This window comes from Stenotrophomonas africana (assembly GCF_013004645.1).
In the GTDB taxonomy this organism is placed as follows: Bacteria; Pseudomonadota; Gammaproteobacteria; order Xanthomonadales; family Xanthomonadaceae; genus Stenotrophomonas; species Stenotrophomonas africana.
This window is the reverse complement of the sequence record NZ_JABEME010000006.1, coordinates 1-57671: the sequence shown is the minus strand read 5'-3', so window position 1 is coordinate 57671 and position 57671 is coordinate 1. Positions and strand designations below refer to the sequence as shown.

Annotated in this window: 47 protein-coding genes and 1 pseudogene; 19 read left to right on the top strand and 29 right to left on the bottom strand. The window is 65.4% G+C overall.

Annotation, left to right across the window (positions count from 1 at the left end; all coding sequences use genetic code 11):
• The first annotated feature begins 645 nt into the window (after positions 1 to 645).
• Positions 646 to 1221 (top strand): 5' nucleotidase, NT5C type, encoded by a 576-nt coding sequence (locus tag HLA98_RS12045; protein WP_057501459.1) that lies wholly within the window; start codon positions 646 to 648, stop codon positions 1219 to 1221.
• Positions 1222 to 1317: 96 nt separating this feature from the next.
• Here the strand turns inward: HLA98_RS12045 and HLA98_RS12040 are convergent, their stop codons facing one another.
• Positions 1318 to 2157: a type 1 glutamine amidotransferase domain-containing protein gene (locus HLA98_RS12040; RefSeq protein WP_057501458.1), complete on the bottom strand. Its 840-nt coding sequence runs from the start codon at positions 2155 to 2157 to the stop codon at positions 1318 to 1320.
• 96 nt (positions 2158 to 2253) lie between these two features.
• Here HLA98_RS12040 and HLA98_RS12035 point away from each other — a divergent pair, with 96 nt between their 5' ends.
• Both HLA98_RS12035 and HLA98_RS12030 read left to right on the top strand, forming a co-directional pair.
• Positions 2254 to 3177: a LysR family transcriptional regulator gene (locus tag HLA98_RS12035; RefSeq protein WP_057501457.1), complete on the top strand. Its 924-nt coding sequence runs from the start codon at positions 2254 to 2256 to the stop codon at positions 3175 to 3177.
• A gap of 552 nt (positions 3178 to 3729) precedes the next feature.
• Positions 3730 to 4086: a hypothetical protein gene (locus tag HLA98_RS12030; protein ID WP_057501506.1), complete on the top strand. Its 357-nt coding sequence runs from the start codon at positions 3730 to 3732 to the stop codon at positions 4084 to 4086.
• 898 nt (positions 4087 to 4984) lie between these two features.
• On the opposite strand, the pseudogene HLA98_RS21255 reads toward HLA98_RS12030, so the two are convergent.
• The 7 genes and pseudogenes from HLA98_RS21255 to moeB all read right to left on the bottom strand — a co-directional run.
• Positions 4985 to 5128 (bottom strand): annotated as a pseudogene (locus HLA98_RS21255) (ClpX C4-type zinc finger protein); the annotation flags it as partial.
• 171 nt (positions 5129 to 5299) lie between these two features.
• On the bottom strand, positions 5300 to 6136 hold the full coding sequence (locus HLA98_RS12020; RefSeq protein ID WP_129550536.1) for a hypothetical protein: 837 nt from the start codon (positions 6134 to 6136) through the stop codon (positions 5300 to 5302).
• A 265-nt stretch (positions 6137 to 6401) separates the two neighbouring features.
• A complete protein-coding gene (gene guaA / locus HLA98_RS12015; RefSeq protein WP_005413109.1) occupies positions 6402 to 7967 on the bottom strand; it encodes a glutamine-hydrolyzing GMP synthase in 1566 nt (521 codons plus the stop codon).
• Positions 7968 to 8070: 103 nt separating this feature from the next.
• The gene (gene guaB, locus HLA98_RS12010) at positions 8071 to 9528 is read right to left on the bottom strand and encodes an IMP dehydrogenase (protein ID WP_005409308.1); all 1458 of its coding nucleotides are present in this window, start codon (positions 9526 to 9528) and stop codon (positions 8071 to 8073) included.
• Between the two features lie 582 nt (positions 9529 to 10110).
• Positions 10111 to 10989 (bottom strand): bifunctional methylenetetrahydrofolate dehydrogenase/methenyltetrahydrofolate cyclohydrolase FolD, encoded by an 879-nt coding sequence (gene folD / locus HLA98_RS12005; protein ID WP_014036908.1) that lies wholly within the window; start codon positions 10987 to 10989, stop codon positions 10111 to 10113.
• 175 nt (positions 10990 to 11164) lie between these two features.
• Positions 11165 to 12997 (bottom strand): monovalent cation:proton antiporter-2 (CPA2) family protein, encoded by a 1833-nt coding sequence (locus tag HLA98_RS12000; protein ID WP_057500654.1) that lies wholly within the window; start codon positions 12995 to 12997, stop codon positions 11165 to 11167.
• Between the two features lie 278 nt (positions 12998 to 13275).
• A complete protein-coding gene (moeB, locus tag HLA98_RS11995; RefSeq protein ID WP_057500653.1) occupies positions 13276 to 14412 on the bottom strand; it encodes a molybdopterin-synthase adenylyltransferase MoeB in 1137 nt (378 codons plus the stop codon).
• 88 nt (positions 14413 to 14500) lie between these two features.
• Here moeB and HLA98_RS11990 point away from each other — a divergent pair, with 88 nt between their 5' ends.
• The 3 genes from HLA98_RS11990 (at position 14501) to HLA98_RS11980 (ending at position 16915) form a co-directional block, all read left to right on the top strand.
• The gene (locus tag HLA98_RS11990; RefSeq protein ID WP_057500652.1) at positions 14501 to 15316 is read left to right on the top strand and encodes a helix-turn-helix domain-containing protein; all 816 of its coding nucleotides are present in this window, start codon (positions 14501 to 14503) and stop codon (positions 15314 to 15316) included.
• Positions 15317 to 15390: 74 nt separating this feature from the next.
• Entirely contained in the window at positions 15391 to 16026 is a 636-nt protein-coding gene (locus tag HLA98_RS11985) for a LysE family translocator (protein ID WP_057500651.1), read from the top strand.
• Positions 16027 to 16120: 94 nt separating this feature from the next.
• Positions 16121 to 16915: a hypothetical protein gene (locus HLA98_RS11980; RefSeq protein WP_057500650.1), complete on the top strand. Its 795-nt coding sequence runs from the start codon at positions 16121 to 16123 to the stop codon at positions 16913 to 16915.
• A gap of 132 nt (positions 16916 to 17047) precedes the next feature.
• On the opposite strand, the gene der is transcribed toward HLA98_RS11980, so the two are convergent.
• From der to ndk, 7 genes are all read right to left on the bottom strand, one after another.
• Complete coding sequence (gene der / locus HLA98_RS11975; protein ID WP_014036905.1) at positions 17048 to 18445, bottom strand: ribosome biogenesis GTPase Der; 1398 nt, start codon at positions 18443 to 18445, stop codon at positions 17048 to 17050.
• A gap of 17 nt (positions 18446 to 18462) precedes the next feature.
• On the bottom strand, positions 18463 to 19671 hold the full coding sequence (gene bamB / locus HLA98_RS11970) for an outer membrane protein assembly factor BamB (RefSeq protein WP_049447870.1): 1209 nt from the start codon (positions 19669 to 19671) through the stop codon (positions 18463 to 18465).
• Positions 19671 to 20309: a YfgM family protein gene (locus HLA98_RS11965; protein WP_043884373.1), complete on the bottom strand. Its 639-nt coding sequence runs from the start codon at positions 20307 to 20309 to the stop codon at positions 19671 to 19673. Before HLA98_RS11965 ends, bamB begins: the two co-directional genes overlap by 1 nt.
• Before the next feature lie 65 nt (positions 20310 to 20374).
• Positions 20375 to 21247, bottom strand: a complete 873-nt coding sequence (locus tag HLA98_RS11960; protein ID WP_057500649.1) for a RodZ domain-containing protein — start codon at positions 21245 to 21247, stop codon at positions 20375 to 20377.
• Between the two features lie 19 nt (positions 21248 to 21266).
• Positions 21267 to 22052, bottom strand: a complete 786-nt coding sequence (pilW, locus tag HLA98_RS11955; protein ID WP_057500648.1) for a type IV pilus biogenesis/stability protein PilW — start codon at positions 22050 to 22052, stop codon at positions 21267 to 21269.
• A complete protein-coding gene (gene rlmN, locus HLA98_RS11950; RefSeq protein ID WP_005409296.1) occupies positions 22039 to 23244 on the bottom strand; it encodes a dual-specificity RNA methyltransferase RlmN in 1206 nt (401 codons plus the stop codon). Before rlmN ends, pilW begins: the two co-directional genes overlap by 14 nt.
• A gap of 10 nt (positions 23245 to 23254) precedes the next feature.
• A complete protein-coding gene (gene ndk / locus HLA98_RS11945) occupies positions 23255 to 23680 on the bottom strand; it encodes a nucleoside-diphosphate kinase (protein WP_008265389.1) in 426 nt (141 codons plus the stop codon).
• Between the two features lie 346 nt (positions 23681 to 24026).
• Here ndk and HLA98_RS11940 point away from each other — a divergent pair, with 346 nt between their 5' ends.
• From HLA98_RS11940 to HLA98_RS11930, 3 genes are all read left to right on the top strand, one after another.
• Entirely contained in the window at positions 24027 to 24692 is a 666-nt protein-coding gene (locus HLA98_RS11940; RefSeq protein WP_057500647.1) for a TetR/AcrR family transcriptional regulator, read from the top strand.
• A 26-nt stretch (positions 24693 to 24718) separates the two neighbouring features.
• Complete coding sequence (locus HLA98_RS11935; RefSeq protein ID WP_033834902.1) at positions 24719 to 27091, top strand: 3-hydroxyacyl-CoA dehydrogenase/enoyl-CoA hydratase family protein; 2373 nt, start codon at positions 24719 to 24721, stop codon at positions 27089 to 27091.
• A gap of 104 nt (positions 27092 to 27195) precedes the next feature.
• Complete coding sequence (locus HLA98_RS11930; RefSeq protein WP_057500646.1) at positions 27196 to 28404, top strand: acetyl-CoA C-acyltransferase; 1209 nt, start codon at positions 27196 to 27198, stop codon at positions 28402 to 28404.
• 366 nt (positions 28405 to 28770) lie between these two features.
• Here HLA98_RS11930 and galU read toward each other — a convergent pair whose 3' ends face one another.
• The 8 genes from galU to cmk form a co-directional block, all read right to left on the bottom strand.
• Positions 28771 to 29649 carry a UTP--glucose-1-phosphate uridylyltransferase GalU gene (galU, locus tag HLA98_RS11925; RefSeq protein WP_057500704.1) on the bottom strand — a complete coding sequence of 293 codons (879 nt, stop codon included), beginning with the start codon at positions 29647 to 29649 and terminating at the stop codon, positions 28771 to 28773.
• Positions 29646 to 31559, bottom strand: a complete 1914-nt coding sequence (locus tag HLA98_RS11920; protein ID WP_049447861.1) for a polysaccharide biosynthesis protein — start codon at positions 31557 to 31559, stop codon at positions 29646 to 29648. Before HLA98_RS11920 ends, galU begins: the two co-directional genes overlap by 4 nt.
• 3 nt (positions 31560 to 31562) lie before the next feature.
• Positions 31563 to 32552: an MraY family glycosyltransferase gene (locus HLA98_RS11915; protein WP_057500703.1), complete on the bottom strand. Its 990-nt coding sequence runs from the start codon at positions 32550 to 32552 to the stop codon at positions 31563 to 31565.
• Between the two features lie 3 nt (positions 32553 to 32555).
• Positions 32556 to 33734, bottom strand: a complete 1179-nt coding sequence (gene lapB / locus HLA98_RS11910; protein WP_049447859.1) for a lipopolysaccharide assembly protein LapB — start codon at positions 33732 to 33734, stop codon at positions 32556 to 32558.
• Between the two features lie 6 nt (positions 33735 to 33740).
• A complete protein-coding gene (locus HLA98_RS11905; RefSeq protein WP_049447858.1) occupies positions 33741 to 34025 on the bottom strand; it encodes a lipopolysaccharide assembly protein LapA domain-containing protein in 285 nt (94 codons plus the stop codon).
• 75 nt (positions 34026 to 34100) lie between these two features.
• Positions 34101 to 34406: an integration host factor subunit beta gene (locus tag HLA98_RS11900; RefSeq protein WP_005409286.1), complete on the bottom strand. Its 306-nt coding sequence runs from the start codon at positions 34404 to 34406 to the stop codon at positions 34101 to 34103.
• 87 nt (positions 34407 to 34493) lie between these two features.
• Positions 34494 to 36179: a 30S ribosomal protein S1 gene (gene rpsA / locus HLA98_RS11895; protein ID WP_049447857.1), complete on the bottom strand. Its 1686-nt coding sequence runs from the start codon at positions 36177 to 36179 to the stop codon at positions 34494 to 34496.
• Between the two features lie 198 nt (positions 36180 to 36377).
• Positions 36378 to 37055: a (d)CMP kinase gene (cmk, locus tag HLA98_RS11890; protein ID WP_049399452.1), complete on the bottom strand. Its 678-nt coding sequence runs from the start codon at positions 37053 to 37055 to the stop codon at positions 36378 to 36380.
• 197 nt (positions 37056 to 37252) lie between these two features.
• Between cmk and ykgO the strand changes: the two genes are divergently transcribed.
• The 6 genes from ykgO to HLA98_RS11860 all read left to right on the top strand — a co-directional run bounded on the left by ykgO (position 37253) and on the right by HLA98_RS11860 (position 41814).
• Positions 37253 to 37378: a type B 50S ribosomal protein L36 gene (ykgO, locus tag HLA98_RS11885; RefSeq protein WP_005409283.1), complete on the top strand. Its 126-nt coding sequence runs from the start codon at positions 37253 to 37255 to the stop codon at positions 37376 to 37378.
• Positions 37379 to 37554: 176 nt separating this feature from the next.
• Positions 37555 to 37854, top strand: coding sequence for a hypothetical protein (locus HLA98_RS11880; protein ID WP_232015571.1), 300 nt, complete (start codon positions 37555 to 37557; stop codon positions 37852 to 37854).
• 39 nt (positions 37855 to 37893) lie between these two features.
• Positions 37894 to 38931: an agmatine deiminase family protein gene (locus tag HLA98_RS11875; protein ID WP_057500702.1), complete on the top strand. Its 1038-nt coding sequence runs from the start codon at positions 37894 to 37896 to the stop codon at positions 38929 to 38931.
• Positions 38932 to 39156: 225 nt separating this feature from the next.
• Complete coding sequence (locus tag HLA98_RS11870; RefSeq protein WP_006430958.1) at positions 39157 to 40044, top strand: carbon-nitrogen hydrolase; 888 nt, start codon at positions 39157 to 39159, stop codon at positions 40042 to 40044.
• Between the two features lie 14 nt (positions 40045 to 40058).
• Positions 40059 to 40589 carry a GNAT family N-acetyltransferase gene (locus HLA98_RS11865; RefSeq protein WP_057500701.1) on the top strand — a complete coding sequence of 177 codons (531 nt, stop codon included), beginning with the start codon at positions 40059 to 40061 and terminating at the stop codon, positions 40587 to 40589.
• 4 nt (positions 40590 to 40593) lie between these two features.
• Positions 40594 to 41814: a TraB/GumN family protein gene (locus HLA98_RS11860; RefSeq protein ID WP_129550537.1), complete on the top strand. Its 1221-nt coding sequence runs from the start codon at positions 40594 to 40596 to the stop codon at positions 41812 to 41814.
• 140 nt (positions 41815 to 41954) lie between these two features.
• Here HLA98_RS11860 and HLA98_RS11855 read toward each other — a convergent pair whose 3' ends face one another.
• From HLA98_RS11855 to HLA98_RS11845, 3 genes are read right to left on the bottom strand one after another with little or no spacing between them, the layout of a single operon-like run.
• On the bottom strand, positions 41955 to 45044 hold the full coding sequence (locus HLA98_RS11855; protein ID WP_057500699.1) for an efflux RND transporter permease subunit: 3090 nt from the start codon (positions 45042 to 45044) through the stop codon (positions 41955 to 41957).
• Complete coding sequence (locus HLA98_RS11850; protein WP_057500698.1) at positions 45041 to 48562, bottom strand: efflux RND transporter permease subunit; 3522 nt, start codon at positions 48560 to 48562, stop codon at positions 45041 to 45043. Before HLA98_RS11850 ends, HLA98_RS11855 begins: the two co-directional genes overlap by 4 nt.
• Positions 48559 to 49710, bottom strand: a complete 1152-nt coding sequence (locus tag HLA98_RS11845; RefSeq protein WP_049447848.1) for an efflux RND transporter periplasmic adaptor subunit — start codon at positions 49708 to 49710, stop codon at positions 48559 to 48561. The genes HLA98_RS11850 and HLA98_RS11845 overlap by 4 nt, the downstream gene beginning before the upstream one ends.
• Before the next feature lie 206 nt (positions 49711 to 49916).
• On the opposite strand from HLA98_RS11845, the gene HLA98_RS11840 reads away from it, so the two are divergent.
• Together HLA98_RS11840 and HLA98_RS11835 are read left to right on the top strand one after the other, a co-directional pair.
• Positions 49917 to 50306 carry a c-type cytochrome gene (locus HLA98_RS11840; RefSeq protein ID WP_049447846.1) on the top strand — a complete coding sequence of 130 codons (390 nt, stop codon included), beginning with the start codon at positions 49917 to 49919 and terminating at the stop codon, positions 50304 to 50306.
• 9 nt (positions 50307 to 50315) lie between these two features.
• On the top strand, positions 50316 to 50777 hold the full coding sequence (locus HLA98_RS11835) for a c-type cytochrome (RefSeq protein ID WP_049447845.1): 462 nt from the start codon (positions 50316 to 50318) through the stop codon (positions 50775 to 50777).
• 152 nt (positions 50778 to 50929) lie between these two features.
• On the opposite strand, the gene HLA98_RS11830 is transcribed toward HLA98_RS11835, so the two are convergent.
• Positions 50930 to 52810, bottom strand: a complete 1881-nt coding sequence (locus HLA98_RS11830) for an ATP-binding cassette domain-containing protein (protein ID WP_049447843.1) — start codon at positions 52808 to 52810, stop codon at positions 50930 to 50932.
• A gap of 339 nt (positions 52811 to 53149) precedes the next feature.
• Positions 53150 to 54025: a LysR family transcriptional regulator gene (locus HLA98_RS11825; RefSeq protein WP_057499600.1), complete on the bottom strand. Its 876-nt coding sequence runs from the start codon at positions 54023 to 54025 to the stop codon at positions 53150 to 53152.
• A gap of 103 nt (positions 54026 to 54128) precedes the next feature.
• On the opposite strand from HLA98_RS11825, the gene HLA98_RS11820 reads away from it, so the two are divergent.
• Positions 54129 to 55208 (top strand): YeiH family protein, encoded by a 1080-nt coding sequence (locus HLA98_RS11820; protein ID WP_057499601.1) that lies wholly within the window; start codon positions 54129 to 54131, stop codon positions 55206 to 55208.
• Between the two features lie 85 nt (positions 55209 to 55293).
• The gene (gene dbpA, locus HLA98_RS11815; RefSeq protein ID WP_057499602.1) at positions 55294 to 56670 is read left to right on the top strand and encodes an ATP-dependent RNA helicase DbpA; all 1377 of its coding nucleotides are present in this window, start codon (positions 55294 to 55296) and stop codon (positions 56668 to 56670) included.
• Positions 56671 to 56844: 174 nt separating this feature from the next.
• Here the strand turns inward: dbpA and HLA98_RS11810 are convergent, their stop codons facing one another.
• Positions 56845 to 57381 carry an adenine phosphoribosyltransferase gene (locus tag HLA98_RS11810; RefSeq protein WP_049447839.1) on the bottom strand — a complete coding sequence of 179 codons (537 nt, stop codon included), beginning with the start codon at positions 57379 to 57381 and terminating at the stop codon, positions 56845 to 56847.
• Positions 57382 to 57671: the final 290 nt, after the last annotated feature.

Below are 57671 nucleotides of genomic sequence, written 5' to 3'. Positions count from 1 at the left end.
CCCATCATGGTGCCATGCCGGCCTTGCCCTGCCCAATCAAACTGCTGGAGATCGAGCGGGTTCAAGCCGCTGGCGCTGGTCGGCGTGATATATTGAGTGCGCCTGGACATGCATGTTCAGTGACGTTCCTGGATCAGTCTGGAACGAGCGCCACAGGCATATCCCCGTTCGGCCTTTCCGTAGCGCGTTGGGATTATCCAATCACCAGCGCGCCAGATTGCTCCTTGGTTGGCGAAATGAACCAGTGGCTGGGGCCATGCGTCTTGGCCAACGGCCAGAGCAGCCACTCGGCATGCCTTTGAAGAATCGCCGCGATATATACCGCATTTCAAGCGTGCCGATTACGGCATCTGCCGGGCGGCATCGCCGTGAGGCGATGCCCATCTCAGTTTCAATTCTGGTTGGTGGTGCCCGTATTGTGTTGTTACGGCGCGGTGCACCGTCCCGCTGCAGCAGCGCCTGATGGACTCAAGAGGCACTCTGGCGTTCCGCATTGGTGGGGTTGCAGGCCATCACTCTTTCGCCCTGGACCGACGCCAGCGGCATCGCGATTGCTGCCATGTCTGTCGCAATTGCCAAGCACTTTGCCCCGCTACTGGGGAACCGATGAAGAAGAAAGCCCACTCTTGAAAGGAGAACGCGCAAATGAACGCTGATGATGTGAAGACCATGCCGGTGATGGACCCGCTCGCCAACCAACACATAGATGGATCGAGTGCATCCAGACGCACCATCTACGTAGACCTTGATGGTGTCATGGCCGACTTCGACGCGGCATTCCCCGCCGTGTTTGGCCTGGACCACCGCGTGCTTGCCGACGATGAAATGTGGGGGCACATCAACAACCACCCGTCATTCTTCCGCGACCTTCCGCCGATGCAAGGTGCAGTGGAGTTTTTCCACAGCATCCACCACTTGAACCCGGTGATTCTCACGGCCTGCCCGAAATCAAACTATCCGCTCGCTGCCATCCAGAAGCGGCTGTGGGTTCGCGAACACCTGTCAGCGACCTGCCTGGTGCTGCCTGTGCTTGGCGGGAGGCACAAGCCGCTCTTCATGCACCAGCCGGGCGATGTTCTGATCGATGATTTCAAAGAGAACTGTGATGCCTGGACAGCGGCCGGAGGCGTAGCAATCAGGCACGCCGGCGATTGGACCGCGACGCGTCACGCGCTTTCCCAGATTGAAGATCTGTCAGGAGCAGCGCTCGCGAAGGGCTGATGCCCTCTCTGCCGACCACGTTGAGACTTCCATAGTCAGGCCGAGGCGCTGGCCCCTCGGCCCGCAAGGCTGGCAGCCTGCTGTGCAGCCCCCCCCCTACTTCAACCGCTCCACCAACCGCTGCCCCACCTCCAGCGCCGACGCCGGGTTCTGCCCGGTAATCAGCTCGCGGTCCACCACCACATGCCCGGTCCACGGCGTGGTGTTGCTGCTGAACGTCGCACCCGCCCGCTGCAGCGCGGTTTGCGGGTAGAACTTCATCTCACCGCCACCCAGCAGCGGCTTGGCCTGCGCTTCTTCCTGGTTGCTGATCACCGTCATCTGGTAGCCGCTGTAGATCCACTTCGGCGTGGCCGGCGTCGCACCCGCCTCCAGCTTCGCCACGAAACCCGCCGCATCCGGCAGCGTGGACAGCAGCGCGATCGGCCCGTGGCAGACCAGTGCGGTGGTCTTGTTGCGCTGGTGGAAGTCGGCCAGCAGCCGGCCCAGCGCCGGGCTCTTCAGCAGGTCCTGCATCGGCGCGTGGCCACCGGGAATGTAGACCGCATCGAAACGCGCGTAACCCTGCTGCTCGACGCGCGCCAGGCTGACCACCGGCGAGGCCGTCGGCGAGGTCAACGCCAGTTTCTCCAGCAGGTCCTTGTGCAGCGTCAGCTGCGCGGCATCGTTGCCGAAGTACGCCGGCGTCACCGAGGACGCATCCACCGTCGGCGCCCGCCCGTGCGGCGTGGCGAAGGTTACCTCGTGGCCGGCGTCCAGCAGCAGCTTGACCGGCTGCATCAGCTCGTTGAGATAGAAGCCGGTGGACAGCACCTTGCCGTCCTTCAGGTCCAGGTGGCTTTCGTCGGACAGCACCACCAGCACGTTGGCGGCATGCGCGCCGGTTGCGGCCAGGGTCAGGGCCAGCGCTGCGGCCAGCCGGGTCATCAGGTTCATGAGGAGCTCCTATCGGGGAATGGCGGCCACTTTATTCATCGCCACAGCGGCGATAAATTGGCCCAATCGCAAAACATCTGTTCCCCGGAGAGCCAAATGAGCCGCAAGTTCGACTACTTGGGCGATGTGGAGGTGTTCCTGGCGGTGGTCGAGCACGGCTCGTTCACGGCCGGCGCGGTGGCGCTGTCCACCACACCCTCGGTGCTGAGCCGCGCGGTCACCCGCCTGGAAGCGCGGCTGGGCCGACAGCTGCTGCAGCGGACCACCCGCCGCGTGGGCCTGACCGACGCCGGGCGGCTCTATCTGGAACAGGTGCGCACCGCCTTCGGCCTGCTGGACGACGCCGAGCGCGACGTACTGGCCCAGGACGGTGCGCTGGCCGGCCGCGTGCGCCTGAGCGTGCCCACCACCTATGGCCACTACCGGCTGCCGCCCGTGCTGGCGCGCTTTGCGCAGCAGTACCCGCAGGTGCAGGTGGAACTGAACATCACCAACCGCAACGTGGACCTGGTGGCCGAGGGCTTCGACCTGGCCATCCGCCTGGGCCAGCTGCCGGACAGCGGGCTGGTGGGGCGGAAGCTGGAGGATGCGCCTTTGGTGCTGGTGGCCGCGCCGGACTACCTGCAGCGCCGCGGCACGCCGCAGACGCTGGACGATCTGCAGCAGCACCTGTGCCTGCCGTTCGTGATGCCGCGCACCGGGCGGCTGGCGCCGTGGATCTTCCGCGACGACGGGCGCGACGTGGACTGGCTGCCGCGTTCGTCCATCGAGACCTCCGACGATGTGCTGGGTGTGGTGTCGCTGGCCGAACAGGGCATTGGGATTTGCCAGAGTTACGAGTTTATCGTGCGCGAGCGGTTGCTGCGTGGGCAGCTGGTGGAAGTGCTGCCGCAGCTGCGGGGGCGGTCGCGGCCGTTCTCGGTGATCTATGCGCCGCATCGGCGGCAGTCGGCGGCGGCACGGGCGATGATTGAGTTGCTGGTGGGGAATGCGGCGGTGGTTGGGCACGGCGTGAGTTGAGGCTGCGATGCTCACTGGCCGTGTCGGGTTTGAACCGATTTTCGGACCACGCGGCTGATCCGGCGCCGCTCCCCGCCGAGGCCGACTAAGAACTGTTGCAAAGAAGGCCATCTCACTATTCGCTTGCGACATAGGCGATTGCGCCACTTTGATTCGCAATCAACATAGCGACTGCGCGAATGCGTCTCGTGGCGTCGCTTGCTGCACGAATGGCACGTGCAACAATAGTTCTTCGCTCTCGAATCGCGCGATTTCTTTGCGAATTTCAATTTGCATTCGAAGCGGCGGCGTAAACACCATGGCGCGCCACCGAAAACGGGTGGCCGGGTCTGCAAACCCGCATTGATGTACGCGTCTGTAGTTTGCGCTTGCCCGTCGGCACCGACCTTAACCGGTGCCGGCGGGCAATCCGTCGGCCTTTCTGGCGGGCGGTGCGTGGGGATCTTCGGATCCACCGGTTCTATGACGCTACATCATCCCGGTTTGCAGCCATGCATCGTCCGCCACCTCTTCACGGTGGCGCTGTTAAGCACAGCCACGGAAGCCGACGCCATGAACGAATCCGACACCTTCTCCTCGTACACCGTTGTTGAGCCCATCAACGACGACACTCCCCTGCCCGACCTGAACTCCCTGCTCGGCATCCTCGAGCGCATGCGCGGCTGCGAAGGCGCCGATGGACTGCCCTGGCCGGAGAACGACGTCTCACCCGGCCGCCGCGTGAGCCTGGCGAAGACCGAGCGCGCGTTGGTAGGGCTGCTGACGGTGCTGGAACTACTGCACGCCGCCGACCGCTGCCGGGTGGCAGCGGAGCCGGAGCGGCATTTGGATGAGGGGGTTGTGGATGGGCTGTTTCTGGCTTGCCGGGGGTTGGTTGAGTGGGCTTGCCGGGAGGTTAGGCCGGAGTGATCTTCAACGTCCCCGCTCACATCTGGGCCCACTGGCGAAGTCAGTGTCCACCATCTACCGGAAGTAGAAATCGCTTCTAGTAGCAGCGACTCACTCATCCAGACCTTGAGCTGTCCAACTTCTTAAAGCAGAACTAGCCGCCCAATAGAACCAATCGATTCACTAAATAGATCTCAACTTGTCCAAGGAAGCTTCACTTAGGAACAACTGCAACTACGGCCGCTAGAGCGCCAGTGGTTACGCTTGCTGCGACGCTGGCTATGAGATCTTTTGTTACATCTTTGATATCTGAATAGAGCGACGAGTCCTTCCTTCGCACTATTTCCAACGCAAGCTGAACAGAAGGATCGTTTGCCGCCGTCTTCCTCGAATGCGCCTTAACCAAGGTTGCGACTGCCGATTTTAGCTCTTCATCTGCCGCGCGGTATGAAGAAAGCGCCTCCAGAACGGAAGCTGGAGATGAAGCACAGCTAAGGCTTTTCCCCACCAAGGACTGCAGCATGCTGACCTGATTCTCTAAACTGACAATCCTATCCGCTGTCTGGATGCGCGCAAACTCCAGCATGTCCTGCGTCATCTTAAGCTCCAGCGCAGTTAGCTGAAGCTTGTTATTCAGTTCCATCACATGGACAGGATTCGTCAAGAACTGATCAGGTCGCATCTCCCCTCTTAACATCGCCCCATATTCATCCATTGTCTCAAGCACGCGCTCCTGCTCTCCACTGGGAGTAACGACGAGCATCGAAACAGTCGACCCACTCTGTTCAATTGTCACCTCAACCGGAATTCCGGGGTACTTCTGACCAATGATTCTAGAGAAATTCGCGAGAATTGAAATTCCAGCCTGGGCATACTCCGGCTCAAACGTAATGGTACGTCTTATACGAGCATTTCCGTCATCATCATATATGATGTCCACGCACACATCGACGCATTCGTCGCAAACGAATACTGAGGGTCCTGCGATTAGCTTTACGACCTCATGCTGACTCTTTCCACAAAAGCTGCAGTAGAGAACTGATGATGAATCCGCATTATTCATTAGCAATCCACCCAGGAATCTCATTCGTTAGTGTAATTTTCCAGCCCCCTCCCAAAAAAAACTTCGGGAGCGCGACACAGCCATAATTTTTGATGGCTGGAGAGAAATATGATGCCAGCCAAAAAATGCATCTTCTTACTATACCAAGGGCGCCATCACTCCAAGCCAAGCTCAAATTACGTCGAGAGAAGCCCTCAACTCCTTTAGCACCTCAGCTGACTCACTCACCATCGCCTCACTTACCACCGGGTCTGCACCGTGAATGATCGAGTTTCGCAGCGTAATAAGTGCGCGCAAACGCTGAAACAAACCCTCGTCAATCCACTGATTTCTAAAGAGTATTTCCGCCAACCTAGCATTAGATGTTCGATTCACCATCTTTTCAGGGTATGCAGCAATACTGACGCGACTTGAGTATCCGTAGTTTCTGAGAATTTCCTCAATCTGATTGTAGTTCCGGAGAAAATCCTCGAGACCACCCTTTCTCGACACCCCATGACTTGGGTCAACCTGATCCTGAAGCGTGCGACTTATTCGCTTTATGCGGCCCGGAGAAACAACATCAAAAATGAAATATGCGATCGCCAACATAGTCGTCGCGAAGAAGCTCTGCCCGGAATTTATAATCAGCACTTTAACAAAAGACTGCTGAAGCGCCTCACTCGCCATAGCCAAATTTGAGAGAGCAAAGGTAAGAAGAGCGAGGACTGTGATAAAAGAAAGCAGGATGAAGTATCTTTTCTTCAGCTCCCCAACCGCCTCGCCAAGAGTTTCATCCTCAAACTCCTCCCGACTTAGTTCGTTGCTAAAGAAGACAAACCCGGTCAAGGTAAGCCCGTAGATCGCAGCAAGAACCTGCGCAGTGGTTGAGAATATATAAAGAACTTGATTCTCATTTAGATAGAATACACTCGACCTCCACCCCTGCAGGCTCGTTACCACCGATAGAGAAAAAGCCATTACTGAAAGTATGGCGATCAAAGTTGATGGCGAGAGTTCTTTTCTCATAAAAATCCTGACTTCCCAGTCACGCGCGCGACACGATTCGAGAAATAAACAGCCAAAGAACACAGTAGTGATCAATCAGCCCTACGATCCTACGGCCACGGCAATTGGCCAGCAAGACTTACCCCAATCTCGCAAGCGAAAGAGCGCGCCAGCGAAATGACCTTACTCACTTGGGCGCACTAAACCCTCTATAAGCCTTCCAACGATAAGCTTGGATCAGATGCAATACAACAAGGGCGCCTCTCGGCGCCCTTGTTCTTTCAACTCATTCCCACTCAATAGTAGCCGGCGGCTTTCCCGAGATGTCATAAACCACCCTCGACACCCCCCGCAACTCATTGATGATCCGGTTGCTCACCGTCCCAAGGAACTCATACGGCAGATGCGCCCAATGCGCGGTCATGAAGTCGATGGTTTCGACCGCCCGCAACGCAATCACCCACTCATAAGCCCGCGCATCACCCACCACGCCCACCGACTTCACCGGCAGGAACACGGCAAACGCCTGGCTGGTCTTGTCGTACAGGTCCGCCTTGCGCAGCTCATCAATGAAGATGGCGTCGGCCTTGGCCAGCAGCTCGGCGTATTCGCGCTTCACTTCGCCCAGAATACGCACGCCCAGGCCCGGGCCCGGGAACGGATGGCGGTAGACCATGGTGCGCGGCAGGCCGAGTTCGACGCCCAGGCGGCGCACTTCGTCCTTGAACAGCTCGCGCAGCGGCTCCACCAGGCCCAGCTTCATGTGCTCCGGCAGGCCGCCCACGTTGTGGTGGCTCTTGATCACATGCGCCTTGCCGGTCTTGCTGCCGGCCGACTCGATCACGTCCGGGTAGATGGTGCCCTGCGCCAGCCACTTGGCGTTCTTCAGCTTGTTCGACTCTTCGTCGAAGATCTCAACGAACAGGTTGCCGATGATCTTGCGCTTGGCTTCCGGGTCGCTCACGCCTTCCAGCGCAGCGAAGTAACGGTCGGCGGCATTCACGCGAACGACCTTTACGCCCATGTGCTCGGCGAACATCGCCATCACCTGGTCGCCTTCCTGCCATCGCAGCAGGCCGGTATCCACGAACACGCAGGTCAGCTTCTCGCCGATGGCCTTATGCAGCAGCGCGGCCACGACGGACGAATCGACGCCGCCGGACAGGCCCAGGATCACTTCGTCATCGCCTACCTGTTCGCGCACGCGGGCGATCTGGTCGTCGATGATGTTGGCGGCGGTCCACAGGGTCTGGCAGCCGCACACATCCACCACGAAGCGGCGCAGCAGCGCCTGGCCCTGCAGGGTGTGGGTCACTTCCGGGTGGAACTGCACGCCGTACCAGCGCTTTTCTTCGTTGGCCATGGCGGCCACCGGAATGCGGTCGGTGGTGGCGGTGATGGTGAAGCCCGGCGGTGCAACGGAGACGTGGTCGCCGTGGCTCATCCAGACATTCAGCTTCGGCTCGCCGCCGTGGTCGCTCAGGCCCTTGAACAGTGCATCCGGGTTGATCACGTTCACTTCGGCGTGGCCGAACTCGCGCTGGTCAGCGGCTTCGGTGGCACCGCCCAGCTGCGCGGCCAGGGTCTGCATGCCGTAGCAGATGCCGAAGATCGGCAGGCCGCTGTCGAACACTTCCTGCGGCGCGGCCGGCGCACCCGGCAGTGTGGTCGATTCCGGGCCGCCGGACAGGATGATGCCCTTGGCACCGAACGCCGCGATCTCGGCCGGGTTGTGGTCCCACGCCCAGATTTCGCAGTAGACGCCCAGCTCGCGGATGCGGCGGGCGATCAGCTGCGTGTACTGCGCGCCGAAATCGAGGATGAGGATCTTGTCGTTATGGATGTTGGTCATGGCGCCCCGGCAATGCAGTAGGGAAAACGAAATCAGATTTACGGCGGCAGATGGAGAAAGAGGAACGGGAAGTGCTCCCCCGTTCCTCTTTGCTCGGCCCGCATCAGGCGCGGTAGTTCGGCGGCTCTTTGGTGATGGTCACGTCGTGGACGTGGCTCTCACGCTGGCCGGCGCCGCTGATCTTCACGAACTTGGGCTTGCTGCGCATGTCTTCGATGGTGGCGCAGCCCACGTAGCCCATGGTGGCGCGCAGGCCGCCCATCAGCTGGTGGATGATGCCGCCCACCGGGCCGCGGTACGGCACGCGGCCTTCGATGCCTTCCGGCACCAGCTTGTCGGCAGTGGCGGCGTCCTGGAAGTAGCGGTCCTTCGACCCCTTCTCCATGGCAGCCAGCGAACCCATGCCGCGGTAGCTCTTGTACGAACGGCCCTGGTACAGCTCGGTCTCGCCCGGCGATTCCTCGGTACCTGCCAGCAGGCCGCCGACCATGATGGTCGAGGCACCGGCGGCCAGCGCCTTGCCGATGTCGCCCGAGTAGCGGATGCCACCGTCGGCGATCAGCGGGATGCGGTCCTGCAGGGCTTCGGCCACCAGGTCAATCGCGGTGACCTGCGGCACGCCGACGCCGGCGACGACGCGGGTGGTGCAGATCGAGCCCGGGCCGATGCCGACCTTCACTGCGTCCGCGCCGCTGTCCAGCAGCGCCAGTGCGGCTTCGCCGGTGCAGATGTTGCCACCGATGACCTGCACGTTCGGGAAGTTCTTCTTGACCCAGCTGACGCGGTCCAGCACGCCCTGCGAGTGGCCGTGCGCGGTATCGACCACGATCACGTCCACGCCGGCGGCGACCAGCGCTTCCACGCGGCGATCGGTATCGCCACCCACGCCGACGGCGGCGCCGACCAGCAGGCGGGTCGACAGATCCTTGGCAGCGTTCGGGAAGTCGGTGTTCTTCTGGATGTCCTTGACTGTGATCAGGCCACGCAGTTCGAACGAATCGTTGACCACCAGCACCTTTTCGATGCGGTTGCGGTGCAGCAGCTGCAGCACTTCGTCGGACGCGGCGCCTTCCTTGACCGTGATCAGGCGATCCTTCTTGGTCATGATGTGGCGGACCGGATCATCCAGCTCGGTCTCGAAGCGCATGTCGCGGTGGGTCACGATGCCGGCCAGCAGGCCGTCGCTGCCCACCACCGGCACGCCGGAGATGTTGTGCGCCTGGGTCAGGGCCAGCACGTCGCGGATGGTGGTTTCCGGGCCGACGGTGATCGGGTCGCGGATGACACCGGCCTCGAACTTCTTGACCTTGGCCACTTCCGCGGCCTGCTGTTCCAGGCTGAGATTCTTGTGGATGATGCCCATGCCGCCGAGCTGGGCCATGGCGATGGCCAGGCGGGCTTCGGTGACGGTATCCATGGCTGCGGACAGGATCGGAAGCTTCAGCTTCAGGTCGCGAGTCAACCGCGTTTCGAGGTTGACGTCCTTGGGCAGGATGGTCGAGTGGGCGGGGACGAGCGAGACGTCGTCGTAAGTGAGTGCTTCAGCCTGGATGCGCAGCATCGGCATACCCGAGATGTGGGGAAGCGCGACATTTTACCCTGTTTTCGCGCCGCGTGGCAGGGGGTAGATGCGACGCAGTGTCGCGCGGGCGGCGATTGGTTCAGGGGGCCATCCGGGTCAGCGGCATACTGCCTTTGGTGGGTGCGGACCGTTGGTCCGCACTGCCCTTCAGACACCTGTGCCCCTGCATTGTGCCGACCAACGGTCGGCACCCACCTTAAGAGGATCACTCGGGCCAGCCCTGGAACCGCCTTTGGTAGGTGCCAACCTTGGTTGGCACGATCCGTCCGGCACCGGCACCCCAGATGGGCCGATGGTTCCGATGGATGTGTGCCAACCAAGGTTGGCACCTACCAGGAGCGGATCATGCAGGGCATCCAAGCCACCCGGCATTTGCCTTGGGTGGGTGCCAACCTTGGTTGGCACGATCCGTCCGGCACCGGCACTCCAGATGGGCCGATGGCCCTGATGGATGTGTGCCAACCAAGGTTGGCACCTACCAGGAGCGGGTCATCGGCCTGCCCCGGCATTGTGCCGACCAACGGTCGGCACCCACCAACAGCAGATCTCCCCAATCGCAGGTCAGCTCAGCGCTTCTGCCGCTTCCAGCGTGTTCTGCATCAACGTGGCCACGGTCATCGGGCCCACGCCACCCGGCACTGGGGTGATCCAGCTGGCCCGCTGGGCCGCCGCTTCAAACCCGACATCGCCCACCAGGCGTCCGTCATCCAACCGGTTGATGCCCACGTCGATCACTACCGCGCCCGGCTTCACCCACTCGCCCGGCACGATGCCCGGGCGGCCCACCGCCACCACCAGGATGTCGGCGTTGCGCACGGCCTGTTCCAGCACGTCCTTGGGGGTGAACTTGTGGCAGCTGGTCACGGTGCAGCCGGCGATCAGCAGCTCCAGGCCCATCGGGCGGCCGACGTGGTTGCTCACGCCGACGATGGTGGCATTGCGGCCGCGCACCGGCTGGTCGGTGTGGCCCAGCAGCGTGGTGATGCCGCGCGGGGTGCACGGGCGCAGGCCGAACTCGCGCAGGGCCAGGTGGCCGACGTTTTCCGGGTGGAAACCGTCCACGTCCTTGCGCGGGTCGATGCGCTGGATCAGCCGGCGTGCGTCGGGGATGCCCGGCAGCGGCAGCTGGATCAGGATGCCGTTGATCTTCGGATCGGCGTTGAGCTGGTCGATCAGGTCCAGCAGCTCGGCTTCGGTGGTACCGGCCGGCAGATCGTAGTCATGCGCTTCGATGCCGACCTTCTCGGCGGCACGGCGCTTGTTGCGCACGTACACCGTCGAGGCCGGGTCGCCACCGACCAGCACCACGGCCAGGCCCGGGCGGCTGCCGCCGGCGGCCACGCGGGCGTCGACGCGCACCTTCAGGCTGTCGAGCAGGTCCTCGGCGATGCGGCGGCCATCAAGGATGCGGGCAGGAAGCTGGGGGGCGGAATCGGTCATCGGGAGCGGGCGTGGGGCGGCGGGGACGCTATTGTCCCCGATTCAGGCCCCCTCGCCCACCGCCACGGCACCGACCGACCCGCCCCTGTAGAGCCGAGCCTACGCTCGGCTCACGCGCGCAGCGGGGGGGGGCCATCGCAATTTGGCCGAAGAGCAGCCGAGCATGGGCTCGGCTTTACTCTTCCTCTTCCGGCACGTCCTGCGGATTCAACGTCTTGCTTGCCCGCTTCGGCGCGGTAAACGGCGTCGGTGTCGGTACGCCCTGCGGGCTGTTGCCGTAGATCATCCGCGCGCCGGCATTCAAGCCACCACCAGCAATCTCCAGCTCGAAGCGCTCGGCGTCGCGGCGGCGGATCTGTTCGGCAATCTCCACCGCGTCGTCCTCATCCGCACCCAGTTCCACCAGCGCGGCCTGGCCAAACAGCACTGCCGATTCGAAGGTCTCGCGGATCTGGAAATCGACACCGGCATGGATCAGCCGCAGCGAATGCTCGCGGTCGAACGAGCGCACCATCAGCTTGGCCTGCGGGAACTCATGCGCCACCAGTTCAACAATGCGATCGGCGGCTTCAGCCTTGTCCACGCACACCGCAATCGCACGTGCTGTGGCCGCACCCGAAGCATGCAGCACGTCCAGTCGCGTGCCGTCGCCGTAGTAGATCTTGAAGCCGAAGCGCGCTGCGCTCTGGATCATCTCCACATCGTTGTCGATGATGGTCACGTCTACGTCGCGCGCCAGCAGCGACTGGCTGGCGACCTGGCCGAAGCGGCCGAAGCCGATCAGCAGCACGCTGCCGGACAGGCCCTCGGCCTCGTCCACGCCGTCCATGTTCACCGTCGGCTTCGGTGCGATGCGCCTGTAGACCAGCACCACCAGCGGGGTCAGCGCCATCGACAGCACCACCACGGCGGTGAAGTTGGCATTGATCTCCAGATTGATCACGCCGGCCGATGCGGCAGCGGAGAACAGCACGAAAGCGAACTCGCCGCCCTGCGCCATCAGCACGCCGCGATCCAGCGCCTGCGCGTGGTCGCTGCCCATGATGCGCGCCACCACGTAGATGCACAGCGCCTTGGCCACCATCAACGCCAGCACCAGGCCGAGGATCAGCTGCCAGTTGCCAGCCACCACGCCCAGGTCCAGCGCCATGCCTACGCTGAGGAAGAACAGGCCGAGCAGGATGCCGCGGAACGGCTCGATGTCCGCTTCGATCTGGTGGCGGAAGGTCGATTCACTCAGCAGCACGCCTGCCAGGAACGCGCCCATCGCCATCGACAGGCCGGACAACTGCATCAGCAGCGCGGCACCCAGCACCACCAGCAGCGCGGCGGCGGTCATCACCTCGCGCGCCTTCGATTCGGCCAGCACGCGGAACAACGGATTGAGCAGGAAGCGGCCGACCAGCACCAGGCCGACGATGGCGCCCACGCCGATCGCCACCGACAGCCAGCGCGAACCCTCGCCGTCGCCACTGCCCGCGCTCGGGCCCATCCAGGCCACCAGCGCCAGCAACGGCACGATCAGCAGGTCTTCGAACAGCAGGATCGAAACGATCTTCTGCCCCGACGGCAGCGCGATGTCACCGCGCTCGGCCAGCAACTGCATCACCACTGCAGTGGAGGTGAGCACGAAGCCGGTGGCGCCGATGAAGGCCACCTGCCACGGCAGGCCGAACAGCTTGGCGATGCTGGTCAGTACCAGCGCACAGGTGACGATCTGCAGCGTGCCCAGCCCGAAGATTTCCTTGCGCAGGCTCCACAGGTGCGAGGGCCGCATTTCCAGGCCGATCACGAACAGGAACATCACCACGCCGAGCTCGGCGGTATGCAGGATGGCCTGCGGGTCGGAGAACCAGCCCAGCCCGAACGGTCCGATCGCCAGGCCAGCGGCGAAGTAGCCCAGCACCGAGCCCAGGCCGGCCCGGCGGAACAAAGGCACCATCACCACCGCCGCGCCCAACAGGGCCACGACCTTGACCAGCTCGCTGGTCGCTGCTTCTACCGCCATGCGGTGTTTTCCCCAAGATCCAGAATCGGGTTCAACAATAGAGCAATGCCGATGACGGCAATAGCACGCATGTTGCGCCGGATTGTCTTGGAGATGGAACGATGTAGGGAGCAACCCCCAGCATCATCCCGAAACCACGCACATGCTTGGGTAGGTGCCGTGATCTGTAGAGCCGAGCCCACGCTCGGCTGCTCTTCGTGCCGAGGCCAGAAACAGCCGAGCATAGGCTCGGCTCTACAGTAGATCCACGCCATGCGTGGATGAATCCCCGGCCAGCCTCACCCACCCCGGCAGAACGCGGCGTAATCGATATACCCGGGGAACGGCACGCCCGGCGCGCACACCGGGCAGTGCGGGTCCGGCCGGATGCCGGTCACGCGGAAGCGCATGCCCAGCGCATCGAAGCGCAGCAGGCGGCCGACCAGCGGCTCACCGATGCCCAGCAGCAGCTTCAGCACCTCGGTGGCCTGCAGCACGCCGGCCAGCCCGGGCAGCACGCCCAGCACACCGGCCTCGGAACAGTTCGGCGCAAACTCCGGCGGCGGCGGCTCGGGGAACAAACAGCGGTAGCACGGCGCCGCGCCACGCTGGCGGCCGGCGTCAAACACGCTTACCTGGCCATCGAAGCGCTCGATGGCGGCGTACACCAGCGGCTTGGCGTGCTTGATGCAGGCGTCGTTGAGCAGGTAGCGCAGCGGGAAATTGTCCGATCCATCCAGCACCACGTCCACGCCGTCCAGCAACGCATCCACGTTCTCGGACGTGACCCGCTCGGGAACGGCCTCGACCTCGATCGACGGGTTCAGCGCCAGCAGCCGCTCGCGTGCGGAATCGACCTTGAGCTGGCCCACGCTGGCTTCGGTATGCACGATCTGCCGGTGCAGGTTGCTGCGCTCCACGCGGTCATGGTCGGCGAAGCGCAGGTGCCCCACCCCAGCCGCAGCAAGGTAGAAGCCGGCCGGCGCGCCCAGGCCACCCGCGCCCAGCACCAGCACGCGCGACTGCTGCAGCCGGCGTTGGCCGACCTCGCCCACCTGCGGCAGCAGCAGGTGGCGCGAATAACGGTCGTAGAAATCGCGGTCGGCAGCGCTGGCCACCGGCTGCACCAGTGGCAGCGACTGCTCGCGCCAGGCCACGGTACCGCCCGTCACGGAAGCGACGCGGGTGTAGCCGGCCTCCAGCAGGAACTGCGCGGCATCGGCCGAGCGCTTGCCACTCTGGCAGATCAACAGGATTTCCTGGTCGTGCTTTGGCAGATGCGCGGCCGGGTCGGCCTGCAGCTCGTCCTTTGCCACGCCGCGCGCGCCCTCGGCCATGCCGCCGGCCCGCTCGTGCGCCTCGCGCACATCGATCAGCACCGCGCCATGGGCCAGGCGCTCGCGCGCCTGCGCGGGGGAAAGCTCTTGGATGCTCATGGCCGCATTATCGCGCAGACACCCTCGACGCGCCTTGCCCCGAACATGGCACCATGCGGGCGTTGCCCCCTGCATCCGGAACCACTGCATGCGCTCTGCCACCGAATTCTGGCGTGACCCGCGCATGCCCTTCGTCGAAAGCCGACGGGCGTGCGACAGCCGCGCCTGCCACCGCCCGCACAGCCATGACACCTTCTCGATCGGCGCGGTGGACGCCGGCAGCAGCGTGTTCACCGGCACCGCAGAAGGACCGCGCCTGCTGCAGCCCGGCAGCCTGGTCGGCGTACCCGCAGGCCGCGTGCATGCCTGCAACCCCCTGCCCGGCCATGTCTGGAGCTACCAGATGCTGCACCTGGATGCGCGCTGGATGGCCGAGGTGCGCGCCGAGTATGACGGCCTGACCGGACCCGACTGGCAGCAGGAGCCGATCCGGATTTCCAGCCATCGCCCGCGCTACCAGCAGTACTGCCAGCTCAACGAAACGCTGTTCTCCGACGATCCGGTCTGCGTCAAGGAAGCGGCCCTGATCGCGTTCGTCGGCGATCTGGATGAACACGATGGTGTAGCCGTCGCCGGCCCGCCTGAAGATGCCGCACTACAGCAGCGGGTGCAGCCGGTGATGGACGTTCTGCGCCAGCGGCTCGAACACACCCCGGCCCTGCAGGAGCTGGCATCGCTGGCAGGCATGAGCCGCTACCAGCTGATCCGTGCCTTCCGACGTGCCACGGGCCTGACGCCACACGCCTGGCAGATCGACCAGCGCATCCAGGAGGCCCGCCGGCGGCTGTGCGAAGGGCAGGCGCTGGCCGTGGTCGCACATGCGCTGGGCTTTGCCGATCAGAGCCATTTCCAGCGGGTCTTCAAGGCCCACGCTGGTGCTACCCCGGGCCAGTACCGGCGCTGAGCCTGCAATAACGTTCAATACCATCGCGCGGCGCATCCCCAGACTGGCGCCCCAGCCAGCCGCCGCCGGACCCGATGGAACAGTTCCTGGTCATCGCCACCGTACATTTTCTCGCCCTGCTCTCACCCGGCCCCGACTTCTTCCTCGTTGCACGCACCGCGATCACCTCGGGATGGCGCACTGCCAGTGGTGCCTGCGCAGGCATCGCCCTCGGCAATGGCGCCTTCATCGTGGCCGCTTTCACCGGAACGGCCATGCTGCGCCCAGGCAGCGCAGGGTTCATCGCGGTTCAGTTGGCGGGCTGCGGGTTCCTGCTGTACCTCGGCACGCTGTTTCTGCGCCATGCGGGTTCGACGACGTTGCAGACACCTGAAGCTGCCGCCGGATCGCGAGCGGGTGGTGCCCACGGATGGTGGAGGGCGGCTTGGCTGGGCGCCCTGTCTGCGCTGCTGAACCCGAAGAATGCGCTGTTCTACGCAACGTTGGCGGCAATGCTCAACGGTCCGCAGGCCAATGCCGCAACAAAATTCTTCTATGGCGCATGGATGTTCGGCATCGTCCTGCTATGGGATCTGCTGGTAGCCGCGCTGGTCGGCCACCCATGGGTGCTGGGTCGGTTCGCACGTGCCCTGCCCTGGCTGGAGCGGGCCGCGGGGCTCCTGATGATTGCACTGGCGTTATGGATCGTCGTGTCGCTGTGGGTGGGCTGATGCCGGCGATTCGCGCCTGTCGCAATGGCGTTCAATACCGCGCATTCACACCCGCCCACACTCTGCACTTTCTGTAGGTCAGTGGCAGGTTTACGTGCAGCAGTTCTTCATCGTCGCGGTGCTGTACGGCTTCGCCATGCTCCTGCCTGCGTCGAATCACGCGAAGATCCTGCGCACCGCGATGGGCGCGGGCGGGCACGCCGCCATGGCCGCATCATTCGGTATCGCCATCGGTACGGGCATCATCTGCGCCACGGCCTTCGTTGCGGCGGACATGCTGGGAAACCACGGCCTGTGGACGCTGGCGATGCAGTGCGCGGGCTGCCTGCTGCTGCTGCGCCTGGCGGGTATGTGCCTGCGCGACGCCGGCTTGGCCCCCTTCTCACCGCTTTCCCTTCAGATGCCTTGGGGCATGCGCGCCCGCTCCCCTTGGCCGCACGCCGAAGCAGGATGCCTGCTGGCGCTCGCCAGCAGCAGCAACTGGATGCTGCAGTTCGCGATTGCGGCCCTGGTTACCGGCCTCGTTGCCGACACTGGTACCCAGGCCGCTTACGTGGCCTGCCTGAGTGGCGTCGCGCTGTCGCTCGGCCTGCTGATGGCGTGGCTCGGCAGCCATCCGCGCCGGGCACAGGGGTGTTGCCGATTGCTTCCATGGCTGGAGCATGCCGCGGGCTTGCTGATCGGGGCGGTGTCGGTGGCGTACCTGGCAGGTGCACTGGGTACTACCCTGGTCTGGGCAAGCATCACGGGACTGGCGCGGCTGCCGGAATCGATCCCGGCAACAAGCCAGGTGCAACCGGCTTCAACATCGCGGCGCGGCCGAGGCACGCCATGCGCGTTGCCGCATTGCCGCGCACGTCGCGGCGGTCGCCCAGATCGAGATCTGTAGAGCCGAGCCCATGCTCGGCTGACGCACGCAGCGCGACTCGTCAATCCGCGAAAAGCAGCCGAGCATGGGCTCGGCTCTACAGACCGGTTCGCCGCAACGAAAAAGGCGGCCCTGCGGCCGCCTTCTCGTGAATCACTTGCCCTTGACGTGCTTCATCAAGCGCCGCTTGGCCTTGACCTGCCGCTCGGTAAGGACGTTCTTCTTGCCCTCGTACGGGTTGGTACCCTCGCGGAAGATGAAGCTCACTGGCGTGCCGATCAGCTTGAAGCGCTTGCGGAAGAAGTTCTCCAGGTAGCGCTTGTACGATTCCTGCAGCTCCTTCAGGCGGGTGCCGTGCACGATGAAGGTCGGCGGGTTCGCGCCGGCCGGGTGCACGTAACGCAGCTTGGAGACGTGGCCGCGGATGGTCGGCGGCGGATTGGTCTCGTACGCCACTTCCAGCGCCTTGTTTACTTCGCTGGTGGTGAAGGTCTTGTTCGCCGATTCGTGCGCGCGGTGCACCGCACGGAACAGCTCGCGCAGGCCCGAGCCATGCTTGGCCGAGATGCGCACGGACTCGGCCCACGGCACGAAGCCCAGCTTCAGCGACAGCATGGTTTCGGCCTGCTCGCGCTGGTACTCGGTCAGGCCATCCCACTTGTTGATGGCAATCACCAGCGCGCGGCCGGCGTCGAGCACGGCACCGAGCACGGTAGCGTCCTGGTCGGTCACGCCTTCGGTGGCGTCGAGCATCAGCACGGCCACCTGGCACTGCTCGATCGACTGCATGGTCTTGACCACCGAGAACTTCTCGACGACCTCGTCCACGCGCGAACGACGGCGCAGTCCGGCGGTATCGATCAGGCGGTATTCGCGGCCGTCACGCTCCAGGTCCACTGCGATCGAGTCGCGGGTGGTGCCCGGCACGTCGGAGGCGATCATGCGCTCCTCGCCGAGGATGCGGTTGACCAGAGTCGACTTGCCCACGTTCGGGCGGCCGACGAAGGCGATGCGGATGCGGTTCGGATCGTTGTCCAGCTCTTCGCCGCTGCCTTCTTCGGGCAGACGCTGGATCACTTCGTCCAGCAGGTCGTCCAGACCCTGGCGGTGCGCGGCCGACACGGTCAGCATCTCGCCGAAGCCGTAACGGGCGAACTCGGAACGCACGGTGTCCTCGTCGGTGCCGTCAATCTTGTTGATCAGCAGCAGCGTCGGGCGCGACAGCTTGCGCAGCCAGGCCAGGATCTCGTCGTCCATCGCCGACGTTCCCTCACGGGCGTCGACCACGAACAGGATCAGGTCGGCTTCCGCCGCAGCGGCGCGGGCCTGGCGGGTGGTAGCCCCTGCCAGACCCTCTTCCTCTTCCGCGATACCGCCGGTGTCGACGACGAGGAAATGATTGTCCTCATCCAGACGGCAGACACCGTAGTTGCGGTCGCGGGTGACGCCGGGCTGGTCATGGACCAGCGCGTCACGGGTGCGCGTAAGCGCATTGAAAATAGTCGACTTGCCGACATTCGGCCGTCCAACCAGGGCGACCAAAGGCAGCATCGCGATTACTCCAATTTTTAATTTGCCAACCGGAAGGCGGTCAGCTTGCCATCAACGTTCTGCACCAGCAGCACCCCGTCTACGACGACCGGCTGGGCCAGCAGGGCGTCGCCGCCACTTTTTGCCCGTGCCGCCATCGCACCATCGGAGGTCTTCAACCAGTGCACGTATCCCTTGTAGTCGCCGACGACCACGTAATCGCCGTGCAGCGCCGGGCCGGTCAGCGATCGACGCGCCAGCTCGGTCTGCGACCACATGGCGGCGCCGGTCGCCTTGTCCAGGCCGAACACGCCACCCTTGTTGTCGGTGACGAACACATTGCCCGACGACACCGCCACGCCACCTGCACCGCCATGGTCGCGCGCCCACAGCGGGCGACCGGTCGGGCCTTCGATGGCCATGGTCTGGTTCTTGAAGCTGCTCACGTAGAGGGTGTTGCCCTCCAGCACCGGGGCGCCGTCGACGTCGGCCATGCGCTCCAGCTCGGTACGGCCTTCGCCGTTGCCCAGGTTCTGCTCCCACAGGGTACGGCCATCCTGCATGGCGAGCGCGGCAACCGCGCCTTCGTCCTTGCCGATGAACAGCACGCCCGGGCCGGTGACCACCGGCGCGTTGCCGCGCACCGTCAGCGCCGGCAGCTCGCTCGGGTTGAACCACTTCTGGGTGCCGTTGCCGGCATCGAAGGCGGTGATGCGGCCATCATTGCTGCGCACGAACACCAGGCCCTGGGCCACGGCCGGCGCCGCAATCACTTCACCCGGAACACGGGCACGCCACTTCTCGCTGCCATCGTTGATGTCCAGGGCGATGACCTGCCCATCCAGCGTGCCGATCACGACCAGGTTCTCACCGACACCCGGGCCGCCGGACAGGCGCAGCTTCGGCTTCTTCTTTTCCTTGGTCGGCTCCCAGGTCCAGACCTTCTTGCCGGTCTGCAGGTCGATGGCGTGCACGCCGCCGGTGATCGCCGCGGCGAACACATGGCCGTTGGCCACGGCCGGGCCCTGGCGCACGCCGATGCGGCGCTCACCCTTGCCGAGGTTGACCGACCAGGCCTTGTTGACCTTCACGCTCGGCTCGAACTTGACCAGCTCAGCCGGCTCCTGGGCCTTCTTCGCTGCCGCGTCCTTGCCGGCGAACCAGCCCTTCATGGTGCTGCAGCCGGTCAGGGCCATGCCCATCAGGAGCACGGTGGCGACGCGGGTGATCATGACCTTCTGACTCATCAAACCGACTCCGCAGGGGCGGCGACCGTGCCGCCGGCATCCATAACCTTGGTTTCCAGCAGGCGCCGCTGCGGCGCTGCCACGTCCAGCGACTTCAACGCCTTCTCGTACTGTGCACGGGCATCATCACGCTTGCCCTGCGCCAGCAGCGCGTCGCCATGGATTTCCAGGCTGCTGCTGTCGGTGGCGCTGCCCAGCAGCTTGATCGCCTCGTCGCTCTTGCCGGTGGCCACCAGCAGGCGGGCCACACGCTGGTCGACCACGCGCTGCAGGTCACCTTCGACCTTCACGGCGCGCAGGGTGGCCAGCGCTTCTTCATTCTTGCCGGCGTCGACCTGGGCCTTGGCCAGCTGCAGCGCCGCGAGGTCGCCATAGATGCTGGACGGGCCGGCTTCGAGCGCCTTCACTGCCTTGGCAGCGTCATCGAGCTTGTTCTGCTGCAGGCCGACCAGCGCCTTCTGGTACTCGACATTGGCCGAGGCCAGCTTGCCGCCCTGATCCTTCTGGTACCACTGCCAGCCGGCAATGGCACCGATCGCGATGGCTACGCCACCGAGGATGCTGGCGCCATTCTTCCGCAGCCAGCTGCGGACGCGTTCACTTTGTTCGTGCTCGTCGAGCAGATCGTCGATCGCCATGCGTACTCTCGCCCCGCCCGTCGGGAGGGACCATTGGGATTAATCGAAGGTGGTGAAACCGCGCCTCAGTGCGAAACCGGGACTACGGAGCCTTCAGAGGATACCTGAAAGCGTGCCACGTTGGCTCGCTGGTAGGGGGTCAGATCCACGATAGCGCCGTTCTGCTGAACCTGGACCGCCGATGCGTTGCCCAGGGTCACCCGGGTCACCTGGCCCGGGGTGAAGCTGCGGCTTTCGCCGGACTTGATCAGCGCCTTCTCGACGGTGCCACCGTCCGGACCGCCGATATCAACCCAGCTGTCACCGCTGAACTGCATTTCCAGCGTGTTGCCGACCGCGGCCGGCGCCGGGGCCGAACGCGGCACCGGGGCCAGCGAGGCCACGTACGGGGTCGCGGCCGGCTTGCTGGCCGGAACGCCCGCCACATCAGCCGGTGCCGCCGGCTCAACGCCCGCGGCAGACGGGGCCACCGGCACGGCGGCCGGAATCGCATCCAGCGAGGCCGTGCTCGGCGACGGGGTGGCGCTGCCATCGAAGTGACCGCGGGTGGCGAACCACACCGGCACGGCCAGCACCGCGGTGATGCCGACATAGAGCATGCGCCGGCCAAGGTTCTCGGCAATACGGCGCGCACGCGGGGTATGGGTATGGCTGACCAGGGTGGGCGGCACCACCGGCCCGACCTGGGCCTGCTCCAGCAGCTGCCCCACGTCCACGTTGAGCAGGCGCGCATAGCTGCGCAGCTGACCGCGCACGAACACCGGTGCGCCGAGCTTCTGCCATTGTTCTTCTTCCAGCGACCTGACCACCTGGACCGGCATGCGCAGGCGCGAGCCGACATCTTCGAGGGTCAGTCCGGCCGCCTCACGGGCCTGGCGCAGGCGGGTGCCGCAGCCGGCCGCAGTCTCGAGAGCGCTCACAGTCTGGTCATCAATCACAATGCATCAACCCTGGAGTTTAGGAGCCCGCGTCCTGCGGAAATTCCTGTCGAATCCGCTGAAGATAGCGATCAGATGCCGCCCGATCACCCAGCCGCGCTTCGATTTGAGACGCAAGTTGTAACACGGAACGCGTTGCGGGTGCAGCCGCAATCCTACGTTCGGCGAAGGCCCGGGCCTCCATGAAGCGGCCCTGGCGGAAGCTGAGCTGGGCCATCGCCTCCAGCGCGACCGGGTTTCCGGGCAGCGTCGCCAGCGCCGCGCGCAGGTCGCGCTCGGCACGTTCGAACTGGCCGGCATCCAGCGCACAGCCCCCGGCATTGGCCTGGGACTCGGCCGGCGTGGCGTAGCCCGGCGCCTGCAGCGCACGATCGAACCAGACCAGCGACTCGGCCGGCCGACCCTGCTGGCACAGCCATGCGCCGTAGTTGTTGAGGATGTCCCCGCGCTGCGGCGCCTGTTCGGCAGCCCTGCGGAAGCTCTCGCCAGCCTGCTGGGTACGGCCACGGCGCTCGTCGATGCCCGCCAGCAGCACCAGCGCATCGGGCGATTCAGGGGCCAGCTTCAGCGCCTCGCGCGCCTTGCGTTCGGCCGCATCGAGGTTTCCGACCTGCATGTCGCGGGCGGCCAGTGCCAGCAGGTCCTGCAGGCGCACCTGACGCCGCACGCTGTCCGGATCACGGACCGAGTAGACCGGCGCCTCGCTGGGGCCCAGCTTGGCCTTGGGTTGGGATTTGCAGCCGCCGACCGCAACGGTCAGCACGCCTGCGAACAGAACCAGCCAGAGGCGGTCAGGCCGCGGCATCGCTCCCCTTCCCCGCCTGCAGCGTCTTGTTGAACTCCGCCTGGCGGCGGGTGCGGTCCATCACCTGACCCTTGAGCTGGCCACAGGCGGCGTCGATGTCATCGCCACGGGTGCGACGGACCATGGTCAGCACGTTGCTGTCGAGCAGGATCTTCTGGAAGGCGCGGATATGCGCTTCTTCCGAACGCTCGTAGCGGGTACCCGGGAACGGGTTGAAGGGAATCAGGTTGACCTTGCCCGAATCCTTGGCCTGCACCGCGTTGTCGAACTGGCGCATCAGGCGGGCCAGCTCGCGGGCATGCTCGGGCTTGTCGTTGATGCCCTTCATCAGGGTGTATTCGAAGGTGACCGATTCGCGGCGCTTGTTGGCGCGCAGGTAGCGTGCGCACGAGGCCATCAGCTCGGCGATCGGGTACTTCTTGTTGAGCGGCACCAGGGTCTCGCGCAGCGCGTCGTTCGGCGCATGCAGCGACACCGCCAGCGACACGTCGCTTTCGGCAGACAGGCGGTCGATCTGCGGCACCAGGCCGGAGGTCGACAGGGTCACGCGCTTGTTGGCCAGGCCGTAGCCCAGGTCGTCGCGCATCACGCTCATGGCGCGCACGACGTTGTCGAAATTCATCAGCGGCTCGCCCATGCCCATCATCACCACGTTGGTGAGGCGGCGCATCTGGTGCGGCACGTTGCCCAGGTGACGCGCGGCAACCCACACCTGGCCGATGATCTCGGCGGTGGTCAGGTTGCGGTTGAAACCCTGGGTAGCAGTGGAGCAGAACGTGCAGTTCAGGCCGCAGCCGACCTGCGAGGACACGCACAGCGTGCCGCGGGTCTTGTCCGGGATGTACACGGTCTCGATGGCGTTCTTGCCATCCACGCCCATCGCCAGCAGCCACTTGTGGGTGCCGTCGGCGGAGGGCTTGTCGAACACGATGTTGGGAACCAGCACCTCGGCATGGGCCTGCAGCTTGGCGCGCAGGACCTTGCCGAGGTCGGTCATTTCATCGAAGTCGGTGACGTAGCGATGGTGGATCCACTTCATCACCTGATGGGCACGGAACTTCTTTTCGCCGAGAACCTCGACGAAAAACTTCTCCAGGCCCGCGCGATCGAGGTCGAGCAGGTTCTGCTTGCCAGCCGTGGGTGCCGACTTCGGCAGCGGCTGGATGGCGGGGGACTGTACGACCTCGTTCACGGCATTACTCTCAGCGCGAGACGACTTCGGTGGCGGCGAAGAAGTAGGCGATTTCAATCGCGGCATTCTCGACCGAGTCCGAGCCGTGGGCGGCGTTGGCATCGATGGATTCGGCAAAGTCGGCGCGGATGGTGCCCGCAGCGGCTTCCTTCGGGTTGGTGGCGCCCAGCAGGTCGCGGTGGGCCAGGACGGCGTTCTCGCCTTCCAGGGCCTGGATCATCACCGGGCCGGAGATCATGAACTCGACCAGCGCGTTGAAGAACGGACGCTCGCGGTGCACGGCGTAGAAGCCTTCGGCTTCACGGCGCGACAGCTGCTTGTACTTGGCGGCCACGACCTTCAGGCCGGCCTTCTCGAAGCGGGCGTAGATTTCGCCGATGACGTTCTTGGCAACGGCGTCCGGCTTGATGATCGAAAGGGTGCGCTCCAGCGCCATGGGATGTCTCCAATGGAATCGGGCCGCTGATGGCCCGAAGGGTAACATGAAAAAAACCCGCGTCGGGACGCGGGCTTAGCCTGATAAACGTAGGCGAATTGTAAAAGATAACGCGGCCGGGTGGTAGAGGGCCGTGTGGCCCTGTTGTAGAGCCGAGCCCATGCTCGGCTGGCCTTTGCGCCGAAGAGCAGCCGAGCGCGGGCTCGGCTCTACAGGTTCAGCCCCACCCATTCACCCACCTGAGCGGATTCTGACCACCCTGCACAGTTTTGCTGCACTGCAAAATGCCATACGCTACCGTCTGGTCCTAGTATCAAACAATCGTTTGATTAAGGTCCGCCCGCCGATGGCCAAACCCGCCCACTTCTCGACCAAGGACCGCATCCTCGGCGCGGCCGAGGAGCTGTTCGCACAGCATGGCTTCGCCGGTACCTCGCTGCGCCAGGTGACCAGCCAGGCCGACGTCAACATCGCTGCGGTCAACTACCACTTCGGCTCCAAGGAAAACCTGGTCAACGAAGTCTTCCGCCGCCGCATGGACGAGATGACCGGCGCGCGCCTGGCGCAGCTGGAGCGCGCCCGCAGCGAACACCCCGGCGAACTGCGCCCGGTGCTGGCCGCCTTCGTCGAGCCGGCGCTGGCGCTGGCCCAGGACCGCCAGAACGGCGGCGCCTTCGTGCGCGTGATCGCCCGCGCCTACGCCGAGAAGAACGACAACCTGCGCAAGTTCCTGTCCGACCACTACGGCCACGTGCTGCGTGCGTTCGGCAAGGCCATCGGCGAATGCGTGCCCGACCTGAGCAAGGAGGAGTTGTACTGGCGCCTGGATTTCCTGGCCGGCTCGCTCACCTATGCCATGGCCGACTTCGGGCTGATCAAGCGTCCCGCCGGTGTCACCGAAGCGGCGCATCGTGCCCATGCCGCCCACGAACTGATCCATTTCGCCGAAGCCGGGTTCCGCGCCGCCGCACGCGCCAGCGCCCTGCCCGCTTCCCTTGATTCCACCCAGTAACTGCTGACCAACAAAGGCCCTACACCATGTCCAATTCCCTGCTAGTCCGCCGCGCCGCCGTGCTGGGTGCCGGCGTCATGGGTGCCCAGATCGCCGCCCACCTCACCAACGCTGGCGTCGACACCGTGCTGTTCGACCTGCCCGCCAAGGAAGGTCCGGCCGATGGCATCGTGCTGAAGGCGATCGCCAACCTGGGCAAGCTGAGCCCGGCGCCGCTGGCCAGCAAGTCGCTGGCCGAAGCCATCACCCCGGCCAACTACGAGTCCGGCCTGGAGCAGCTGAAGGACTGCGACCTGATCATCGAGGCCATTGCCGAGCGCATGGACTGGAAGCAGGACCTGTACAAGAAGATCGCCCCGTTCGTGGCCGACCACGCGGTGCTGGCCTCCAACACCTCGGGCCTGGGCATCAACAAGCTGGCCGACGTGCTGCCCGAGCAGCTGCGCCATCGCTTCTGCGGCGTGCACTTCTTCAACCCGCCGCGCTACATGCACCTGGCCGAGCTGATCCCGGCCACCACCACCGATGCCGCCGTGCTGGAAGGCCTGGAAGCATTCCTGGTCACCACCCTGGGCAAGGGCGTGGTGTACGCCAAGGACACCCCGAACTTCATCGGCAACCGCATCGGCGTGTTCTCGATCCTGTCCACCATCCACCACACCCAGCAGTTCGGCCTGGGCTTCGATGAAGTGGACGGCCTGACCGGCCCGCTGGTCGGCCGCCCGAAGTCGGCCACCTACCGCACCTCCGACGTGGTCGGCCTGGACACCATGGCCCACGTCATCAAGACCATGGGCGACACCCTGCCGAACGATCCGTGGCATGAGTTCTTCAAGTCGCCGAAGTGGCTGGATGCGCTGATTTCCAAGGGCGCACTGGGCCAGAAGACCGGCGCCGGCATCTTCCGCAAGGTCGGCAAGGACATCGTCGTGCTGGACCTGGAGAAGCAGGACTACCGTCCGGCTGATCGCGCTGCCGCGCCGGAAGTGGTCGAGATCCTGAAGATCAAGAACCCGGCCGAGAAGTTCGCCAAGCTGCGCGAGAGCCAGCACCCGCAGGCGCAGTTCCTGTGGGCGACCTTCCGCGACCTGTTCCACTACAGCGCCTACCACCTGGCCGACATCGCCGAGACCGCGCGCGACGTCGACCTGGCCATCCGCTGGGGCTACGGCTGGTCGCTGGGCCCGTTCGAAACCTGGCAGGCCGCCGGCTGGAAGCAGGTGGCGCAATGGATCGCCGATGACATCGTGGCCGGCAAGAGCATGAGCAACGCCCCGCTGCCGGACTGGGTGTTCGATGGCCGCGATGGTGTGCACGCCGCCGAAGGCAGCTACAGCCCGTCGCGCAACGCCAAGCTGCCGCGCTCGTCGCTGCCGGTGTACCAGCGCCAGCGTTTCCCCGATCCGCTGCTGGGCGAGAAGTTCGCGCCGGGCGAGACCGTGTTCGAGAACGACGGCCTGCGCATGTGGCACGACGGTGATGGCATCGCCGTGGTCAGCTTCAAGACCAAGATGAACACCGTGTCCGACCAGGTGCTCGATGGCCTGCAGGAATGCGTGAGCCGCGCCGAGAAGGACTTCCAGGGCCTGGTGATCTGGCAGCAGAAGGAACCCTTCTCCGCCGGTGCCGACCTGGCCGGCGCGCTGGGCCTGCTGCAGGCCGGCAAGGTCGACCAGTTCGAAGAAATGGTTGCCAACTTCCAGCGCACCAGCCAGCGCATCAAGTACTCGCTGGTGCCGGTGGTGGCCGCCGTGCGCGGCCTGGCGCTGGGTGGTGGCTGCGAGTTCCAGATGCACAGCGCCAAGACCGTAGCCTTCCTGGAAAGCTACATCGGCCTGGTCGAGGCCGGCGTCGGCCTGCTGCCGGCCGGTGGCGGCCTGAAGGAACTGGCCGTGCGCGCCTCGCAGGCCGCGGGCCCGGGCGGTGACGTGTTCGCCGAACTGAAGAAGACCTTCGAGACCGTGGCGATGGCCAAGGTGTCCAACTCGGCGGTCAACGCCAAGGAACTGGGCCTGCTGCGCAGCACCGACAAGGTGGTGTTCAACAGCTACGAGGCCCTGCACATCGCCAAGGCCGAAGCACGCGCCCTGGCCGAAGCGGGCTACCGTCCGCCGCTGCCGGCACGCCGCATCCAGGTCGCCGGTGACGTGGGTATCGCCACCTTCAAGATGATGCTGGTCAACATGCTGGAAGGCCGCTTCATCAGCCCGTACGACTACGAGATCGCCGAGCGCATCGCCACCGTGCTGTGCGGCGGCAAGGTCGACCGTGGCACCCTGGTGGACGAAGAGTGGCTGCTGACCCTGGAGCGCAAGCACTTCGTCGAACTGGCCCAGCAGGAAAAGACCCAGGCCCGCATCGCGCACATGCTGAAGACCGGCAAGCCGCTGCGTAACTGATCGCCCTCCCTGCTTCCGGTGGGTGCCGACCGTTGGTCGGCACTCCCTGATGTGGCAGTCGAGCATGGCTCGACTCTACAAACCCTATTCGAGAGATCACTGCAATGACCAAGCAAATCCAGGACGCCTACATCGTCGCCGCCACCCGTACCCCGGTTGGCAAGGCGCCCAAGGGCATGTTCCGCAACACCCGCCCCGACGACATGCTTGCGCACGTGCTGCGCAGCGTCGTTGCCCAGGCCCCGGGCGTGGACGTCAACCGCATCGATGACGCGATCATCGGCTGCGCCATGCCGGAAGCCGAGCAGGGCATGAACGTGGCACGCATCGGCGTGCTGCTGGCCGGCCTGCCCAACACCATCGCCGCACAGACCGTGAACCGCTTCTGCTCCTCCGGCCTGCAGGCCGTGGCGCAGGCCGCCGACGCGATCCGCCTGGGCAATGCCGACCTGATGCTGGCCGGCGGCACCGAATCGATGTCGATGGTGCCGATGATGGGCAACAAGATTGCGATGGCGCCGAGCGTGTTCGACAACGACCACGTGGCCATCGCCTACGGCATGGGCATCACCGCCGAGAAGGTCGCTGAAGAGTGGAAGGTCTCGCGGGAAGACCAGGACGCCTTCGCCCTGGCCTCGCACCAGAAGGCCATGGCCGCCATCCAGAACGGAGACTTCAAGGACGAGATCAGCCCGTACGAGATCGTCTCGCACCTGCCGGACCTGGCCGATGGCCAGCGCATCATCACCCGCAACAAGATCGCCGACACCGACGAAGGCCCGCGCCCGGATTCGTCCGCTGAAGGCCTGGCCAAGCTGCGCCCGGTGTTCCGCAACGGTCAGTTCGGCGGCACCGTCACCGCCGGCAACTCGTCGCAGATGAGCGATGGCGCCGGCGCCGTGCTGCTGGCGTCGGAGCAGGCGATCAAGGATTACGGCCTGACCCCGCTGGCCCGTTTCGTCAGCTTCTCGGTGGCCGGCGTGCGCCCGGAAGTGATGGGCATCGGCCCGATCGCCGCGATCCCGAAGGCACTGAAGCAGGCCGGCCTGACCCAGGACCAGCTGGACTGGATTGAACTGAACGAAGCGTTCGCCGCGCAGTCGCTGGCGGTGATCCGCGATTGCGGCCTGGACCCGAGCAAGGTCAACCCGCTGGGCGGCGCGATCGCCCTGGGCCACCCGCTGGGTGCGACCGGCGCGATCCGTACCGCGACCCTGCTGCACGGTCTGCGTCGTCGCCAGCAGAAGTACGGCATGGTGACGATGTGCATCGGCACCGGCATGGGCGCAGCAGGTATTTTCGAGGCGCTGTAAGGTTCAAAGCGTTGCCGGCTGATTGCTGGCGGTGGGGCCCGGGTGGATGAGACTGCCCGGGACACGCCGTGAACCCGTCCCTGGGGGCTTGGCAGCGGCATCCATGCCGCTGACAGTCCCGGTCAGCCTCACCCACCCGTGCCATCCATCATTCCGCGCGGCGGAAGGGTGAGCAAAGGCAGGATCAAGAGCTGGGGTCAGAGCCCTTTGCTACGCAAAGGGATCCGACCCCACAAGCAACCCCACAAGCAAAAAAGGCAGCCATCGGCTGCCTTTTTTGCTTGTGCTCTTGCCCTTGATTCCGCCCTTCCCGTCCCGCCCATCACGTATCAATCAAGGCGCCGCACGGAGCGCTTGACAAAACCCTTATTCCGCCAACATCGCCGTCAGTTTCTCCCGCGCCGGGCCGGCCAGCTTCGGGTTGTCCAGCGCGAAGCGGATCGTCGCTTCCACCAGCCCCAGGTGCGTGCCGCAGTCGAAGCGGGTGCCCTCGAAACGATAGGCATCCACCTCTTCGGTCTTCAGCAGCTGCGCGATCGCATCGGTCAGCTGGATCTCGCCGCCGGCACCGCTGCCGGTCTGCTCCAGCAGCTCGAAGATCTTCGGGCTCAGCACGTAGCGTCCGACCACCGCCAGGTCGCTCGGGGCGTCATCCGGCTTCGGCTTCTCCACGATCTGCGAAATGCGTCCCTTGCGGCCATCGAAGGCCTCGGTCGCGACGATGCCGTAGCTGGCGGTCTTGTCGTGCGGCACATCTTCAACGGCAATGACACTGGCGCCACTGGCTTCGTTGAGATCGGCCATCTGCTTCAGCGCACCAGCACCGCGGTTCCAGATCAGGTCGTCCGGCAGCAGTACCGCGAACGGCTCGTCACCGATCACGGCCTTGGCGCACAGCACCGCATGGCCCAGGCCCAGCGCCTCGGCCTGGGTTACGAAAACCGCACGCACGCCGTTGGGCAGCACGTGACGGATCAGCTCCAGCTGCTCCTGCTTGCCGGCACGCTCGAGCTTCTGCTCCAGTTCGTAGGCCTTGTCGAAGTAGTCGGCAACCGCATGCTTGTAGCGGTTGGTGATGAACACCAGGGTGTCACAGCCCGCTTCGATCGCTTCATCCACAGCGTACTGGATCAGCGGACGATCAATGATCGGCAGCATTTCCTTCGGCACCGTCTTGGTTGCCGGCAAAAAGCGCGTCCCTAGCCCTGCCACTGGAAAAACTGCCTTGCGAATTCGCTTGCTCATTGGTGCCTGTTGGCCTCACGTGCCGGAAAGGGCACGACTTTAGCGGATGAAATGTAAGCATCCTGTTCGATCGGTGAGAACTCCGGCATCGTCGCGAACAGGACTTCCTTGATGGTGTCGGTGTCGTAGCTGCACACCGCTTCGCGCAGGCGCGGCACGTTACCCAGCACCAGATCGCGCGAGAACATGCGTACACCGGCCTCGAGGATCTTCGGGTGCGCGGTGGCGCGGTAGTCTTCGTCCGAATAGAACAGCGTCTCGTGCAGCTTCTCGCCCGGACGCAGGCCGGTATAGATGATCGGGATGTCCTTGTACGGCTGCTTGCCTGCCAGGCGGATCATCTGCTCGGCCAGCAGCCGGATCGGCACCGGCTCGCCCATGTCGAGCGTGTAGATCGCACCGTGCGATGCCGAGGCGGCCGCCTGCAGGATCAACTGGCAGGCCTCGGGGATCGTCATGAAGTAGCGGCTGACTTCCGGATCGGTGACCGTCACCGGCCCGCCACGCAGGATCTGTTCGCGGAACAGCGGGACCACGCTGCCGGCCGAGGCCAGCACGTTACCGAAGCGCACCGTGACGAAACGGGTATGCGTGGACCTCTGGTCCAGGCTCTGGCAGATCATCTCGGCGTAGCGCTTGCTGGCACCCAGCGCATTGACCGGGTCGACCGCCTTGTCGGTGGAGATGAACACGAAATGTTCGACACGGGCCTCAAGGCAGGCGCGCGCCACGTTCTCGGTCGCCAGGATGTTGTTGCGCACGGCTTCGCGCAGCTGCCGCTCAAGCACCGGCACATGCTTGTAGGCCGCGGCATGGAAGGCGGTATCGACCGGATGCAGCGACAGCGCATGGCGGATCACCGCCGGGTCACCGCAGTCACCCAGTACCGCTTCGATCTCGACATCGGGGAAACTGCGGCGCAGCTCACCCTCGATGGTCAGCAGCAGCAGTTCACTCATCTCCAGCAGGATGATGCGGCCGGCGCCATGGCGCGCACACTGGCGGCACAGCTCCGAACCAATCGAACCGCCGGCGCCGGTCACCATCACGGTACGCCCGCCCAGCCAGCCTCGGATGAGGCTCCAGTCCGGGGTGATCGGCTTGCGGCCGAGCAGGTCCTCGATCGCCACTTCCTTCAGCTGGCCCGGCAGCGACTGGCCCTGCAGGATGTCGCTGAGCTTGGGCACGGTCCGGAACGGCACGCCGGTGCTTTCACAGATGGCAACCACCCGTTGCATGCCTGCGGCGTCCAGCGAGGGCATGGCGATCACCAGCAGCTTGGCGGCGGTCTCGCGGACCACTGCCGGGGCATCATCCAGGCTGCCGAGGATGGGCAGCCCCTGCAGCTTGGCGCCACGCAGGTGCGGTGCATCATCCAGCAGACCGACCGGCTCGAAGTTGCCGGAACGGCGCAGGTCACGGACCAGGGTTTCAGCCGCCTGCCCGGCGCCCAGGATCAATACCCGGCGTGCGCTGGAATCCGACTGCAGCGCCTGATAGTCCTTCCAGGCCCGGTACAGCAGCCGCGGCGCTCCCAGCAGCGCCGACAGCGCGAACGGATAGATCACCAGCACCGACATCGGAACGCCATCGAAGCGCTTCCACATCAGTACCAGCACGATGCCGACCAGGCCGATGAAGCTGGCCTTGAAGATGTTCAGGAGGTCGCTGACGCTGGCGAAACGCCACAGGCCGCGATACAGGCCCACGCGCCAGAACACCAGGCCCTGCAGCAGCAGCACCAGCGTGGTATCGACATTCCAGAGGGGCAGCGCCGGCGCGTTGGGGAGGATCGAGTACCGCCCCGCGTGGAGCAGCTGCCAGCATGCCCAGACCATGAACAGGTCGTGGCAGACGATGGCCGAACGCGGCATCAGGCCGAGAATTCTGTCCCGCCAGGGTGAAGCCATAAGTCAGGTAGTTCCTTGTCGGTGACGCAATCCATTGCGCAGGAAGAGCCAGAGGGCGCTCAGCGCAATGAACCACGCGATCGCCACGACAGCCTCCCACCTCGGCTGCAAATTCGAGCAGACATTAAGCACTGTAATACTGAACAGGCCCAAAGCAAAGTACATCCCTGTCACCTGGGCATGGCTGGCTCCTGCCTGCACCGCCCGCTGGTAGACGTGCTGGGTATGGGGTTCCATCCAGCGTTGCCCTGAAATGATGCGCGCCAGCAGCGTGAAGCCTGCGTCCACGAGGAACGCCGAGGCCGGCACCAGCAACAGGATCCAGTGGATATCGGTCTTCAGGCTTGCGATCGCAAGAACGACGGCAACCGCATATCCGAGTGCGCCACTTCCGACATCACCCATGAAGATCCGCGCCCGTGGGAAGTTGAACGGCAGAAAACCCAGGCAGGCCAGACCGAGGGCCACGGCCGCAAGCGAATACGGCCAGGGCAGCACCGGCGCCAGGCCCAGCGCGACCACGACAGCCTGGCTGGCGGCAATGCCGTTGATGCCATCCATGAAGTTCCAGATGTTGATCAACGAGGCAGTGAACAGCAGCACCAGCACGGCCAGCAGCCAGCTGCCACCGTGCACCTTGACCAGTGCAGCCAGCAGTGCGGCGGCAATGAAATGCACCATCAGACGGCGCATGGCCGGCAGCGGCCTGTGGTCGTCCCACCAGCCGATGCCCGCCACCAGCACCAGTCCCAGACTGACAAGCAGCAGGCTCGGCATTGCTGCGGGCCAGATCCACATCGCCACGCCCGCAGTGACCAGGAGGCTGATGACGATGGCGATGCCGCCGCCGCGCGGGGTCGCCACGCTATGGCTGCGACGCTCGCCCGGCTGGTCCATCAACTGCTGGCGCAGGGCATAGCCCCGCGCAGCCCACGTCAGCGCCGCACTCAGCAGGGCCAGCCCCAGCAGCGCGCCCATCACGAGCCACGGCATGGATCAGAGCACCGCGTAATTCAGCAGCGGCTTGACCGTGCCCCACTCCTTGCAGCTCGGGCACTGCCAGTGGTGAGTGCGTGCACCGAATCCGCAGCGGGTGCAGCGATAAGCAGGGTTGCGCACCAGCAGCTGATCGGTGATGTGCTTGAGGTCGTGCAGGGTGGCGGTGGAATCGGCGCCCTCGGCCAGCGTCAGGTCGATCAGCGCGGACTCGCCACGTACCGACGGACGATCTTTCAGCTGGCGACCGAGGTAGGCACGGGCCGGGGCCACGCCCTCCTGCTCTTCCATCAGACGGGTCAATGCCAGCACCGGCGCAATGCCACGGTAGTGCTCGGTCATCTCCGAAAGGAAGGCACGCGCGCCACCGAGATCACCGACCTTGCGATAGTTCTGCATCAATGCGGGCAGCAACTCCGGCAGATACTCGGGGTCGTTGCGGGCAGCGCGCTCGAACGCACGCACGGCGGCTTCGGCGTTGCCCGCATCCGTCTCCAGGCGCCCTTCGATGATGCCCGCGCGTACCGACATGGCATCGGCCTGGTAGGCACGAGCGATCGCCGCCCTCGCCTCTTCCAGCTTGCCGGCGCCGCGGAAACGCTCGGCCAGCTCGCATTCGAACTGCCCGATCAGCTTGCCCATCGGCTCGCCGGTCACGTCTTCGAAGCGGGTGGCATTGTCGATCGCCTTTTCCCAGTCGCGCTCGGCCTGGTAGATGCCGATCAGGTGCTTCAGCGCCTGCGGTGCACGCTGGTCCAGCTGCGCCAGCTCGGTGAACACGGTCTCGGCACGGTCCAGCAGACCGGACTTCATGTAGTCCTCGCCCAGCGCCAGCAGGGCCTGTACGCGCTGTGCATCGCTCAGGTCATGGCGGTTGACCAGACCCTGGTGCAGGCGGATCGCGCGATCCACTTCACCGCGACGGCGGAACAGGTGGCCCAGCGCGACCTGGGTCTCGAAGGTTTCCTTGTCCAGCTCGGCGATGTGCAGGAACAGCTCGATGGCCTTGTCCGGCTGTTCGTTGAGCAGGTAGTTCAGACCGCGGAAGTAGGTGCTGGACAGTCGGCTGACCTGGTTGTCACCGTGACGTTGACCGCCACGCCGTCCGATCACCCACCCGGCCAGTGCAGCCAACGGAACGAACAGAAAGAACCAGAACCACTCGGTGACGAAATCCATCTTCGATCAACGTCCATCAAAAGATTGGGGGGAAACGCCTGCGGCCGGGGTGGCCGCCACGGACTTGTTGGCGCGGCGCAACTGGCTGTAGAGCGGAATGACCACGCTCACCAGCACCAGACCGGCGCCGACCACGACACCGATCAGCAGGGCAGCAATCAGCGCCACACCGACGGACGTGTTCAATTGGGTAAACAGCAGGTTGATCGACATTGCGGTCATGTTGACCGCACCAATGATCAGCCCAAGGATCAGGACCGCCAGCAGGACCAGCAGACGAAAAACCTTCATGCGACAGCTCCAGTGGCAGGAGTCCGTAGCTTATCCGACTCGCGGCTGGATTCGCACGCGGTGGCGCGACGGGGCTCAGGCCGGATCGGCGTCCAGCGGCAGCACGCTGCTGACCCGCTCGCGCAGTTCCTTGCCCGGCTTGAAATGGGGGACATGCTTGCCCGGCAGGGCAACCGATTCGCCGGTCTTCGGGTTGCGACCCAGGCGCGGCGGACGATAGTGCAGCGAAAAGCTGCCGAAACCACGGATTTCGATGCGATCCCCGGCGGACAGCGATCCGCCCATCATTTCCAGCAACGACTTCACCGCCAGATCGACATCATCGGCCTTCAGGTGCGCCTGGCGGCGCGCAAGGATTTCGATCAGTTCGGATTTGGTCATCACCGGCTCACATCAGGGGCATCTCAGCCTGAAACGGCCCGGGCAATGCCCGGGCCGTCCAGGAAACAACAAACAGCGTAAGGCCGATTACTCGGACTTGTTGCCGTTCAGCTGCGCACGCAGCAGCGCGCCCAGCTGGGTGGTGCCGCTGGAAGCCGAAGAGGACTGGTATTCCTCCAGCACTTCGCGCATTTCCGCGTCATCCTTGGCCTTGATCGACAGCTGCAGGGTGCGGCCCTTGCGGTCCATGCCCACGAACTTGGCTTCGACCTTGTCGCCGACCTTCAGGTGCTGGGTAGCGTCGTCAACGCGCTCGTTGGCGATGTCGCGAGCCGACACGTAGCCTTCGATGCCGTCGGCCAGTTCGATCACGGCGCCCTTGGCGTCGACTTCCTTCACCACGCCTTCGACCTTGGAGCCCTTCGGATTGGCAGCCATGTACTGGCCGAACGGATCCTGCTCCAGCTGCTTCACGCCCAGGGAGATGCGCTCGCGCTCCGGGTCGACGGCCAGGACGACGGCGTCCAGGGTATCGCCCTTCTTGAAGTTGCGAACGACGTCTTCGCCGGTGGTGGCCCAGCTGATGTCGGACAGGTGAACCAGGCCGTCGATGCCGCCGTCCAGGCCGATGAAGATGCCGAAGTCGGTGATCGACTTGATCTGGCCCGACACCTTGTCACCCTTCTTGTGGGTGGCAGCGAAGGTTTCCCACGGATTGGCGGCAACCTGCTTCATGCCCAGCGAGATACGGCGACGCTCTTCATCGACGTCCAGCACCATCACTTCGACTTCGTCACCAACCTGCACAACCTTGGACGGGTTGACGTTCTTGTTGGTCCAATCCATCTCGGAGACGTGCACCAGGCCTTCGACGCCCGGCTCGATCTCAACGAACGCACCGTAATCGGTGACGTTGGAGACCTTGCCGAAGACGCGGCTGTTGGCCGGGTAACGACGGCCGATGTTGTCCCACGGATCTTCGCCCAGCTGCTTCAGGCCCAGCGAAACGCGGTTGCGCTCGCGGTCGAACTTCAGCACGCGGACGTCCAGCTCGTCGCCGACGTTCACGACTTCCGACGGGTGACGCACGCGCTTCCACGCCATGTCGGTGATGTGCAGCAGGCCGTCGATACCGCCCAGGTCCACGAACGCGCCGTAGTCGGTCAGGTTCTTGACGACACCCTTCAGGATCGCGCCTTCCTGCAGCTTGTCCATCAGCTGCTCGCGCTCTTCCGAGTGCTCGCTTTCGACGACAGCGCGGCGCGAGACCACGACGTTGTTACGCTTGCGGTCCAGCTTGATGAGCTTGAACTCGAGTTCCTTGCCTTCCAGGTAGGCCGGATCGCGCACCGGGCGCACATCGACCAGGGAACCCGGCAGGAAGGCGCGGACATCCTTGATGTCCACGGTGAAACCACCCTTGACCTTGCCGCTGATGCGACCGGTGATGGTTTCGTTCTTTTCCAACGCTTCTTCCAGCTCGTCCCACACCATCGCGCGCTTGGCCTTCTCGCGCGACAGGACGGTTTCGCCGAAGCCGTTCTCGATCGAGTCGAGGGCGACCTTGACGATGTCGCCTTCGGCGACGTCGATTTCGCCAGCGTCGTTACGGAACTGTTCGATCGGCACGATGCCTTCGGACTTCAGGCCAGCGTTGATCACCACGACGTCGCCGCGGACTTCAACAACGGTACCGCTGACGATGGCGCCCGGCTTCAGCTTGGCCAGGTTGGCCTGGCTGGCTTCAAACAGTTCGGCAAATGATTCGGTCATTAGATTTACTCTGTTGGACACATGGGTCGGTGGCGTCCCCTTCAGGGGAATGGCGACCGCCCGCCTGTTGGTCGACCCCGGAAACGCAGGTCGTGTGTAGTAGGAAAACCGCCACGCATCATTGCGCGACGGAGCTGGTACAGCACTGCTATGCGCGACCACCACCGATGTTGCTGGCAGTGCTCCCGCGCGAACGGATCAGGCAGCCGGAACCGGAAGCAGATCCATCACTCTGGCAACGACATCTGCGATGCCGATGCCTGTGGTGTCGATGAGGACAGCATCGTCTGCCGGCTTCAGAGGCGCCACGGTACGCTGAGCATCACGGGCGTCGCGGGCCATGATCTCGCGCAGGAGGTCATCAAAGTTAACAGAAACCCCCTTGTCTTTCAACTGCTTATGCCGGCGCTCGGCGCGCTCCTCGGCACTGGCGGTCAGGAAGACCTTGTAGGGGGCGTCCTTGAAGATCACCGTGCCCATGTCGCGGCCATCGGCGACCAGGCCGGGCAGCTCCCTGAATGCGCGCTGGCGCTCCTTCAGGGCGGCCCGGACCTCGGGAATGGCGGCAATGGCCGACGCCAGCGCCCCGGTGGTCTCCAGCCGCAGCTCGTCGGTGGCATCGGTGCCGTTCACCATGACCCGCATGGCTTCACCCTGCTCGACAAACTGAACGTGGGTATCGAAGGTGCAGCGGACCAGCGCCGAGGCATCGGAGGTGTCGATGTCGGCCCAGCTCGCGGCCACGCCCACCGCCCGGTACAGCGCGCCCGAATCCAGGTAATGCCAGCCCATCCGGCGCGCGATGATGCGGCTGATGGTACCCTTGCCAGCCCCTGAAGGGCCGTCGATGGTCAGGACGGGAGCGAGTGGATTCATGGGGTTCCCAGAGCGTGTGAAGGGGTCATTCTAGCCCCTGTCAGACGCCCCCACCGGGATCTTTTGTGCAACCACTTGAAACCACGAGGAAAAGCCCGGTAGAATGGCGGGCTTGAACGAGCGTCAACTGCCGATTGTCTTTCGCATATCGCGGCCACGCTCCACCCGAACAACTACTGTTTACGCCGAGGTATGCCATGAAAGTCCTGTCCTCCCTGAAGTCGGCGAAGGCCCGTCACCGTGACTGCAAGGTCGTGCGTCGTCGTGGCAAGATCTTCGTCATCTGCAAGTCGAACCCGCGTTTCAAGGCGCGTCAGCGCTAAGCCCAACAGCCTTCGCGGCTGCGGCTGGCCCTACGCGGGGCCGACCCGATGCAAAAAGCCGCCTTCGGGCGGTTTTTTGTTTATGCGGCTTTTTCCTGCCGTTTTTGCTGTAATCGCCTTTCTTGACCACTGGGGAGTAGATCGAGATGAAGCGTTACCTGTCCGCCCTGGCCGTGATGGCCACCCTGGCCGCCGCCACACCGGCGATGGCCGATACCCTGCTTGTCGACCGTGCCCGCGAGAAGCCGGCCGGTGCCCTGCCCTTGCGCGGCCAGAGCATGCAGCAGGTGCAGGCGCAGTTCGGCGCGCCGAGCGAACAGCTGCAGCCGCGTGGCGGGCAGAAGCGGCAATGGCCGACCATCAACCGCTGGGTGTACCCGCAGTTCACCGTCTACTTCGAGAAGCAGAAGGTGATCGACGTGGTGGCCAACCAGGCGGACCCGAACGAAATCGGCCCGAAACCGCCGATCCGTTGATCCCTTTACCCGCCGTGGGCGGGCCTGTGTAGCGAGACCATGAACCAGACCCTTCGTTTTCCTGCCGAGTGGGAAGCCCAGAGCGGCGTCCTGATTGCCTGGCCCACCGCCGACACCGACTGGGCCGACCGCCTGGGCCAGGTGGAAGAGACCTACATCGCCCTGGTCGCGGCCATCACCCGCTTCCAGCCGGTGCTGATCTGCGTGGCCGACGACGATGTGGAGACCTACGCCGAGATGCGGCTGCGCTCCAACCGCATCGACATGGACAAGGTCCACTTCACCACGGCGGCCTACGACGATACCTGGCTGCGCGACTCCGGCCCGATCACCCTGCGCCGCGCCGATGGCGGGTTCCAGCTGCTGGATTTCCGCTTCACCGGCTGGGGCGGCAAGTTCGACGCCACCCTGGATGACCAGCTGGTGGGCGTGCTCGACCAGGCCGGCGTGTTCAACAACGCCCCGGTGCGCAGCATTCCGTTCGCGCTGGAAGGCGGCGGCATCGAGACCGACGGTGAAGGCACCCTACTGACCACCTGGAAGTGCCTGCACGAGCGCCACCCGGACCGCGACCGCGCCAGCCTGAGCGCCGACCTGGCCGACTGGCTGCAGCAGGACCGCGTGCTGTGGCTGGACCACGGCTACCTGGAAGGCGACGACACCGACGCACACATCGACACCCTCGCCCGCTTCGCCTCGGCTGACAGCATCGTCTACCAGGCCTGCGACGACGAGAGCGACTCGCACTACGCCGAACTGCAGGCGATGGGCAATGAGCTGGCGGCGCTGCGCACCAAGGACGGCCAGCCGTACCGCCTGTTCCCGTTGCCGTGGGCACAGCCGGTGATCGACGAAGGCCGTCGCCTGGCCGCGTCGTACGCGAACTACCTGATCGTCAATGGCGCGGTGCTGATGCCGGCTTATGGCGATCCAGCCGACGACCTGGCCCGCGATGTGCTGGCGAAGGCGCACCCGGGCCGCGAGATCGTGCAGGTGCCCTGCCGCTCGCTGATCTGGCAGAACGGCAGCCTGCACTGCATCACCATGCAGCTGCCGGAAGGGCTGCTGAAGGCCTGACGGATGACGCCGGGCCCCGCCCGGCGCTCCCCCTGTAGCGTCGAGCCATGCTCGACTGGCCTTTTGTAGAGCCGAGCCCACGCTCGGCTGGCGCGCTCGCGCAACCGGAGCAGAACGCAGCCGAGCATGGGCTCGGCTCTACAACACCGGCCCATTCAGCGCGCGACACGCGGTCGCTGCCCATCCGCGCTAACATGCAGGTTTTCCCCCGCAGGAACGCCCCGCATGAACTCGCGCAGCCCCCTTACCGTCGCCCTGATCCAGGAGCGCAACCACGGTGATGCCGCCGCCAACCTGGCGGTGATCGAAGCACGCGTGGCCGAGGCGGCTGCGCAGGGCGCGAAACTGGTGCTGCTGCAGGAGCTGCATAACGGTCCGTACTTCTGCCAGCACGAATCGGTGGACGAATTCGACCTGGCCGAACCGATTCCGGGCCCGAGCACCGAGCGCCTGGGCGCGCTGGCGAAGCAGCATGGCGTGGTGCTGGTCGGCTCGCTGTTCGAGCGCCGTGCTGCCGGCCTGTACCACAACACCGCGGTGGTGTTCGAGAAGGACGGTACGCTGCTGGGCAAGTACCGCAAGATGCATATCCCGGACGACCCGGGCTTCTACGAGAAGTTCTACTTCACCCCGGGCGACATCGGCTTCACGCCGATCGATACCTCGGTGGGTCGCCTTGGCGTGCTGGTGTGCTGGGACCAGTGGTACCCGGAAGCGGCGCGCCTGATGGCGTTGGCCGGTGCCGAACTGCTGCTGTACCCGACCGCGATCGGTTGGGACCCGGACGATGTGCAGGACGAGAAGACCCGCCAGCGCGACGCCTGGGTGCTGAGCCACCGCGGCCACGCCGTGGCCAACGGCCTGCCGGTGCTGAGCTGCAACCGCGTCGGCCACGAGGCCTCACCGCTGGGCGCGTCGGGCATCCAGTTCTGGGGCAACAGCCACGTGCTGGGCCCGCAGGGTGAGTTCCTGGCCGAAGCCGGCACCGATGCCACGGTTCTGCTGTGCGATGTCGACCTGCAGCGCAGCGAGCATGTGCGCCGCATCTGGCCGTTCCTGCGCGACCGCCGCATCGACGCGTACGGTGACCTGCTCAAGCGCTACATCGACTGAGCCGGAGCCCGCGCATGGCCGTCCTCATCCGTGATGCCGGCCCGGCCGACATCGACGCGATCACCGCGATCTACGCGGTGGAAGTGACCGACTTCGTCAACACCTACGAGTACGACATCCCGGACGCGACCGAGATGCTGCGCCGCATGCGCGACATCATCGATCGCGGCTTTCCCTACCTGGTCGCCGAAATCGACGGCCAGGTGGCCGGCTATGCCTACGCCAATACTTACCGCACCCGCGTTGCCTACCAGTGGACCGTGGAAAACTCGGTCTACGTCGATGCCGCGTTCCAGGGCAAGGGCGTTGGCACCGGCCTGCTGCAGGCGTTGATCGACGCCTGCGTGGCGCGTGGCTACCGGCAGATGGTGGCGGTGATCGGCGAACCGACCAATACCGCTTCAATCAAGCTGCACGAACGCTTCAGCTTCGAGCTGGTGGGCGTGTTCCGTGGCCTCGGCCGCAAGCATGGCCGCTGGCTGGATACCGTGCAGATGCAGCGCGCGCTCGGCGACGGCGCCGACACCGCACCTTCCAATGAATGAACCCATGACCGAAACCCTTCCCGAGACCGGCGACGACCTGTTCGCCGGCCAGCCGGTGCGCGTCGTTGAACGCGACGGCGTGCGCTACACCCTGCTGGGCACTGCCCACGTATCCCGCGCCAGCGTCGAGGCGGTGGAGAAAGCCATCGACAGCGGCCGCTTCGATGCCGTTGCCGTTGAACTGGACCCGCAGCGCCTGCAGGCGCTGAGCGACCCCGACACGCTGGCCAAGCTCGACCTGGTCGAGGTGATCCGCAAGGGCCGCGTCGCCCTGTTCGCCGCCAACCTGGCCCTGTCCGCCTACCAGCGCCGCCTGGCCGAACAGCTCGACATCGAGCCCGGCGCCGAGCTGAAGCGCGCGGTGGAACTGGCGCGCGAACGCGACCTGCCGGTGCACCTGATCGATCGCGAGGTCGGCCTGACCTTCCGTCGTGCGTCGCAACGGCTGGGCTTCTTCGGCAAGCTGAAGCTGGTTGCCGGGCTGGGCGCGGGCCTGTTCTCGTCGGAAGAAGTGGGCGAGAACGAGATCGAGAAGCTCAAGCAGGGCGACATGCTGGAGTCGAGCTTTGGTGAGTTCGCCAGCGAGAGCCCGGCGCTGTACGAAACCATCATCGGCGAGCGCGACCGCTACATGGCCACGCGCCTGCGCGAGGAACACAACCCGCAGCAGCGTGAAGTGCTGGCGGTTGTCGGTGCGGGCCACCTTGCGGGTCTGGCGCGTTACCTGGAAACCGACACCGAAACACCGGCGCCGCTGCGCGCCGAGCTGGAAGCAGTGCCGAAGAAGCGCAACATTCCGTGGTTCACGCTGGGCATCCTGGCGATCGTGGCGACCGGTATCGGCGTGGGCTTCTACCGCGGCGGACTGGGCGTGGGCACCGAACTGCTGGCGACCTGGGCGATGTATACCGGCGGCCTCGCCGGCCTGGGCTGCCTGTTGGCCGGCGGTCATCCGCTGAGCATCCTGACTGCGATCGCAGTGGCCCCGTTCAAGCCGTTCCGCCTGAGCATCCCGACCGGTGCGTTCTCGGCGCTGGTGGAAGCGCGCCTGCGCAAGCCGGCTTACGAAGATTTCCTGAAGCTGCGCGACGACGCGCAGAGCCTGAAGGGCTGGTACCGCAATCGGGTCACGCGCGTGGTGCTGACTTTCATGCTGACCAACATCGGCAGCATGCTCGGCCTGTGGCTGACCACGTTCAAGGTGTGGGGCAAGGTGGCGGGTTGATTGTTCCGTGTAGCGTCGAGCCAAGCTCGACTGCGCTCTGGCAGGTGCCAACCTTGGTTGGCACGCCATGCCCGGCAAAAAAAGGGGGAGGCCGCCCCACTACGACCGGCCTCCCCCACACCACAACACGTTGACGTGTATTACAGCCGGGCAGCGCCCGGCTCTACCCTCTCCAGGCCGCGTGCGCGGCGGACCAGCCGCGTCACGGCACTGCGAAGGTCATCCAGCACCGCATAGATGGTCGGCAGGAACAGCAGGCTGACCACGGTCGAGAACGCCAGGCCGCCGGCAATCGCGCGCGCCATCGGCGCGTACTCGGGGCCATTGCCGAACATCTGCGTGTTGGTCAGCGAGATCGGCACCATCGCCAGGATCGCCGTGCCCATGGTCATCATGATCGGGCGCAATCGCTCGCGTGAGCCCTCCACCAGCGCCTGCGTGCGTCCCATGCCGCCGCGCCGCAGGTTGTTGATGTGCTCGATCATCACGATGCCGTTGTTCACCACCACGCCCATCAGCACCAGGATGCCGATGAAGGACATGATCCCGAACGAGGTGCCGGTGATCCAGAACAGCCAGAACACTCCGAAGATCGAGAAAAGCACGCCACTCATGATCGCCGCCGGGAACAGCAGCGACTCGAACACCGCCGCCATCACCACGTAGATCATCACCAGCGCGATCAGCAGGTTGAACACCATCTGCTGCATCGCCTCGTCGTCGTTGCCGTAGTCGCCGCCATCGAAGGTGAAGCCATAACCGGCCGGGAAGTTCATCGGCTTGAGCACGGACTCCATCGCCTTGCGGCCATCGGGCGCGGTGACCTTCTCGGCCAGGTTGGCCTTGATGGTCAGCGTGGTCTGGCGGTTGGTGCGTCCGATCTGGGTGGCTGACGAACCGACGTCGACGGTGACCAAGCTCAGCAGTGGCACGCTGCGGCCGTCGCCGGTGCGCACGCTGAAGCCGGCCAGGTCTTCCGGGCTGCTCTGCTCGGCACCGGCAAAGCGCACCCACACCGGCACTTCGTTGTCACCGCGGCGGAACTCGCGCATCGGCGCACCGCGCAGGGCCAGGCCGACGAAGCTGGCCACCTGCTCGGCATTGAAGCCGAATGCAGCGGCGCGCTCGCGGTCGACGCGCACCTTCAGCTCGCCGCCCTTCTCGCCATTGTCGATGCGCACATCGCGCAGCTCGGTACGCTGGGCCAGCAGTGGCACCACTTCCTGGCCGATTTCCTGCAGCATCGAACTGGAGTCGCCCACCAGCTGCACCTGCACGCCCTGATTGCCGCCACCACCGCCGCCATCACCCCCCTGGTTCCCGACGAAGTAGTCGGTGCGGGCCGACTTCGGAAGACCCTTGCGCAGCTCTTCCTGCAGCGACTTGATGTCCTTGGCGTACTTCTCGTCCAGGGTGACCACGGTCGAGCTGCCTTCCTGTTCGCTGTACCAGGAATACACCTGCTTGACGTGCAGGCGCTCGCGGTTCTCGTCGATCCAGTTCTCCACCCGTGCCACTTCCTCGGACATCTGGCGGTAGGTGTAGGCGCCCTTCCACATGTAGCCGATGAAGATGTCCTTGCCGCCGTCACCGCCGAACATGTCGATCTTGGTCAGCTTCATCGGCACCAGGCTGACCAGCACGACCAGCAGAATGCCGAGCAGGCTCCAGCCACGATGGTGCAGCGACCAGTCCAGCAGTTGCGCGTAGCGGCGCTGCAGGCGCGCGATCATGCCGGTCTGCGAGTGCACCAACTTGGGCGTGGCCATGCGCGCGGACAGCATCGGGATCAGGCTGACCGCGACCAGCCATGAGGCCAGCAGCGAGACCGAGATGGTGATCGCGATCTGCGCCATGAAGATGCTGATGTTGTTGGTCTCGCCAAACAGGTTCGGCACGAACACGATGCAGTGGCACAGCGTGCCGGCGCTGAGCGCGATGGCCACGTTGCGGGTGCCGATGATCGAGGCCAGCCGCGGCTGCCCCGGCAGGCGCTCGCGCTCCTGGTAGATGCTCTCCACCACCACCACGGCGTTGTCGACCAGCATGCCCACCGCCAGCAGCAGGCCCATCATGGTCAGGATGTTCAGCGTCACCCCCACGAAGTACATGAAGCCCAGGGTGATGGTGAAGCAGATCGGAATGGCCAGGGTCACCATCAACGTGGACGGCCAATGGCGCAGGAAGAAGAACAGCACCGTCACCGACAGGATCAGGCCGACGGCACCGGCCTCGGCCAGTTCCAGCAGCGAGGAGGTCACCGCCTTGCCCTGGTTGTCGATCACCTTGATCTGCACGTCGCGCATCGACGCCTCCGCACGGATCGACTCGACCTCGGCCAGCGCCGCGCGCGAGACTTCCACCAGGTTGGCGCTGCGCTCCTTGAAAATATCCAGGCCGACGGCCGGGTTGCCATCGAGGCGGCGCCCATAGTTCATTCGCGCCGGCTTCAGGCGCACGTCAGCGATATCCCCAAGGCGCAGGCCCTTGGCGTTGATCACCAGGTCGCGCATTTCCTGCAGGTCGGTGATCTCGCCCACCGGCTGCACGCGCACGCGCTGGCCGTTGTCGTCGATCTGCCCGGCCGAGATCGAGAAGTTCAGCGTGCGCAAACGCTCGCTCAGCTCGTTGATGCTCAGCCCGTGCGCGTTGAGCCGGTTCGGATCGATGGCGATCTCCACCTCGTTCGGCGGCGCACCGGTGATGTCGACGCGCGCCACGCCGGGGATGCGCTCGATGCGCCGCTTGAATTCGCGGTCGAGCATGTCATAGGCGGTGGTCAGGTCGGTGGTGCTGGCCAGTCGCACCTTCAGCACCGGCTGGTCACTGCTGGACCACTTGAACACGTTGTAGCGCTGCAGGTCGTCCGGCAGGTCGCTGCGGATCGCGTCGATGCGCTCGCGTGCATCGGAGGCAGCGATGGCGATGTCGCGGTCCCAGTCGCTGAACTCGATGAAGATCAGGGCGGCCTCGGAGGTGGCCGACGAGCGCATGCGCTTGATGCCGGTCATCGTCGCCAGCGATTCCTCCACCGGGCGGATGATGGTTCGCTCCACTTCCTCCGGAGTTGAACCGGTATACGGGATCTGCACGAACAGGAACGGCGCGGAGATGTCCGGCAGCGCCTCCAGCGGCAGCCGGAACGAAGCGATCAGGCCGATCACCACCAGTGATACGAAACACATGATGGTGGTGACCGGGCGGCGGATGGAGAACTCGGCAACACTCATGCCGGTTCCTCCGCACCCGCCGTGCTGCCCGCCGCACCCGGTTCGATCTCGCCGGCATGCTTGCGGCCGCGTTCGCGGTAATAGGCATCACCGCGACGATCCATCAGGTCGTACACCACCGGGATCACCAGCAGGGTGAGCAGGGTCGACACCAGCAGGCCGCCGATCACGGTGATCGCCATCGGCGCGCGCACTTCGGCACCCTCGCCCATCGCCACCGCCAGCGGCAGGAAGCCGAACAGCGTGCACAGGGTGGTCATGATGATCGGCCGCAGGCGCGAGCGTGCCCCTTCCACCAGGGCCTCGTGCTTGGCCACGCCGGCCTCGCGCAGCTGGTTGACCTTGTCGATCAGGATGATCGCGTTCTTGGTGACCAGGCCGACCAGCAGGATCAGACCAATGAACACCACCACAGAAATGGGCTTGCCGGTCAGCATCAGCGCCAGTATCGCACCGACCAGCGCCAGCGGGATGGTGAACAGGATCACGAACGGATGCAGCAGCGACTCGAACTGCGAGGCCATCACCAGGTAGACCAGGAAGATCGCCAGGCCGAAGGCGAAGATCAGCGACTTCGCCGCCTGCGCCAGCTCCTCACCCTGGCCACCGATGTGCAGGCCGACACCCGCACCCAGCGGCTGCTCGGCCACCATCTGCTGCACTTCGCGCATGGCCGCGCCCAGATCGATATCGCGCAGGTTGGCCGACACGACGGCGACGCGGGTCTGGTCGGCGCGATGGATCTCGCTGGGGCCGGTGGTGGCAACCACGTCGGCCACCGCATCCAGCGTGACCGGACGGGTGCTGCCCGGATTGACGATCAGGCGGCGGATGCTTTCCACGCTGGCACGATCACCTTCCTGCGCACGCACCAGCACGTCGATCTTGCGGTCGCGGAAGCTGTAGCGGGTGGCCACGTCACCGCGGACCTTCTTCACCACCACGTCGGCGATCTGGCGCGTGGTCAGGCCCAGCGCGCCGGCACGCTCCTGGTCGAAGCGGATCTGGATTTCCGGGAAGCCCTCTTCCACCGTCGACTTCACGTCGGCGTAGTGCGCATTGCCGCGCAGCAGCGCCGCCAAGCGCTGGCCAGCTACTTCGAGCGTCGCCATGTCCTGCCCGCGCAGCTCGATTTCCAGCGGCGTGGAGAAGCTGAACAACGCCGGCCGTGCGAAGTCGACCTGTGCACCCGGATGCTGGCCCATGGTGTCACGCAGGCGCTCGGTGATCTCCGCTTCGGTACGTGCATTGCCGCCGCCTTCCATCACCACGGTCAGCTTGCCGATGTTCTCGCCGCTCTCGGTCGGGCTGGCATCCAGGCGGGTGCCGCTGCCACTGACGCCGTACAGCGATGCCACGCCCTCCCCCTTGCCGTGCGCCAGCTGCAGCTCGCGCACCAGCGCATCGGTCTGCTTCAGCGGCGTGCCGGCCGGCAGCTTCACCGTCATCTCGAAGCGGTCCTGGGCCAACTGCGGGATCAGGTCGGCGCCGAGCATCGGCACCAGCGCCATGGTCGCCACGAAGATGATCGTGGCCACCCCCAGCACCTTGCCCGGATGGGCCAGCGCGCTCGGCAGCAGCCGCAGGTAGCCGCGCTCGGCACCGGCATAGGGCTTCATCGCCAGGTCGCTGGCCTTGCGCATCACCGGGCCGACCACCGCGACCAGGCCACGCCACAGGCGCACGATCAGCCAAGCCAGCGCGTAGAAGCCCCAGCGCGCGGTCGCCACGGCGCCACGGCGGCCCAGCGCAACCGGCTTCTGCCAGCGGCTCTGCGGTTGCCACGGTTCGTTCGGTGCCTCTTCCGGGAACGCCAGTGGCGGTCGTCCCTTCAGCGAGCTCAGCATCGGAATCAGGGTCATCGACACCAGCAGCGAGATCGCAATGGCGATCGCCACGGTCAGTGCCTGGTCGCGGAACAGCTGGCCGGCGATGCCGTCGACGAACACCAGCGGCAGGAATACGGCGATGGTGGTCAGGGTCGAAGCGACCACCGCCATGCTCACCTCACGGGTACCGGTGATGGCCGCCTGCAGGATGCCCAGGCCGCGCTCGCGGGCCTTGGCAATGCTCTCCAGCACCACGATGGAGTCGTCCACCACCAGGCCGGTTGCCAGCGCCAGGCCGCCCAGCGACATCACATTCAAGCTGAGGCCGAGCTGGCCCATGAAGAAGAACGTGGCGATGATCGAGACCGGCAGCGACAGGCTGATCACGAACGTGCTCCAGCCATCGCGCAGGAACAGGAAGATGATCAGGATCGCCAGCAGGCCACCGATCACCGCATCCTTCTTGACGTCGGCGATGGCGTGCTCGATGAAGCGCGACTGGTCCTCGATGGTGGTCATCTCGACATCGGACGGGAACGTGCCCTTGATCTGCTCCAGGCGCTTGCGCAGCGCTTCGGCGGTGGACACCGTATTGGCGTCGCCTTCCTTGTAGATGGCCAGTTCAACCGATTCCTTGCCGCCCAGCCGGATCACCGCTTCGCGCTCCTTGTAGCCCTGGCGAACGGTGGCCACGTCCTTCAGGCGTACCGGCACGCCATTGGCGACCACGCTGGAGCCAGCACCGGACGATGCGCTCTGCGCCGCCGAGGCCGCTGCAATGGCCGCGGCCGAACCGGTCGACGCGGCGATGTTGAACATCTGCTGCAATGCCGAGTCGGCTGCACTTCCGTTCGAGCCCTGGGTGGTGACCAGCAGGTTGCGGATCTCCTCCAGGTCGGCGAACTGGTTGACGGTGCGCACCAGGAAGCGCTGCGAACCCTCCTCCAGGCGACCGCCGGAGATGTTGATGTTCTCGTCCTTCAGGCGCTTGATGACGGTGTCGATCGGCAGATTCAGCTGTGCCAGCTTCTGCTGGTCGATGTCGACCTGGATCTCGTCCTCAAGGCCGCCACCGACCTTGACCGCTGCCACGCCGGTGACCGGCTCCAGCTTCTTCTTCAGGTCTTCATCGGCATAGCGGCGCAGGCCGGTCAGCTCGCGGACCGCATCGGCATCGCTGGCCGGTGCGGTCTTGCTGGACAGCACCAGGCGCATGATCGGCTCCGTGGACGGATTGAAGCGCAGCAGCACCGGGGCCTTGGCCTCCAGCGGCAGGTTCAGCGCTTCCATCTTGTCGCGCACCTCCAGGCTGGCCTGGTCCATGTTGGTGCCCCAGGCGAACTCCAGCACCACGTCGCTCTGGCCGGTGCGCGAGACCGACTTCAGCTTGCGCAGGTTCTTGACCACGCCCACCGCTTCTTCGACCGGCTGGGTGATCAGGGTTTCGATTTCGGTCGGCGCCGCGCCGGTGTACTCGGTTCGCACGGTCAGCGTCGGGTAGCTCAGGTCCGGCAGCAGGTTGACCTTGAGGTTGCCCAGCGCGATCAGGCCGAACAGCAGCAGCGTGACCGTGCACATGGCGATGGTCACGCGGCGGCGGGTGGCGAATTCCACCAGGCCGCCGCGCATGCCGGCGGCGGCGCCGTCGCTCGCCGGCGAGGCACCGTGGTCGTGGCCCGGGCCGGTCATTGCTTGCTCCCGGCCTTGTCTGCCGGCTTTGCGGCCGCTGCGACCGTCTTTGCCTTTGCCTTCGGATCGGCGATCACCTGCACCGCGGTACCGTCGCGCAGGGCGACCTTGCCGGCGGTGACCACCTGATCACCGGCCGCCAGGCCATCACGGATCTCCACCCACGGGCCCTCGGCGTAACCCAGCTTGACCGGAACGCGTGCGACCTTGCCTTCGCGCACCCGGAACACCGCCGGCTCACCGTCGTCGAGCAGCGCCAGGCGCGGCACCACCAGCGCATCGGCACGCTGGTCGTAATCAATGCGGATGCGCCCGAACATGCCGGGCTGCAGTGCGTGCGCGGCGCCATCGAAGGCGCTGACCACGCGAAACGTGCCGCTGCCTGAGTCCACCACCGGCGCAATGCGATCGACGGTGCCGGTGAAGCTTTGGCCCTGCAACGCATCGGCGGCCAGCGTCACCGGCTGGCCGGCGCGCAGGGTGGCCAGCTCACGCTCGGGCACGTTGAGGGTGGCTTCCAGCCGCGAGTTGTCGACGATGCGGAAGATCGGTGTATTGATCTGCACGAAGTTGCCGGTCTTGATCGAGCGCGAGGCGATCACGCCGGAGATCGGTGCCACGACGGTGGTGTAGGACAGCTCCAGCGTCGCCAGGCGGTACTGCGCACGGGCGTTTTCCAGATCAAAACGCAGCTGGTCGACATCGGCGGCGCTGACCATCTGCTGGCCCACCAGCTTCTGTGCGCGCTGGTAGTTGTTTTCCAGCTTGCGCATCTGCGCTTCGCTCTGGGCAACGGCCAGACGTGCGCGGTCCGGGTCCAGGCGCACCAGCGGCTGCCCGGCGGTGACCCGCTGGCCTTCCTCGACCAGCACCGCCAGCGCCACGCCAGAGGTCTTGGCGACCACCTGCGATTCGGCGCGCGGTTCCAGCGCAGCGGTGCCGGTGTAGCTGGCGGCAACCGCGCGATGGCTGGCCACGGCCACTTCGACGGGGACCGCGTCAACCTTCTTCTCCTCCTTGGTCTCGGCAGCCTTGGCTTCGGAATTGGGCCCTGCGGCGCAACCGCCCAGCAGCAGGGAGGTGGAGATCAGCAGTGCGGCAGCGCAGATTCCGCTGCGACGGCCGGACAGGAAGGTTGGGTGTGACATCGTCAGGTCCCTAGAGGATGCGTGGACAGGTGTGGTAGCAAAGTAATTCACCACTTCACGGCAACACCATATCCCAAAGGTCATGGTGTCTTCACGCCACTGGTCGGGCCACCCCCCATTTCAGCTAGATGAAACCTGAGGCTATACTCGGGGCGTTCCGTACCCCACGCCGGAACGACCAGACCCGAATTCCCGGAAACGACACCATGCGCCCGCAGCCGCTCGCCGCTTGTCTCGCTCTGGCCGTCCTCCTGCCCCTTGGGGCCGCCGCACAGCCCGCTCCTGCTCCTGCCACACCTGCCCCGGCCCCGGCTCCCGCCGCCGCCCCGGCGCCTGCCGCCCCCACCGGCAACTTCGACAATGGCCGTGTCCTGGCCTATACCTGCCAGGGGTGCCATGGCATCACCGGTTACAAGAACGCCTACCCCAGTTACCGGGTGCCGAAGATCGGCGGCCAGACCCAGCAGTACCTGGCCCAGGCCCTGACCGAGTACCGCCAGGGCAAGCGCAGGCATCCGACGATGCAGGCGCAGTCGATGAGTTTCAGCGAACAGGAGATCGCCGATCTCGCTGTTTACCTGTCCACCGTCAAGTAAGGCCCGCCCATGTCGAAAGCCGCGCATCCGATGCGTCATGCCATCGCCCTGTCCGTTGCCCTGCTGCTGGCGGCCTGTTCGCAGTCGCAGGTGGAAAACAGCGAGAAATCCGCCGCCGACCCGGGCCATGCCAGCGGCGAACACGGTTCATCGTCCTCCGCCGGCCTGCCGGCAGGTCGCGAGGCCGCCGGTGAAGCCCGCGCCAAGGTGAAGGGCAAGGCCACCAACCAGAGCTGCATCGACTGCCACGGGGCCGACGGCAATGCGCCGATCGATCCGACCTATCCGAAACTGGGTGGGCAGTACGGCGACTACCTGGCGCATGCGCTGCAGGCCTACCGCGCCGGTGACCGCCAGCATGCGCTGATGACGCCGCAGGCGAAGGACCTGAGTGATCAGGACATTGCCGATCTGGCGGCGTATTTCGGCAGCCGGCCGACCCAGTTGCGGGATCTGCACGGGGTCAAATGACCGCCGCCCCCCGGTCTGTGCGGACCGTTGATTGGTGGGTGCGGACCGTTGGTCCGCACAGATCCGGATATCCACGCACGGCGTGGATCTACTGAGCCGAGCGTGGGCTCTGCTCTACATCAATCGGCGCAACCGTTGGCGCCGACCGATACTCAGCCTTCCAGCTCTTCCCAGCGCGCGTACGCGGCATCCAGCTCGGCCTGCACCTTGGCCAGCTGCTGCGTGTGCGCGGTCACTTCGGCACTGCTGCGGGTGTAGAACGATGGGTCGTTCATCGCCGAGGTCAGGCCTTCGACATCGCCTTCCAGCTTCTCGATGGTCTTCGGCAACTGCTCCAGTTCGCGCGCTTCCTTGTAGGCCAGCTTGCGCTTGGGCGCAGCCGGAGCAGCGGCCGTGGCAGCCGGTGCAGCTGCCGCCGGCTTGGCTGCCGGAGCCGCAGCAGGCGTCGCCACACTGGCCGCATAACGCTGCCAGTCGCTGTAGCCGCCAACGTACTCACCGATCACGCCGTCGCCTTCCATCACCAACGTGGAGGTCACCACGTTGTCGATGAAGTCACGGTCGTGGCTGACCAGCAGCAGGGTGCCGGTGTAGTCGCCCAGCAGCTCTTCCAGCAGCTCCAGGGTTTCCACGTCGAGGTCGTTGGTCGGTTCGTCCATCACCAGCAGGTTCGACGGCTGCGCGAACAGCTTGGCCAGCAGCAGGCGGTTGCGCTCGCCACCGGACAGGCGGGTGATCGGCGCACGTGCACGTTCCGGGGTGAACATGAAGTCCTGCAGGTAAGCATGCACGTGCTTGCGCTTGCCGTTGAACTCGAGGAAGTCGCGGCCTTCGGCCACGTTCTCGATCGCACTCCAGTCTTCGCGCAGCACCGCACGGTACTGGTCGAAATACGCGATCTGCAGGTTGGTGCCCGCATTGACCTCACCCTTGGCCGGCTGCAGTTCGCCCAGCAGCAGCTTCAGCAGCGTGGTCTTGCCGCTGCCGTTGGGGCCGATCAGGCCGATGCGATCGCCACGCAGGATGGTGGTGGTGAAATCGCGGACCATGGTGCGCTCGCCGAACGCGAACGAAATGTCCTTGACGTCGATCACCTTCTTGCCGGAGCTGACGCCCTGCGCGGCTTCCATCTTGACGTTGCCGCTGAGGTCGCGACGCTGCGAACGTTCGTTGCGCATCGCCTTCAGGCGGCGCACACGGCCCTCATCGCGGGTGCGGCGGGCCTTGATGCCCTGGCGGATCCAGACTTCTTCCTGCGCCAGCAGCTTGTCAAAGCGCGCGTTTTCCTGCGCCTGTGCATTGAGGCGTTCCTCGCGGCGGCGCTCGTAGTTGGCCCAGTCGCCCGGCCAGCTGGTGACCTGGCCGCGGTCGATCTCGACGATGCGGGTGGCCAGCGCACGCAGGAAGCGACGGTCGTGGGTGACGAACACCACACTGCCGCTCCAGCCCTTCAGGAACGCTTCGAGCCAGTCGATGGCCTCGATGTCCAGGTGGTTGGTCGGTTCGTCCAGCAGCAGCACATCGGGGCTGGACACCAGCGCGCGGGCGAGCAGCACGCGGCGCTTCATGCCGCCGGACAGGCGGCCGAACTCGGCCTCGCCGTCCAGGTCGAGCTTGGTCAGGGTTTCGCTGACGCGCTGGTCCAATCCCCAGCCGTTGGCGGCGTCGATCTTGGCCTGCACGTTGCCGAGGGCTTCGCCATCGAAGACCTCGGCATGGCTGAGGTGGTGGAATTCGGCCAGCCACTGGCCCAGTTCGCCGAGGCCATCGGCGACGACGTCGAACACCGAACCGGCCGCGCCGTGTGGCACTTCCTGCTCCAGGCGGGTGACACGCACGCCCTGCTGCACGCGGACTTCGCCGTCATCGGGCTTGTGGTCGCCGGACAGCAGCTTGAGCAGGGTGGATTTGCCGGCGCCGTTGCGGCCGATCAGGGCGATGCGTTCGCCCGGCTCGATCGACAGTTCGGCCTTTTCCAGCAACAACGGGCCGCCGACGCTGAAGTCGACGTTCTGTAGGGTAATCAGAGGCATCCGGATATTGTACGGGTTGGGGGCGTCGGCCGGGTTGCACCCGGCACCCGCAGAGGCAACGGCCGAAGCAACAGCCAAAGCGGCTTACGGTGGCAGGCAGGTCGGTGTGGGGCTGCAGGACACGCCGTGAACCCATCCATGGGGGCTCGATGGCGCCATCCATGGCGCCAACGGTCCTGCAGCCCCACACCGCCCCACCTCTCACAGTTTCTCGCAATCTGTCGGAACTACATTCTGCTCTGGTGGGTGTCGACCTTGGTCGGCACGGTAGATCCACGCCATGCGTGGATGAGCGCTACAAGAAGGGTCGATGGATGGAATCGACTGGAAATCTGATGGCTACCCCACCTCCCCCAGCAGCGCCTGCAACCCCGGCAGCCATTGCTTTCCAGGGTGGCGTACCAGCCACAGGGTGCGTTGCAGGGCGGGCAGCGGGGTCTCGAGCACGCGCAGGCGGCCCAGGGCCAAGGGCTCTTCCAGCGCGTGGCGCGAGAGGCAGGCCAGGCCGAGGCCGGCGATGGCGGCCTGCTTGATTGCTTCGGTATTGCCCAGCTGCAGGGTCTGGGCGAAACCGCGCAGGTGCGGCAGCAGCGCCTGTTCCACGGCTTCACGGGTGCCGGAGCCGGGCTCGCGCAGCAACCAGCGTGCACGGCGCAGTTCGTCCAGCGTCCAGCGCGCGGGGGCGTCGGCGGCAGCCACGATCACCAGCGGATCCTGCTGCCAGGCGGTGACCTGCAGGCCACGCTCGTGGCACGGGCCTTCGATCAGGCCGGCGTCGACGTCCAGGCGCTGCACGGCGGCGACCACGCCGGCACTGTTGTCGATGCGCAGGTCGACCTCGGCCTGTGGCGCCTGGCGCAGCAGTTCGGCGATGCGTGGCGGCAGGAGGTAATTGCCGATGGTGGTACTGGCGGCCAGCACCAGCCGCAGCGGCGCGCCCTGCGACGGGTCGCCGCCGGCGGCCAGCTGCCGCTCCAGATCGGCGGCGTTGACCAGCAGGGTGCGCGCCGGCTCCAGCAGTGCGCGGCCGTGCCCGTTGAGCGCCAGGCGGCGGCCGATGCGGTCGAACAGCGGGGTGCCGAAGTGCGCCTCCAGTTCGTGCAGCGCGGCGCTGCTGGCCGACTGCGAGAGCGCAATGGCCTGTCCGGCGGCGGTGGTGCTGCCGTGGTCGGCAATGGCGACGAATACCTGAAGCTGTCGCAGCGTCAGTCGCATGCTTATTACCTTCTAGACAGGTAGGTTTCACCCATATTATTCGTTTTACAGGTCGGTCAGGCAGGCGCACGCTTGCCCCCATCCTTCCAGCCCTGCCCTTGCCATGAACGCCCCCGCTCTCTCCTCCTGGACCCTGCCTGCCCTGCGCCAACGCTGGCAACCGCGTCTGCCCGGCCTTCTGCTGGTGGGCCTGATCGCGGCGGCATCGCTGTACCTGGCCGAGCTTCCCTGGCTGCAGGCGCATGGCTTGAGCGCACTGACCGTGGCCATCGTCGCCGGCATCGTGGTCGGCAACACCCTTTACCCGCGGCTGGCACCGGGCAGCGCGGCCGGCGTCGGCTTCTCCAAGCACTGGCTGCTGCGCGCCGGCATCGTGCTGTACGGTCTGCGCCTGACCTTCCAGGACATCGGCCATGTCGGCGTCACTGGCGTGCTGATGGACGTGCTGGTGGTTGCCAGCACCTTCGGCCTGGCCTGCTGGCTGGGCGTGCGCGTGTTCAAGATGGAGCGCGAGGCAGCCATGCTGATCGGTGCCGGCAGCGCGATCTGCGGCGCGGCGGCGGTGATGGCCGCCGAACCGGTGGTGCGTGGCCGTGCTGCGCAGGTCACCGTCGCGGTCTCGACGGTGGTGGTGTTCGGCACGCTGGCGATGTTCCTGTACCCGGCGCTGTATGCCTTGGTGCAGTCGCACGGCTGGCTGGCGATGGACGCGCGGCAGTACGGTCTTTTCACCGGTGCGACGGTGCATGAAGTGGCACAGGTGGTGGCGGCAGGCCGCGCGGTCGACGAAGCAGCGGCCGACACAGCGGTGATCACCAAGATGGTGCGGGTGATGCTGCTGGCGCCGTTCCTGATCGCGCTGTCGCTGTGGCTGGCGCGTGGCGGCAAGGCCAGCGCCGAGGGCAGCAAGGCGCGCATCGTGGTGCCGTGGTTCGCGTTCGGTTTCGTGGCGGTGGCCGGTTTCAACTCGCTGCACCTGCTGCCGGCTGGCCTCCAGGCCGGGCTGGTGCAGCTGGATACCGTGCTGCTGGCGATGGCGATGGCCGCGCTGGGACTGACCACCCACGTCTCGGCGCTGCGCCAGGCGGGCCTGAAGCCGCTGCTGCTGGCACTGATCCTGTTCGCCTGGCTGTTGTTCGGTGGCCTGGCGATCCACCAGGGTGTGCTGGCGGTGCTGGGCTGATCAAGAGCGTGCCGACCAGGGTCGGCACCCACATGGATGAAGACCCCAGAGCAGGGAGCAGCCGCGCGGACGGGTACAATGCGCCATGACTGACTTCTCGACCCTGCCGCTGAGCCCGGCCCTGCAGCCCGGCCTGGATGCCCTCGGCTACACCACCCTCACCCCCGTGCAGGCGCAGAGCCTGCCGGCCATCCTGGATGGCCGCGATGTGATCGCACAGGCGCCGACCGGCAGTGGCAAGACCGCTGCCTTCGGCCTGGGCCTGCTGCAGGCCATCGACCCCAGCCTGATCCGCGTGCAGGCGCTGGTGCTGTGCCCGACCCGCGAACTGGCCGACCAGGTCGGCAAGCAGATCCGCAAGCTGGCCACCGGCATCCCCAACCTGAAACTGTTGCTGCTGGTTGGCGGCGTGCCGCTAGGCCCGCAGTTGGCGTCGCTGGAGGGCCATGACCCGCACGTGGTGGTCGGCACGCCCGGCCGTGTGCAGGAGCTGGCACGCAAGCGCGCGCTGAATCTGGGTGCGGTGCGCACGCTGGTGCTGGACGAGGCCGACCGCATGCTCGACATGGGCTTCGAAGAGCCGATCCGCGAGATCGCCGGCCGCACCCACAAGGACCGCCAGAGCCTGCTGTTCTCGGCCACCTTCCCCGACAGCATCCGCGCCATGGCGCGTGACCTGCTGCGCGACGCGGTGGAAGTAACGGTGGAAGGCGCCGACCAGGCACCGGCGATCCGCCACCTGTTCTGCGAGGTGGAACCGGCGCATCGCCAGAAGGCGCTGGCCGGCCTGCTGCTGAAGTACACCCCGGAATCGGCGGTGGTGTTCTGCAACACCCGCAAGGACGTGGACGAAGTTGCCAACTCGCTGCAGCAGTTCGGCTTCTCCGCACTGGCTCTGCATGGCGACATGGAACAGCGCGACCGCGAGGAAGTGCTGTTGCTGCTGGCCAACCGCAGCTGCAACGTGCTGGTGGCCAGCGACGTGGCCGCACGCGGCCTGGACGTGGAAGAGCTGGCGGCGGTGATCAACTACGAGCTGCCGACCGACGTGGAGAGCTACCAGCACCGCGTGGGCCGCACCGGCCGTGCCGGTGCCAGCGGCCTGGCGATCAGCCTGGTGGCCGGTCGCGAGAAGACCCGTGCCGAAGCCATCGAAGCGCAGATGGGGCAGCCGCTGGACTGGCAGAAGACGCCGTTGGCAACCGCGCGCCCGGCCGAATTGCCGCAGGCTGCGATGCGCACCCTGCGCATCGACGGCGGCAAGACCGACAAGCTGCGCCCGGGCGACATCCTCGGTGCGCTGACCGGTGATGCCGGCCTGTCGAGCAAGTTCATCGGCAAGATCGCGATCTTCCCGACCCGCTCCTACGTGGCAATCGCGCGCGAGCAGGCCAACAAGGCCGTGGCCAAGCTGGAAGCCGGCAAGATCAAGGGCCGCCGTTTCCGAGTGCGGATGATGTGATTGAAGCAGCGTTGCCAACCCCGGTTGGCAACGATCTGGCCTGGTAGCGGCCAACCTTGGTTGGCCCGTCCATGGCACCCGTCGCGAAAAGTGCTGCCAACCAAGGTTGGCAACTACCGGCTCCCGGCCATTCGCTCTGGTAGATGCCAACCTTGGTTGGCACCTGCCCTTCGATCAGAACACCAGTTCGGTGTGCAGCGGCAGATCCGATTCCCAGCGGGCGCGACCACCGAGGCCGTCCAGTTCGACCAGCACGCCGGCGCCGACCACTTCAACACCCAGGCGGCGCACCAGCGACAGCGCAGCGACCAGCGTGCCGCCAGTGGCCAGCACGTCATCAATGATCGCCACGCGGGCACCGGCCGGCAGCGCATCGGCGTGCACTTCGATGCAGTCGCTGCGGTATTCCAGCGTGTATTCCTCGCGCAGCACCTGGCCCGGCAGCTTGCCCGGCTTGCGCACCGGCACGAAGCCGACGCCCAGTTCCAGCGCCATCGCGGCGCCAAGGATGAAGCCACGCGATTCGATACCGATCACCGCGTCCAGCTTCTGGTCGCGCCAGCGGTCGGCCATCGCGGTGATGGCACCGCGGAAGTCCTCGCTATGGGCGAGCAGCGGCATGATGTCCTTGAAGAGGATGCCGGGCTTGGGGAAGTCGGCGATGTCGCGCAGGCGGGAGGCCCACTGCGGAGCGACGATGGCGTCGGTCATGTCACATTGGCTATCTGATGGCGGCATAGGGTACCTGTTCCGGGCGCCGCCTGCCTGTTGAGGGGGTCGGCCGGGCTGCGCCCGGCACCTGCAGAGGCCACCGCGCAAGCAAAAGCGAAAGCAAAAGCCGCATTCCGAGGGATGGCGGGGTGGGTCCGGTTGCGGGGGGCGCTGCAAGTCCCCCTCCGGGGTCCGGCCCAGCCGCTGGCGGCTGTGCGTTCGGGCGCTTGCGAAGCAGTGCTTCGCAAGCAAAGCGCCCTCACCCATGTAAGCTCGGTCGCCGCTTGCTC

Bases quoted from the DNA above. Each gene is read 5' to 3' on its own strand.
- dbpA (WP_057499602.1), top strand. From the start codon at position 55,294: ATGACTGACTTCTCGACCCTGCCGCTGAGCCCGGCCCTGCAGCCCGGC.
- HLA98_RS11855 (WP_057500699.1), bottom strand. From the start codon at position 45,044: ATGAGTGTTGCCGAGTTCTCCATCCGCCGCCCGGTCACCACCATCATG.
- HLA98_RS11850 (WP_057500698.1), bottom strand. From the start codon at position 48,562: ATGACCGGCCCGGGCCACGACCACGGTGCCTCGCCGGCGAGCGACGGC.
- HLA98_RS11875 (WP_057500702.1), top strand. From the start codon at position 37,894: ATGAACCAGACCCTTCGTTTTCCTGCCGAGTGGGAAGCCCAGAGCGGC.
- HLA98_RS11990 (WP_057500652.1), top strand. From the start codon at position 14,501: ATGCGCTCTGCCACCGAATTCTGGCGTGACCCGCGCATGCCCTTCGTC.
- HLA98_RS11840 (WP_049447846.1), top strand. From the start codon at position 49,917: ATGCGCCCGCAGCCGCTCGCCGCTTGTCTCGCTCTGGCCGTCCTCCTG.
- HLA98_RS11985 (WP_057500651.1), top strand. From the start codon at position 15,391: ATGGAACAGTTCCTGGTCATCGCCACCGTACATTTTCTCGCCCTGCTC.
- folD (WP_014036908.1), bottom strand. From the start codon at position 10,989: ATGACCGATTCCGCCCCCCAGCTTCCTGCCCGCATCCTTGATGGCCGC.
- HLA98_RS11880 (WP_232015571.1), top strand. From the start codon at position 37,555: ATGGCCACCCTGGCCGCCGCCACACCGGCGATGGCCGATACCCTGCTT.
- HLA98_RS11965 (WP_043884373.1), bottom strand. From the start codon at position 20,309: ATGGCGATCGACGATCTGCTCGACGAGCACGAACAAAGTGAACGCGTC.
- HLA98_RS11905 (WP_049447858.1), bottom strand. From the start codon at position 34,025: ATGAAGGTTTTTCGTCTGCTGGTCCTGCTGGCGGTCCTGATCCTTGGG.
- HLA98_RS12045 (WP_057501459.1), top strand. From the start codon at position 646: ATGAACGCTGATGATGTGAAGACCATGCCGGTGATGGACCCGCTCGCC.
- galU (WP_057500704.1), bottom strand. From the start codon at position 29,649: ATGAGCAAGCGAATTCGCAAGGCAGTTTTTCCAGTGGCAGGGCTAGGG.
- HLA98_RS12040 (WP_057501458.1), bottom strand. From the start codon at position 2,157: ATGAACCTGATGACCCGGCTGGCCGCAGCGCTGGCCCTGACCCTGGCC.
- HLA98_RS12030 (WP_057501506.1), top strand. From the start codon at position 3,730: ATGAACGAATCCGACACCTTCTCCTCGTACACCGTTGTTGAGCCCATC.
- HLA98_RS11940 (WP_057500647.1), top strand. From the start codon at position 24,027: ATGGCCAAACCCGCCCACTTCTCGACCAAGGACCGCATCCTCGGCGCG.
- HLA98_RS11860 (WP_129550537.1), top strand. From the start codon at position 40,594: ATGACCGAAACCCTTCCCGAGACCGGCGACGACCTGTTCGCCGGCCAG.
- HLA98_RS11870 (WP_006430958.1), top strand. From the start codon at position 39,157: ATGAACTCGCGCAGCCCCCTTACCGTCGCCCTGATCCAGGAGCGCAAC.
- HLA98_RS11920 (WP_049447861.1), bottom strand. From the start codon at position 31,559: ATGGCTTCACCCTGGCGGGACAGAATTCTCGGCCTGATGCCGCGTTCG.
- pilW (WP_057500648.1), bottom strand. From the start codon at position 22,052: ATGCCGCGGCCTGACCGCCTCTGGCTGGTTCTGTTCGCAGGCGTGCTG.
- HLA98_RS12020 (WP_129550536.1), bottom strand. From the start codon at position 6,136: ATGAGAAAAGAACTCTCGCCATCAACTTTGATCGCCATACTTTCAGTA.
- HLA98_RS11915 (WP_057500703.1), bottom strand. From the start codon at position 32,552: ATGCCGTGGCTCGTGATGGGCGCGCTGCTGGGGCTGGCCCTGCTGAGT.
- HLA98_RS11845 (WP_049447848.1), bottom strand. From the start codon at position 49,710: ATGTCACACCCAACCTTCCTGTCCGGCCGTCGCAGCGGAATCTGCGCT.
- der (WP_014036905.1), bottom strand. From the start codon at position 18,445: ATGCTGCCTTTGGTCGCCCTGGTTGGACGGCCGAATGTCGGCAAGTCG.
- HLA98_RS12035 (WP_057501457.1), top strand. From the start codon at position 2,254: ATGAGCCGCAAGTTCGACTACTTGGGCGATGTGGAGGTGTTCCTGGCG.
- rpsA (WP_049447857.1), bottom strand. From the start codon at position 36,179: ATGACCGAATCATTTGCCGAACTGTTTGAAGCCAGCCAGGCCAACCTG.
- HLA98_RS11830 (WP_049447843.1), bottom strand. From the start codon at position 52,810: ATGCCTCTGATTACCCTACAGAACGTCGACTTCAGCGTCGGCGGCCCG.
- HLA98_RS11935 (WP_033834902.1), top strand. From the start codon at position 24,719: ATGTCCAATTCCCTGCTAGTCCGCCGCGCCGCCGTGCTGGGTGCCGGC.
- guaA (WP_005413109.1), bottom strand. From the start codon at position 7,967: ATGACCAACATCCATAACGACAAGATCCTCATCCTCGATTTCGGCGCG.
- HLA98_RS11825 (WP_057499600.1), bottom strand. From the start codon at position 54,025: ATGCGACTGACGCTGCGACAGCTTCAGGTATTCGTCGCCATTGCCGAC.
- HLA98_RS11835 (WP_049447845.1), top strand. From the start codon at position 50,316: ATGTCGAAAGCCGCGCATCCGATGCGTCATGCCATCGCCCTGTCCGTT.
- ykgO (WP_005409283.1), top strand. From the start codon at position 37,253: ATGAAAGTCCTGTCCTCCCTGAAGTCGGCGAAGGCCCGTCACCGTGAC.
- moeB (WP_057500653.1), bottom strand. From the start codon at position 14,412: ATGAGCATCCAAGAGCTTTCCCCCGCGCAGGCGCGCGAGCGCCTGGCC.
- lapB (WP_049447859.1), bottom strand. From the start codon at position 33,734: ATGGATTTCGTCACCGAGTGGTTCTGGTTCTTTCTGTTCGTTCCGTTG.
- HLA98_RS11820 (WP_057499601.1), top strand. From the start codon at position 54,129: ATGAACGCCCCCGCTCTCTCCTCCTGGACCCTGCCTGCCCTGCGCCAA.
- HLA98_RS12000 (WP_057500654.1), bottom strand. From the start codon at position 12,997: ATGGCGGTAGAAGCAGCGACCAGCGAGCTGGTCAAGGTCGTGGCCCTG.
- bamB (WP_049447870.1), bottom strand. From the start codon at position 19,671: ATGAGTCAGAAGGTCATGATCACCCGCGTCGCCACCGTGCTCCTGATG.
- HLA98_RS11865 (WP_057500701.1), top strand. From the start codon at position 40,059: ATGGCCGTCCTCATCCGTGATGCCGGCCCGGCCGACATCGACGCGATC.
- ndk (WP_008265389.1), bottom strand. From the start codon at position 23,680: ATGGCGCTGGAGCGCACCCTTTCGATCATCAAGCCGGACGCCGTTGCC.
- HLA98_RS11810 (WP_049447839.1), bottom strand. From the start codon at position 57,381: ATGACCGACGCCATCGTCGCTCCGCAGTGGGCCTCCCGCCTGCGCGAC.
- HLA98_RS11900 (WP_005409286.1), bottom strand. From the start codon at position 34,406: ATGACCAAATCCGAACTGATCGAAATCCTTGCGCGCCGCCAGGCGCAC.
- guaB (WP_005409308.1), bottom strand. From the start codon at position 9,528: ATGCTGCGCATCCAGGCTGAAGCACTCACTTACGACGACGTCTCGCTC.
- HLA98_RS11930 (WP_057500646.1), top strand. From the start codon at position 27,196: ATGACCAAGCAAATCCAGGACGCCTACATCGTCGCCGCCACCCGTACC.
- cmk (WP_049399452.1), bottom strand. From the start codon at position 37,055: ATGAATCCACTCGCTCCCGTCCTGACCATCGACGGCCCTTCAGGGGCT.